This window comes from Paenibacillus sp. (genome assembly GCF_031177825.1).
Lineage (GTDB): Bacteria > Bacillota > Bacilli > Paenibacillales > YIM-B00363 > Paenibacillus_AE.
In genome coordinates this window covers 57672-115342 of sequence record NZ_JAPSKE010000006.1, presented here as the reverse complement: position 1 = coordinate 115342, position 57671 = coordinate 57672, and the positions used below count along the sequence as shown (strand labels likewise).

Genomic DNA, 57671 nt, shown 5'->3' with positions numbered 1-57671 from the left:
CCCCCTCTCCACCGCCGCCGTTCCCTCCGCCCATGCACCCGGCGATCAGCGACAGAACCATTGCCGCGCAAATCGTGACCGTCCATCTTCTTTTCATCGTCGCAACTCCCTTCGTCATCTGTACCGCCCTCTACCCTTTGATCGAGCCGATCATAATGCCTTGTACGAAATATTTCTGGACGAACGGATAGATCGCCAAGATCGGCGCGCTCGCCACCACGATCAAGGAAAACTTCAGCAGATCCTTCAGCCCTTGCCGGGCCAGCATCTCGGAGGCGTCCTTCATCGCCGTCGTATCCACGGAATTCAGAATCAAAATGTTCCGAAGCACGATCTGCAGCGGAAACAGGTCGGCCGTCTTGAGGAAAATCAAGGCGTCGAAATACGAATTCCAATGCATGACCGCATACATGAGCACCAACACGGCGATGATCGGCTTGGAGAGCGGAACGACGACCCTCCAGATGAAGCCGATATTGCTGCAGCCGTCGAGCTCCGCCGCTTCCGTAAGCTCTTCGGGAATGGTCGTGTGGAAGAACGTTCTCGCGATAATGACTTGCCATACCGCCAGCGCCTGCGGAAGGAGCATCGCCCAACGCGTGTCGAGAATGCCCAAGCTCTTGATCGTAAGGTAATACGGAATCAGCCCGCCTTCGAACAGCATCGTCGCCACGAGAATCATCATGATCGCCTGGCGTCCATAGAAGTTCCGCTTCGATAACGGATAGGCCAGCATAATCGTGAGCGCGACATTCATCATCGTTCCAAAAAAGGTGTAAAACGCCGAATTCATATACCCGACGATGACCTGATGATGCTCGAATACCGTCTTGTATCCGAGAAGCGTAGGTTCGACCGGCAGCAGCCACACCCTGCCCTCGATGACCGCCTGCGGCGCGCTGAACGAGGCGCTGACGATATAGAGCAGCGGGTAGAACACCGCTAGTCCGATCAAGGCGAGAAAGACGTATATGCCGTATAGAAATAAGCGATCTCCGAACGATTCTCTAATCGATCCGTGCAAGGGTCCCCCTCCTCTACCATAGACTGCTGTCGGACACCTTGCGCGCCAACGCGTTGACCAAGACGAGCAGCAGCAGATTGACCACGGAATTGAACAGCCCCACGGCGGACGAGAAGCTGAAATTCGCGCCGAGCAGCCCGATCTTGTAGACGAAGGTCGGAATGACCTCCGACGTGCTCAGGTTGAGCGGGTTTTGCATGAGGTAGATTTTCTCGAAGCCGACGCGCATGAGCTGACCGACATTCAGGATGAGCAGGATGACGGCGGCGGGCAGCAGCCCGGGAATGTCGATATGAATCATTTTCTGAAACCGCGACGCGCCGTCGACTCTGGCCGCTTCGTACAGCTGCGGATTGACGCCGGCCAACGCCGCCAAGTAGATGACCGCCCCGTATCCGGTCTGCTGCCATACCTCCGACCACACGTAGATCGACTTGAAGTACCCGGGCTCTCCCATGAAGTTGATCTCCGGGAAGCCGAACCACGTAATGATATGGTTGACGAAGCCGAGCTTCGGAGACAGAAACAAGATAATCATCGAAACCATGACGACCGTAGAGATGAAGTAGGGGGCGAACGTCACCATCTGCACGCTCTTCTTGAACGCGCCGACCCGCAGCTCGTTCAGCGCCAGCGCAAGCAGGATCGGCGCCGGAAAGCCGACGCATAGGGCGTACAAGCTGATCCCAAGCGTATTCCACATCAGCTTCGAGAAATTCGGAGACGTAAAGAAATCCTCGAAATGCTTGAAGCCCACCCAAGGACTGCCCAAGATGCCCTGCACGACGTTAAATTCTTTGAACGCGATCAGCGCGCCGTACATCGGTACGTATTTGAAAATCGCGATGTACAGCAGCGGGAGCACAATGACGAAATACAAGTCCCAGTTTCGTTTCATTTTCTTCGCGGGCAGCCATTCCCTCCGCACCGACGGCCGCGGCTTCGGCCGAGGTGTTACCGCTTTCAGATTCACGAATCCCGATCCCCCCATTCGGATGATTGTTCGACGGTCTTATCGTAAGCCGAGTCGGCGGGGAATCCAACTCTCACTATTCCGACACGGGGCGATTTTCCTTCCGTTCGAAGAAGCCTTGCGGGACGCGGAGTTCCGGGCGAGAGCGATCCATTTTCCAGTCAGCAATCAAAAATCCGGAGGTTTCCCTCCGGACGGTTACGCCCTAGCTCGGTTCGCCATGTCTTCGGAAATCCACGGGGGAGAAGCCGACGACCTTCTTGAACGCCCTTCGGAACGTCGTCGCATTCGGGTACCCGACCTTATCCCCGACCTCCTGGATCGAATGCGACGCCTCCAGCAGCATCCGCTTGGCCTCCTCCACTCGCTTGCGGGTCAAGAAGTCGATGAAATTTTCGCCGAATTGTTCCTTAAACAAGTGACTTAAATATTTGGAATTGATTTCGAATCGATCGCTTAAATAATCGAGGGATAAATCCGGATTGGCATAATGCTCCTCCACGTAGGTTCGAATTTCCTTCAGCAAGGCGCAATGGCTTTTCTCTTCCCTCAACCGGAGCGTGTGCGCCCGGAAATCGTGCAGGATGTCCGTCAGATCGGCCTCCATTCGAGCCCACGTGTCCAACCGCTTCGCGGCGTCCAACAAGCCGGGCAGCGCCTTGCCCTTCCACAGCTGGCCGTACTCCTTCGGCAGCTGCGTAATTTGCAAATCCAAATAGTAGATGAAGTAATGGACCAGGATCAGCAAGTCGTCCTTCGTCCGCAGACGGCTTCTGGCATCGGCGAAGAAGAGAGCTAGCTTGTTCTCCCACTCCGGGTCGTCCAAGCGATAGGACTCGGCGAAATCGTGAATGAGCGCGACGGCCTCCAAGGAATCCCCGCGATCCGTCGTTCGCCTCTCGAGGACGTCCGCATACGCAATCCACCGGTCGCTGCCTAACACCGCTTTATATTGAAGCGCTTGGACGGCTTCCTTGTACGAGTGCGCCACCTCCGCCCAACCCGCCTTTTCGAGTCCGAGCCCCGCCGTTACCGTAAACTTCAAATTGCCCTCCACCCAGCGACACAGCCGGTCGAAGGCTTCCTTGACGTCGGCATCCGGCCGGTCCGCGAATACGATGCCTGCGATTCGATCTTCCGCAATCCACTCTACCCACACGCGGAAAGGATCCGTCCCCATAATTTCCCTCGTCACGCTGTGGACAATAAACTTAAACAAATATCGATCGCGTTCCTTATACTTCTGAAACACCTCGTCGTAGCGGTCGATCTCCGCGACGAAGACGGAAAGCCGCTCGCCGCCGGGGTCCAGGCCGTGCTTCTCCAGCTCTTGGTGCAGCCGGTCCGGATCGATGTCCCGCCACCCGTTCAGGAGCTCGCCGAAGAAGCTCTTCTTCTTCAGCTCGGCCGTCTCCTCGATTTGTTTCTCGATATGCTCCGACTTCGCGATATAACGGTCGATCGTGCTCTGCAGCACGAAGAACTCGTCGCTCCGCATATCGCCCAACGATTCCGTCTCCTTATGCAAATACGTGTCGATCTTCGCGATTAACTCCTTCAGCGGTCGATAATTCCGCCGGGTCACGTACACGATCGACACAATCCCTAAGCCGAACACGAACAGCCCGACGACCATCCAGACATCGGACAACAAGGAAGTCGCCTGCAGGATCGTCCCGTCGACCAATCCGCTGTCGATCGTCCAGCCCGTATACCCGGAGGTCATCTTCGACATGACGGGGCCGCGCTGCCCGCCGTCGTCCGCGCTGCCGAACAGCCGATTCCCTTCCGCGTCGCGTACCGTCACGAAGACGTTCGTCGAACCGGTAATGTCCTCCAGCATGCGTTCGAGCGCCGAAGCGCGCACGTTCACGATGAAGCCCCCTTGGCCGCCGATGTTGAGCGGGTACGGGTAGACGAGACTGAGCACCTCTTTGTCGTCTTGGAACGGGTAGTGCTTGTATTTCCGCAGGCCCGTCCACTTCGTCAGCCGGACTCCCTCTTTCAACGCCCCGATAAACTCGCGGTCCTCCGACTTGCGAATCGGATGGATCAAATTTCCGTTAAAGATCAATTCGTCTTCGAATCGCACGAGATCGATGGACTCGACCATCGGCAGCTGCTGCGTTAACAGCTTCAATTGCTTCGAAACCCGGTAATGGAGCGCGACGTCGTGCAGACCGGTTTGGTAGAAAAACTCCTCGTAGATCGGTTCGTTCATCAGATCGTTCACGACCGTTGTGTCGATCGATTTCAACGATACGTCGACGGTCTGCAGAATTTGCGAGGTGGATACCCGGTTCGCCGAAATCGCGTTCTTGCGCTGTTGTTCCGACAGCATGTTGAAGAAGATGAAGAAAATAAAGGAGCATATGATGAGGAAGATGGGGATGTAAGACCAGATCATTCGGTGAAACCAAGAATTTTTCATTCCCTGCCCTCCCGAATCGAAATCTACATCGGAACCGACCCATTGAAATGATATATTCACTAGTTTCGTTATAGAACTGGATTTTCCTTCCTTGCATGTTCCGCTTCAGGGGTTGTTTTCTTGTGTTATACTAAAAACTGGTTTTTTTCTAATAGCATCATATACCATTCGACCCAAGACGAGGAGTTGCGTCTACATGAAGAAAGTGCTGATCGTATGTTTATGTATTTTCATGACGTTTGGCTACACTGCTATTTCGCAAGCGGAACAATATCCGACCTATGACATTGAACCTCAGTTTTCAGATGCGGGAAACTTTAATGAAGGCCTAGCGATGGTTGCGGTAGGAGGAGAATGGCGCCTAAAGCTTTGGTATGTTCTTGAAGGCGCAAAATTCGGCTTTATCGATCGATCGGGCAAATTCGTCGTCGAGCCGCAATACGATTGGGCGGTATCGTTTGTCGAGGGAATGGCGAAGGTAGAGAAAGACGAAAAAATGGGATTTATCGATCGAACGGGGAAAGAAATCGTAAAACCTGAATATGACGTAGTTCTTGATTTCAGCGAAGGGTTGGCCGGGGTTGAACAGGGTGGAAAATGGGGTTTTGTCGATAAGACCGGCAATGAAATCGTTGCCCCTAAGTATGAAGAAATCACTTCCGTCCAGAATGGGGTAGCGAAAGTGATGAGAAATGGGAAATGGGGGCTGATCGATAAAACCGGCAAAGAAATCGTCGCGCCTCAGTATGAAGGGATTTCCGATTTCAATGAAGGCATGGCCGCCGTGTACAAGGATGGGAAGTGGGGGTTTGTCGACAGCGCCGGGAAAGAAGTCGTAAAGCCGCAATATGCCGAAGTCGTCGGAGCCCAATTCACCGAGATGAACTATTTCGACGAAGGTTTGGCTGCCGTTAAAAACGGCGGGAGCACTTCCTTTATCGACAAAACGGGGAAAGTCGTTTTGAAGACTCGATATGAGTATGCGCGCGATTTTAGCGATGGATTGGCTTGGGTTTTCAAAGGCGGGAAGGTTGGTTTTATCGATCGAACCGGCAAAGAAGTCGTCAAGCCTCAATACAACAATGGGAACTCTTTCCGGGATGGCATGGCTGCAGTAAGTAAAAACGGGAAATGGGGATATATCGATCGAACCGGCAAAATCGTCGTCGACCTTCAATACGACCAAGCATTCGATTTTTATTATGGCGTGGCAAGGGTGACGAAAGACGAACAAGTCGGCCTCATCGGTAAAACGGGCAAAATCATCGTGAAACCCGAGTATAATGAAGTATGGCCTTCTTCGGAAGGGGTGGCCATGGTTCAACAAGGCACGAAGCGAGGATTTGTAGACATGAACGACGGAACCGTCATTGCAGCGCCTCGATACGATTTCGCGAATCAATTTGCAGAAGGGCTGGCTGCGGTAGAAAAAGACGAGAAATGGGGATTTATCGATAAGACCGGCAAAGAAATCGTTAGCCTGCAATATGATTATGTGCGTGATTTTAAAAATGGCGTGGCGGTTGTTGAAAAGGATGGGAAAAAGGGGTTAATCTCGAATCCGCTTGATCAACCGGCTGAATGGGCGAAGAGCGAAGTAAATCAGGCGATTGCTCTGAATCTTGTGCCAATGGATCTACGGCATCATTATACCAGCAACATGACGCGCGCCGATTTCAGCAAGCTGATCGTCCATATGATCGCCGTCAAGACGGGTGCATCCATTGAGGAACTATTAGACGAAAGAGGCAAGGCGATGGATGCTGATGCGTTTACGGATACGACAGACGAAACGATACTGGCGTCTTATGCGCTCGGATTGATCAGCGGCAAAGGGAACGGCATCTTTGATCCCGATGGCCTTATTACCCGTCAAGAGGCGGCGGTGTTACTGTCCCGAGCGGCTGACTTGCTCGGCATCCAACGGAATAACGGCACAGGGGCGAATTATGCCGACAAGGATGATATCGCGAACTGGGCTCAAGACGCCGTCGCATTCGTATCCTCCGTCGTGGATCGGACGAATGGCGCAACGATGATGGGCAGCACCGGCAACAACGAGTTCAGCCCGAACGGCGAATACACGAAGCAGCAGGCGTTTATCACCGTGAAGAGGCTTTTTCATTCAAACTAAATCTTTCATTCATTGAAACATTCCACCCAAAGCGAACGTCGAGAAATCGAGGTGAATGAAGTAATGAAGGTACTATTATTCATTTTGATTTCGTCCTTGCTTTCCGCTTGTGAAGCAGCGCATGGAGGGGGACAGCCGTCCGTTCGCGAACCGTTCGTTCAGGAAGTGGGAAGCGTCGCTGAACATATTCCGGAACCCAACGTCGAGATGAAAGAAAATACCGTTGCGCATGGTCTCGGTTTGGACAAGGAAACGGTTCAATTGCACTCGTTCGACAATATATCTAATCATTCTTTCCAGCTTTTGGTCCCTGGCCTGCTACCGGAGGGGTATGTAATCAAGGAGATTTTTGACAATCCCCATTCGGTGGAAATCATCCTAGATAAGGACGCCGGGGACCTAACGGTTGAATTGGGATCGATCTCTTTCCTTCAATCTTCGGTAGACGTTGTACGAACGACAACTGCGGAAACCACGGCTGAAGGACATGTTACGATGCATGATGTGGAAGTATATTGGGCCGAATTCCCTGGCGATCGACTAGTCATTAATTGGAGAAATGATGGTGTATTTTACCAAGTCGAGGGGGAGCAAGCAGAGTTGGAGGATTGTCTCTTTCTCGTCGAGCATTTGAAGCCATTGTAGAGCCTATTTGAGCATCCACCGATTCACTTCGCTCGACCCACGAGGGCAGACAGCGCTACCCGACAGAAAGAAGCCACAACCCGATGTTGCATCGCATTGTGGCTTTTTTACTTTCAATCCTTTTGACGTTGGTGTCGTACAGTTTAAATGAATAAGTCCGTCTGTCTTCCGAGCAAGCGACTAAGCTCATCGTGAGCATCATTATCACCGCCGCGAACAACCTCTGTCTTCTTCTCATCGTTCTTTCCTCCCCGCGATCGATTATCGACTTTCCACTTTCACTGTATCGCAACCGCCGGAGCGTCGAAATGAAGAGCGTTCAGGAACTTTAGGAGAATGTTACGATCCGATTGGAAAGAAAGAAGCGCGCCCCGGTCGGCGCGCTTCTTCAGCGGGTTACAAGAATGTATTCGTCAATTGGCCAAGCCCCTCGATTTCGACGGTGACGATATCGCCCGGCTTGAGGTACGTGCGGCGGTCGCTCGGCATACCGAGCGCGACCCCCTCCGGCGTCCCCGTTAATATCAAGTCGCCAGGCTCGAGGGTCATGTACTTGGAGATGTAACTAACGATTTCGCGGCACGTAAAGATCATATCCGATGTGGAAGAATGCTGACGTCGCTCCCCGTTGACGAACGTCTGCAGCGTCAAGCGCTGCGGATCGCGGACTTCGTCCGCCGTAACGAGATAGGGTCCTATCGGGCAAAATCGATCGCTCGTCTTGCCCAGCATCCATTGCGAGGTGCGCATCTGCAAATCGCGCGCCGACACATCGTTCGCCGGGCAGTATCCGAAGACGTAATCCAACGCATCCTCCTCGGATACGTCCGCAGCGCGGCGCCCGATCACGATGCCGAGCTCTACCTCGTAATCGAGCTGTTCCGTCGTCTTCGGAATCGGGATGCGCTGTCCGTGCGCCGTCAGGGCATTGCTGAATTTGTTAAACAAGAGCGGCGTCTCCGGGTAAGGCAGCCCAGACTCGTCCGCATGGCGGCGGTAATTCAGTCCGACGCATACGATCTTCGCGGGCTCGGGGACGCAAGGGCCCCATTCGACGGACGCCGGGTCTACTACGAAGCTGGTTTCGCCGTCCGGCAAACTCGATACATAAGCTTCCAATTCTCTCGCACCGGCAGCGCCGGCCCGAATGAGAGCCATCGGCTCCGCGCAAATCCCTTTGCGCGGAGCGACGCGCAGCGCTTCGGCGACGTCTACGAGGCTGTCCCCCCGTTTCACGCCGAGCCGGTACGTTCCGCCTTTTTGAAAAACACAGATCTTCATAAGTTCCATACCCCCGTATTCATCCTTACTCCATATAAAACACGGCGTCCCCATCCGCCCAAAGCACATCCGGCGAAGCTTGTCGCCAGGGCTCCTGGCACGCATCGGTCAGCCGCAGCCACTCCTGCATGAGAGGCTTCTGCATCAACGCCGCCATATCCCCTTCATAATCGCGACCGGTGTATTCCTTATAGCTAAAGAGGTAACCGTCCCGATGGAAAATCGTAAAATTGCGCACATGATGCCGCCTGAACAGCTCTAATAACTCCGGCCATACCTCGGCATGCAGCTGCACGTACCGGTCAAGGCAGCCGTCCCGCAATCGAACGATGCTGCCGATCCGCTTCCCCCGTCCGCTCATGGCTGGCCCTCCAACCGATAGACCGCGCGCGCCGTTCCGCCGAAGATCGCGAACTCCCCCTCGGCCGTGCATCCCGCCGCCGATGCCGCCCACCGGATCGCCTCCACAGTGCGCTCGTAGGACGAGTGAAGGGCGGACACCGGCCAATCGCTTCCGAACAGGAGCCGATCGGCGCCGAAGCACCGGAACGCCGCATTGACGGCGGCTTGCGTACGGCCGTCCGCCGGCAGTCCCGACAGCTTCGCATATACGTTCGGACACGCCGCCGCCCGTTCGAGCTCCGCCTCCCAGGCGACCATCCCGTCCGTTCCGATCGGCGGCTTCGCCAGGTGGTCGATTACGAAGCGCAGCTCGGGCGCCGCCTCGGCCGCCGCCGGAACGTGACGGAGGTGGCGCGGAAACTCCGCGCCGACGTCGAACGCTTTCCCGAAGGAGGATAGCACGCGGAGTCCTTCCAGAACCGCCGGCCTTATAAGCCAATCGGGATCCGGCTCGGTCATGATCAAGTGACGCACGCCTACGAATTTCGGATGCTTCGCGAACCGCTCCAGCTGCCTGCCCGCTTCCAGCGGACGCTCCAGATCGACCCAACCGACGACGCCCGCGATCCATGTCCATCGGTCAGCAAGCTCCAGCAAGTATTCCGTCTCTTCGCAGTCGTCCATCGCCTGAACCGCAATCGTGGCGTCCATGCCCGACGGGGCAAGCAGGGGCTCCAGCGCATCCGGCTCGACCGTGCGGTACAACGCGCTGCCGCGCAGGATCGGATAATCGAGCCGCTCAACGTTCCAGAAGTGTTGGTGCGCATCAATACGCATGGTCGCAAGTAAACTCCGCTTTTTGCAAAATTTCCCCGGGAATGAATTTGAATTTCTCGATAAGCTCATCCGTAAGCTGCACGCCGAGGCCCGGGATGCCCTTCGGGTAGGTGACGACTCCGTCTCGGTAGGCGAGCGGCTCTACCAAGAGTTCGTCGCGCAGCGGGTTGATCGTTCGGTCATATTCCATGATGATCGCGTTCGGCGACGAGACGATGACGTGCAGGTTCGCCATGAGCGACACGCCGGAGGTGAAAATATGGGGCGCCATTCGCATCTGGAACGCATCGGCGATCGCCGCGATCTTCTTCACTTCCATAATGCCGCCGCTTCGCGTCGCGTCCGGCTGCACGATGTCGACCGCCCGTCTGGAAATTAAATCCTTGAAGCCGTACTTCGTGTACTCGTTCTCCCCCGCCGCGATCGGAATGTCGGTCTCCGCGGCCAGGCGCGCGTAGCCGTCGATATCGTCGTTAATGAGCGGCTCCTCGAGCCAGAACAAGCCGGCGGGCTCTAAGCCTCGGGCCACGCGCAGCGCCGTGTTGAAATCCCAAGCCGCGTCGACGTAGCTCATGCCCGCGTCCGCCATCAGATCCATCTTCGCTCCAAGCGCGTCGCGAACGCGTCGCACCTTCTCCACGTCGCCTCGCGGATCCGACCCGATCCGCATCTTCAGCGCCGTATAGCCCTGCTCCTTATATCCCTGCATCTCTTCGATCAGCTCATTCTCCTCGTTGGACATGCCCGCGCTCGCGTAGACGCGGATCCGGTCGCGGACGACCCCGCCGAGCAGATCGTACACCGGGCGATTCAGCGTCTTGCCGATGATGTCCCACAGCGCGATCTCGAGACCGCTGATGATCTTGATCGCGCCGCCCTTGCGCCCCCAGTGCAAGGAGCGGACGAACATCTTGCGCCATAGCTTCTCGACCTGGAACGGGTCCTCCCCGATTAGCATCGACTTGAAGTGTTCGTCGATGATCGAACCGACCGATTGCGGGATGCAGGAATCCTCGCTGACCTCCCCGATACCGTATGTTCCTTGATTCGTCCAGACGCGGACCAACGTCGCGTTGCGCTGCAGCGTCGTCCACCCCGGGCACTGCCAACGCTCCTCCTCGCTGTATCGATACGACAGCCGGATCGTTTCCACATTCGTAATTTGCAAGCCGCCCATGTTCTCTACCCCTCCCGATGATTTAAAAATACAGTGTCTGCACCGTGCGCTCTTTCACCGACGTCTGCACCGCGTGCAGCATCGCCATCGCTTTCGCCGCGTCGTCCAAGGTCGACAACGGCGCCTCGCCGCCAAGAATGCAGCCATGAATGAAGTGCTCCGACTCCCGCTCGAACATTTCGTCATACAGGTGGTATTCGCGCTGCTCGTGCTCGTTACCGTACACCTGGTCCCGCCGGGAGAAATGCAATCCCCCTTGCGTGCCCAGCAGCTTGACCTTGAACGTCCACGGGTCGCTCGTCTCGTCGTGATTCGCCCAAGAGAGAAACAGATGCGCCAAGGCGCCGTTCTCGTATTCCGCGTTGACGACGACCTGCTCGTCGCCCGTCGGCACCGCGTCCGGACGGAAGCAGCCGGCGAACGCCTGGATATACTTCGGCGTCCCGAGCAACGCAAGCAAGAGATACAGATGATGACAGAGCACCTCGACGATCGGACCGTGGTACTTTGCGGCGAGCTCATCCGGCATCCGGTACACCTCGCTCATGAACATCGACGTCGTGCGCCCGATGCCGCCCTCCCGGGCCAAGCGCTGCATTCGGCTGAGCTCCGGCATGTACAGATAGCTGTGGCCCGGCATGCATACCCTGCCCTGGCGCTCGCTTAGCTCGATCAGCTCCCGAATGGCGGCGATGTCGTCGCTAACGGGCTTCTCGATCAACACATGCTTCCCGGCCTCTAGCGCCTTCCTCGCATAGTCGCAATGGCTTTCCATCGGCGTCAAGACATAGATCGCATCGATATCGGGCGAGGCGAGCATCTCTTCCAGCTCGAGGTACGAAGTCCCCCAGGCGGCCGCTCTCTCCCTGCCGAACGACTCGGCCCGGTCATAGACGCCTGCCAGCCGGGCGCCGCGCACCCGGCGAAGCGCTCGCACATGCGACTCGGCGACGCGGCCGCACCCGATCAGCCCGACGCTTACCTCGCCTTTCATACGGACGCGCCGCCTCTCGGGAAGATGTCGACTCCAAACTTGTCGGACAAGAGTCCGCCGTATTGCGCGAGCAGCCTGCGGTACCCTTCGTCCGGCGAAAAGTACGGCTTGCGGCAGGCGTCGCTCTTGATCGCTCCGCGCGCCTTCAGGATGATTTTCTCGAAACGGGTGAACATCTCCGCGCCTTGCGCCGTGAGGTTGAGCACGGGCAGGAACGCGTTGAACCGCTCGAAGGCGAGCTCTTTGTTCCCTTCGCGGTAGGCGGTATAGATGTCCATGTATGGCTTCAGCATCGCCGTGCCCGGCATCAGCCCCGCCGCGCCGCGCTCGAGCGCGTCGAACAGCTGCACGCCGCCGTTGCCGATGAACACGCCCATGGCTCCGCTCGTGCCTTCCGCGATCGAGGAGATGAGCGGACCCGGCGGCACCGACTCCGCCTTGATATACATGTCGTTCCGGCACGCGGCCTGAATTCGGAGGAACGTCTCCGCCGGAATGCCGACGCCCGTTACATTAGGAGCGTATTGGATCACGACCGGCAGGTCGACGCTCGCCGCCACCGCCTCGATATGCTCCATGATCGCCGCGGCGGACGGCGCGATGAACGACGGCGGCACGATCATGACCGCATCGGCGCCGACCGCCTGCGCGTCCCGCGCGTCGCGCACCGCCAGCTCCGTCGAATGACGCGTAATGTTGACGATGACGGGCACGCGCCCGGCGACGTGCTCCACGGTCGTCCGGATCATGGCGCTGCGCTCGTCGTCCGCCAACTTGTAGAATTCGCTGGCCACGCCGAGCAGCGCCACGCCGTGCGCGCCCTCGCTCACGGCGAGATCGATGACGGACCGCAGATCCTCATGGTCCACGGCCGTGCCGTCCTCCGTGAACGGCGCGGGCAAAATCGGAATAACCCCATGCAGCTTCATCTCTGTCCCCTCCTAGATCGATAGCATAATCTTCGCGACCGGCCCGGGATCGCCGAGCAGCCGCTCGAATCCGGCCTTGCCTTCCGAGAGCGGGATATGCTGCAGCCAAGGCGTCAGGTCCGCCTTGCCCTCCCCGAGCCAGCGCAGCGCCGTCTCGAAATCCCGATCGTCGTAGCAGAACGCTCCCTTCAGCGTCACCTCGTTGCGGATCGCGACGTTGATCGGCAGCGGGCTCTTCGCCTCGTGCAGGCCCGAGAAGACGACGGTGCCGCCGGGTCGCGCGTTCAACACGCTCTGCTGGCGCGTCGCGCACACGCCGACCGCGTCCACGACGGCGTCGTAGCCCCCTGCGGGAGCGGCGGCGCGCAGCGCTTCCTCGGACCCGACCGCGACGGCGCCGAGCGCGTCCGCGATGTCCAGTCGGTTCCGATTCAGCTCCATCACCGTAACCCGCTCAAGGCCGAACGCCCGCGCGGCGAGCAGGACGAGCAGGCCGATCGGACCGCCGCCGTACACGAGCAGGCGGTCCGCCGGATCGAGCCCCGCCTGCCGCACGGCATGGATCGCGCAGGCGAACGGCTCCGTCAGCGTCGCCGCGTCGACGGAAAGTTCCCCCGGCAGCGCGTAAGCGCTCGCGGCCGGGACGGCGACGTATTCGGCGAACGCGCCGGGGCGGTGCACGCCGACGATGGCGCGCCGCTCGCACAGCTGCGGCCGGCCCTCGACGCACGAGCGGCAGCGGCGGCAGCTGACGAGCGGATTGACCGTGACGCGGTCGCCGGGACGGAACGCCGACACATCGGCGCCGAGCGCGGCCACGGTGCCGGCAAACTCGTGGCCCATGACGAGCGGCGGCACCCGGAGCGAGTTGTGGCCTAAATACCCGCTGAGCTCGGAACCGCAGATTCCGGCCTTCTCCACCCGGATCAAGATTTCGTCCGGCTCCGGCTTCGGGATCTCCGCCCTTCGCATATTCATTTCCCTTGGTCCTTCATAGACAAGAACGTCCATCAATGCGGAATGCAACATCGTTCTTCCCCCTCCTACCCTTTCACGGCGCCGTCGGCGAGGCCCGATACGAAGTACCGCTGCATAAACAGGAACACGCACAGCACCGGAAGCGACGCCAGGATCACCAATGCGAAAATTTGATCCCAATTAACGCTGTATTGGCCTACGGCCAAGTAAATGCCCGTCGTTACCGTATAGCCCTTCGTGGAGCCTAGGATAATCAACGGATTCAGAAAATCGTTCCATACAAATAAAAACAAGAAGATCACGATCGAAGCGGACGGCGGTTTTAAGATCGGGAAGATGACGCGCCAGAAAATCGTAAAACTGTTCGCGCCTTCCATCATCGCCGATTCGTCGAGCTCCCGGGACAGCGTCCGTATAAAGCCCGTGAAGATAAACGCCGTGAACGGAATATACCAGCCCGTGTTATACAGAATGAGTCCCGTCTCGGTAAACATAAGCCCTAATGCGCGCAGCAGCTTCACGATCGGAATGAGGATGACCTGAGGCGGAATCATCATGCCCCCGAGCAGCAGCAAATACGCGAAGGCGAAAAACTTGTGTCGGCTCCTTGCAATGACATAGGACATCATCGATGCGAAGCCGATCAAACAAACGATGGATACGACGGTAATTAACGCCGTGCTGCCGTATGCTTTAAAAATATTAAAGGTCGGCGTTACGGCCACTTTCGCGAAATTCGCCAGCGTCAGCGAACCGAACGGCAGACCCATCGGGTCCGACAAAATCGCTTCGTTGGGCTTGAAGGCGTTCACCACGGCGATATAAAAAGGGATGAGCAGCAGCAAGCTTACGCCCATTAAGAACACATGCCGGATTCGATCCAGCCAGCCTCCGGTCATACGATCCGCTCCTCTCTCTTGCGAAGGTACAGCGTCATGGCTACGGAGATCGCCGCTACCGCAACCATCATAATGACGGCCAGCGCCGCCGCGTAGCTGAATCGGTTCGTGTTAATGCCCAGCCTCACGACAGTGAATGCCGCCGTCTCCGTGGCGCCTCCCGGGCCTCCGTTCGTCAGCACCGCGATGCGATCGTACTCACGGGCCAAGGTCGTAAACATGAAAATCATACACATCGTGACGCTTGGCGCAAGCATCGGGAACGTCACGCTGCGGAACGCCTGCACCGCGTTCGCTCCGTCGATCTTGGCGGCTTCGTATAAATCCTTCGGAATCCCTTGCAGTCCAGCCAAATACAGCACGATGACGCCGCCGACGCTCTGCCAGATGATTAGAAGCGTAATCGTCGTAATCGCCGTCTGCGGCGTGCCGAACGCCTCGATGGGCTCGATGCCCCACCGCCCAAGCACGGCGTTCAAGATCCCGTTGTAGTTCAAGATCGCCTTCCACAGGAATCCGACAACGACCGCGCTGAGAAGCAATGGAAAGAAAAACACCGAACGATAAAAGTTCGTTAGACGGCCGGGCTTGTTCAACAGTACCGCGATCAGCATCCCGACCGCGTTCACGGCGAGCGTACCCACCGCCGTGATGAAGAGCGTTACGCGCAAGGAGCGATGGTAATCGCGGTCCGTCAGCGCATCGATGTAATTGTCAAAGCCGATGAATGAAAACGCAGGGCTGAGGCCGTCCCAGTTATGGACGCTGTAGTAGACGCACATGCCGATGGGAATCATCATAAACACGAGATAAATCGTAAAGCCCGGAACGAACAACAGCCCTCTGGTCCAACTGTCGCTTCTCAAACTGCATCCTCCTTCCGTATGATCCTCAGGCAGAGCCTTAGACGAGCCGGGAGCCAAGCTGCCGATGCTTGGCTCCCGCGCCGTTCGCTGTATCCGTTTCTATTTGTTCTTATCCCAGTACTCGTCTAAGCTTGCCATCTCCGCCTTCAGGTCGGCTCCGTTGATCAGCAGGTTCTGCCCGACCTTCGTCAGCTGGTTCGGCAGGCCGTTCACCGGGAAGTCGCCGGCGCGCTGCGCCTCGTATCCGCTCATGGTGTCCGCCTCCTGGAGCAGCTCGAAGATGCCCTGCTGCAACGGCGTAAATTCGTAGTTGATAGGCTCGACGAGGCCGGAGAACATGCCGTCGCTCGCGCCGAACGCCTTGTGGAACTCCGGATCGATCGCCAAGAACTTCGCGAAGGTCAGTGCCGCTTCCGGATGCTTTGTGATCTTAGATATCGCAAAGCTCGTTCCGCGGGAGCCCGACATGTACGGTCCGGAGCCGTCAAGCGTCGGCGGCGCGAACACGCCGACCTCGAAATCCGGCTTCGCCGCCGCGTAAGCTGCCGTAAACCAGGAGCCCATCGGGTACATTGCTCCGTTCCCCTTCAGGAACTCTTGCTCCACCTGCGTGTAACCGATGCTGAGCGCTCCCTTGTTGAAATACCCCTTCTGCGCGAGGCTTTGATAACGCCCGGCGACGGCCATCCAATTGTCGTCGAGATAGCTGACCTTCCCAGCGTTCCGATCCGCGTACCAATTGGGATTTTTTCCGAAGATTTCCGGTCCCGTGAGGATCGAGAACGTAAGCGTCGTCATCCAGTCGCCGCCTGTCAGAATTGGCGTAATGCCTGCGGCATGCAGCTTCTCCGCGACCGCCTCGAATTCGTCCCAAGACTTCGGCAGCTGCTCGATGCCCGCCTTCGCGAACAAGTCTTTATTGTAGAAAATCTGCGTGTGAGGCTGCAGGTAAGCCTGCAACGTGTATAGCTTGCCGTCGATGGCGAGCGACTCGATATCCTTGATCTTCTTCACGTCGTCGTCGATCGGAATCTCCATCAACGCATCGGCGCGGGCGAAGTCCTGATACGAGATGTTGCTGAGTACGTCCGGGAAGTCTCCCGAGGCGAGCAGCGTCTTCGCGTAATTATCGTTGAGGCCTTCCAGAGAAGGCGCCTGAATCCGCTTCACCTTAATATCCGGATGCTGCTCCTCGAAGTACCCGATCCACTTATCCCAGAACTCCTCCGTCAAATTCGGCGTAATTAACGAGAGGAACGTAATTTCCACCGGCTCCTTCTTTCCCGCGTCGTCCGTCGCTGATTCGCTTCCTTGCGACGGCTGCTCTCCCCCGGATGTTGCGTCCGACGGCGCACCGTTCCCGCAAGCTGCCGCGAGCAACGCGAGCATGGCAATCGTCGAAGTCCATGCCATTCTTCTCGTTCCGTGTCCGCTCATTGCTGTCGTAAACCCCTTTCGCGTCTCTCATTTTCCCTTGCTGCTTCATTATAAAATCGTGCGGAAACACTCTCTACAGAAATAACTTGCGATTCACTGGACAAAATAAACCACTTTTTCCCGCGGCCCCTCGGCTTCTTCCGTTCATGCTTCCTTTTTGCTACAGTCTTATTATATGGAAATCCGCTAGGAGGACGGCGTATGGTTCTAGAATGGTATCGTCGATGGATTGGCCGTTACGTCTTCCGCAAGCTGAATACCGGCGTGGCGCTTTGCCTATTCATCGTCTTTATCGCGATCGGATATATCACTTATAGTAGATTCTACGATATGTTGGAGACGCGGGAGCGGGATTTGCTAGAGCTGCGAACGGACCATCTTAGCCGCCAGTTGGACGCTTTCATCACGCAGTTTAAACGCGAGAGCATCTCGTTTTACCCGATCGGCCGAGAGGCGTCTACATCCTATCAGTACTTCTTGCCGGATAGTGTCCCGCAGGACGAGAACGCTTCGATTACCGAGCGCAACGCTTTCTCCAATCTGCAATCCTATCTGTTGGAGCGGAACCCGCAGGCCATGACCGTTATCCTGTATCGCTCCGCCGACCGGCGGCTGTTCGAGAAAACGCGCTACCCCTCGGCCCAACGAAGCGCCGCTTTCGATTTCCCGGCATTCTTCGACGGCTTGCCCCGGGATTATTCCTTCCCTTACATCGGGGCGACGAATCGTTTTTTCCAAAATCTAGAGCGCCCTGTGCTGTATTTCGTAAACCCGATCTTCGACTTCCGAACGATTCATCCCTCCCGTCCCCAAGGCTACTTCGTCATGGGGATCGATTCCCGCTCCTTGTTCGAGCTGTTTCGAGGAGGAGATAAGCGGGGATTGGAGCTGGAAATTCTCAGAGACGGCGTTCCGCTCATGCAGAATCGGTCGAACGTAAGCGGCTCGGATGCCTCCTTCATTCGGTCGATCTCCGCGCTGCCGCAATACGGTCTCGAGGTCGTAGGCGGCTTCGATAAGAGGAGCATTCAGGCGGAGGTCCGCAAGCTCGCGTATGTTATCTTCGCGGGGATGCTCATCGCTTGGCTGGTCTGCGTCTTCCTTATTCATTATATATTGCGGTTCGTCATTCGACGGCTGAAGGACCTGGTTCAACACTTCAAGAAGGTGCAGACGAATCCGTTCGCGGAACCGATGGTTCGAGCAGGAGAGGATGAGATCGGGGATCTGATCGAGCGGTTTAACCGGATGACCGGGGAGCTGCAGCAATACATCAATCGCGTGTACGTGGCCGAGGTGCAGAAGAGCAATGCGGAATATTTCGCGTTGAAGATGCAAATCAATCCGCACTTCCTCTATAACACCTTAGAGTCGCTGCGCATGCAAGCGGTCGTTCGGAAGCAGCCCGATCTCGCGAATAAGCTGTTTTCCCTTGGCCGGTTGTACCGGTGGATCCTGAAGACCGATGCGGACGAAATTCCGGTGGAGGAAGAGCTGCAATACACGCGCTACTACCTGGAGCTGCTCATGATGGGCAAGTCCAAGCAAATCGAGCTGGAGGCGAATTCACCCTTCGATCTTCGCGACTGCTACATGCCGAAGTTCAGCCTGCAGCCGATCATCGAGAACGCGTTGCTGCATGGGGAGCTGGAGAAGTCGGAGCAGCCCCGGATCCGTCTAGCGATCCGCGACGAAGGCCCATACCGCTGCATCGAGATCAGCGACAACGGGAAGGGCGCGGCGCCGGAAGCGAAGGCCATGGTCAACGAGGGGCTGCAGGCTAAGACCGTCTTTCGCGACAATCATCTCGGTTTGAAAAACATTCACGAACGCATCCGGGCGTATTACGGGGAGCCTTACGGGCTCAGCGTGAATGTCTCGGGCGAAGGAGAAGGCTTCTCGCTGGTTATGCGGCTGCCAAGACCACAGGAGGAGAACGAGGATGCCCAAACTGCTCATCGTTGACGACGACGAATTCATTCGCGCCGGTCTCCGGCAAATTATAGATTGGGAAGAGCTCGGAATCGAAATCGCAGGGGAAGCGGAGGGCGGTCGCGAGGCGCTCCGGCTCTACGAGCAACTAAGCCCGCATATCGTGCTGACCGACATTCGCATGCCGGACGGCGACGGCTTATTTCTCATGGAGCGCATCCGTGAGTTCGGATGGTCCACCCATCTGATCGTGCTAAGCGGCTATGACGACTTTACGTATTTGCGTCAGGCCATGAAATTCCAAGTGGAGGATTATCTTCTGAAGCCGGTCGACGCGGGCGAGCTGGAGCAGATCGCGCGCAATTGCTGCAGCCAAATCGAGAACCGTTGGATGACCGAGCAAATTCGCAAGGAATCGTTCCATCTGCTGCGAAATAACGTCTTACAACGATGGGTCGAACACCGGATCGAGGATGAGCAGCTTCGGGAGAAGCTCGATTTCCTGCAGATTCCATACCATAAGAACATGCTGTGCGTTGTGGCCGTAATCTCCTGGAAGGACATCCGCGAGGCGGATTTGAGCGAGGCGGAAAGCAGCTTCCGCCCGTTCTCCATCCTGAACGTCCTTGAGGAGATGATGGCCACAGACAACCGGGGCATCGCCTTCCTCAACGACGAGAAGAAGGTCGTCTGCCTGTTCATCTCCACCGGCAAGGACGGCGAACGCCTCCTGCAGGACACGGCTGCCTGGCTTCGGGACGCCGGGCGAACGATTTCCTCCCTCTTAAAGACGCCCTGGTACGCGGCGTTAGGCGCATGGGCGGAAGGGGCATCCTCCGTCCACCACTCTTACCGGGATGCGCTTCGCACGCTCGACATGATCGAGCACACCGGAGCGCCTGTCTGCGTTACGCGAAGCGACTTGGCAGCGTTGCTGCCCGAGTCGACCGCCGCCCTATCCGACCACCGGGAGCTTCCGGGCGCCCTGCTCGCGGGGAGGCGCGACGTCTGGGAAGCCGCGTTCGCACAAGACTTCCTGTGGGCTTATCACCAAGCGCAGCCCTCCTCGGCAGTAAAATACGTAGCCGCCGAATGGATGGCAACCGCGAAGGAGACGCTCCGGCAGCTTCGGTGCGGTCAGGACATCGCTCCGCATACGGAGCGATGGTTCCCCCGGATCTTCGCCGAATCGGACGTCCCCGCCATTCGCCAATCCGTCTTCGACTTGCTCGAAGAGTTGGCGGGCTTCATCGAATCGCAGCGGGACCGGCCGCGCCATTCGCTTATCGATCAAGCGCAACAACATATCATAGAGCATTATCGATCGGAGCTGACGCTGCAGCTGCTCGCGGACCGGCTCCATGTGAGCAGCATCTACCTGGGCCGTCTATTCAAGGCCGAGACGGGCGAATACTTCAGCGACTTCTTGAACCGGCTTCGGCTGGAGGAGGCGAAGACGCTGTTGCGCGACACTCCGATGAAAGCGTCCGATATCGCCTTGAAGATCGGCTATTCGGATTCGAACTATTTCTTCCGCAAATTCAAGCAGTCCGTCGGCCTGTCGCCGACGGACTATCGGAACCTGCATGCACGGTGAACTCCCTGCCTAGAAAGAAGCCTCCCGCCCGGTCGTCCGGATGGGAGGCCCTGCAGCGCCCGGAAGCGTCCCCTGCCGCTACGTTACAATGAACCTAACCAAGGAAACATGACTTCTTGTCACCTTTGCGACTCCCATGTTAATTACACCTAGCATCGAGGAAATTTCGCGCCTGATTCATAGCTGTACGGTTCAAATACAGGATATCGTCACCGACTATAAGAAAGCTGACATACTGGAATCCGACCTCCCGGGGATCCGTATGCCGGTAGTCGAGCAGTCTCTCGACGATCTCGAATTTCTTATAGATCCCGAGTGAATCTAGCTTTTTAAACACGCGTTAGTTGCACCGCATCCTCCGGGCAGCCGTGATTGCGGACGTTCGCCTTCACGGACGCCTGGATTCCGGAGTGATTGTCCCCCTTAGATCGATCACACACTAATGTACGATTTTCTCTAGCTCCTCCCGCATCGCAGGTCTCCTGGGGAACTTCGCCAACAGCTGCTTCGAGATCGAGTATGCTTCCTCTTTTCCGCCGACCTTCTGCAACAACCGAATGATTCGGCACACATCGACATAATCCTTGCGATCGTTGGAACGATCTGCGCGAAATTCAATATAAGCCAAGAAGAGCTCCTTGACCTCACCCGGAAAATGCGGCAGCAATGCTCCGTAGTACGTCTCAATCCGAGTCGGCGCTGTTCGGACATAGATCAGGAATCTTTCAAACATTCGTTCCTCGTCCATCCCGTATACCCGGAGGTCATGCTCGATAGGATGGGGCCGCGCTGCCCGCCGTCGTCGCGCTGCCGAACAGCCGATGCCCTTCCGCGTCGCGTACGGTCACGAACACGTTCGTCGAACCGGTAATGTCCTCCAGCATGCGTTCGAGCGCCGACGCGCGCACGTTCACGATGAAGCCCCCTTGGCCGCCGATATTGAGCGGGTACGGGTATACGAGACTGAGCACCTCTTTGTCGTCTTGGAACGGGTAATGCTTGTATTTCCGCAGGCCCGTCCATTTCGTAAGCCGGACTCCCTCTTTCAGGGCTCAGATAAACTCGCGGTCCTCCGACTTGCGGATCGGATGGATCAAATTTCCGTTAAAGATCAATTCGTCCTCGAATCGCACGAGATCGATGGATTCGACCATCGGCAGCTGCTGCGTTAACAGCTTCAATTGCTTCGATACCCGGTAATGGAGCGCGACGTCGTGCAGACCGGTTTGATAGAAAAACTCCTCGTAGATCGGTTCGTTCATCAGATCGTTCACAATCGTCGTGTCGATCGATTTCAACGAGACGTCAACGGTCTGCAAAATTTGCGAGGTGGATACCCGGTTCGCCGAAATCGCGTTCTTGCGCTGTTGTTCCGACAGCATGTTGAAGAAGATGAAGGAAATAAAGGAGCATAAGATGAGGAAGATGGGGATGTAAGACCAGATCATTCGGTGAAACCAAGAATTTTTCATTCCCTGCCCTCCCGAATCGGTATCTATTTCGGAATTGCCCCATTGAAATGATATATTCACTAGTTTCGTTATAGAACTGGTTTTTCCTTCCTGACTAAAGACATAGTAAAAGCGATTTCATCAGTCCGCGCGGCTTGAGGGCGGTTTTTGAAGGTTTGAATCAGAATGACGTCTTGCTTCAAGATTTATATACATGAGTTCGAGTCAATGATTATACATTATGTTCAATCAGAAAGAGGCCGCCGCACGGACAGCCTCACAGTTTTGTTCAATAGACTCCTTCGCTATCCTAAATCTTCCGCACTGATTATCACGATTCGGTTTTAAGCCTTTACTTTAATATCTCGAATCGAATGAATCAATAGGTCTGCTTCAGGAGCTAGTACTTCGGCTGAGCCCTCATAGGTTATGATGCCTACCGCCAGGCATCCTGCGGCCTTGGCCATTCTCATGTCCACAATGGAGTCGCCGATTACAGCGATTTCCGACGGTTGAATCCCAAGCGATTCGCAAGCAATATGGACCATGTCGGGCGCCGGCTTCCCGTTCTTCACCTTCTCGGGTGTAATGATAAAATCGAGGAAATCCAAAATGTCCAACAAACGCATGCAATCTTCAGTACGCGCCAATGCGTCCGAGGTCATTATGCCGGTATGTATACCGGCTTCCATGAGCTGATGGAAAATATCCGGTACACCTTCCACTTTGTTGAAGGCTCTGTCAATCTTTAGCCGCGAATCCGCCGTTTTGAATATTTCTGCAGCGACCTCTTTGCACCTTACCCAGGGCCATCCCTTAAGTTGATAAATGAGACCGGCCACCAAAACAATTTCTTCCTGCAATGAAGCAACCGCCAGCACACCGTGATGGTCGACGGCCGCATCCGTTATCCCCATCAGTTTGCTCCAGGCTGACTTGTGCTCGGAACCCACCAATGAAGAAAAGGTCTCTTCCCTGAGATTATCGATGTATGTCCAGAACCCCATTGCATCGAACAGCGTGCCGTCTTTATCGAATGCCACACATTTAACAAAGGTCTCATGTTCGCCAAAGAAAACATTGTTCTTCTTCATTTGACAATCTCCCTAATTAAATTTAACTACGAATCCGAAGGCATCCTCCGAGGGACTTATGCAGCAAGCATATATTCTCTCCAATCGATTAATGTTACTTCAGATTGTTTACGATGTTATCGATAAATGATTCATTTACATTAATTGCAAGGTATGGGAAAGGCCTAAAGTATTAAGCAGGTCGCCTGTTTCTTTCGCCTTGCCATAATAGAAGGAACCGATTGCCCAGATGCCAATGGACAGCATAGCTCCGTGAATATAGGTTCTTCCGGTAATATATTCGGCATTGTAAAAAAGAAGTGCTCCGATCCTTCCTGCGCTCTGTCCGTTCCTGCTATGTTGGCTAATTTCGCATACTCCATGAAGAGTTCAATAATGGTTTTGATTCCGTCATCAGTAATATTTCTAATTTCTTCAGACTTTTCACTTAATCTTCCGAGAAGAACATGCTCAATTATTCGGTGTTTCTCCGGCTAACGAAATCCAACTAATCAGAAATAGAAGCGCTTTATTGGAAACGGTATCATTTTCGAATAGGGAAAGGTACAATATGATTGCTCTTGACCTTTTTTGAATGAGGTAAGACTGTGCCGGACCCGGGTTTATCGAGTCCGGCCTGTCCAATTTCAATTGATCGCTACCCAAGTCTTTCGATTATGGCTTTCAAGAACCGCATCAATCAGTCGCATCATTGCATGCCCGTCTTCAAAGGTGGCAAAATCGCAAGGGTCGACACCAATCCTTTTACCTTCGGCAATAAACTTGTAGAAGCTGTAAACATTATTTTTCATGGCATCGTTCCAACCTTCCGGATGTCCGGCCGGCAAGGAGGTATAAGGTTGCGCTTGATCAACAATGAGTTTCGGATCACGCATCACCAGTCGATTCGCTTCATCCCGAAAACCCATCCACATGTGATCCGCCGTCTCTTGATTCCAATATAGGGAAGCCTCACTTCCATTAATTTCATAATTAAAATGACACTTTCTCCCTGCACTGACTTGCGATACATGGAAGACGCCGCTCACGCCATTATCCATCCGGAACATAACTGCGCCATAATCCTCAGTATCGATCGCTTTGTCCGTATATTCCGCGTTAGTGTTCACGGCAAACGTTTCTATTTGTCCATTGGGCTTCTTCCTTGTAGGGATGACAGTGACCAGATCAGCGCACACCTCAACAATTCTGCCTCCAGCGATGACCTGGGCGCCATCCATCCAATGTGAGCCGATATCCGCTATCGCTCTGGAAGGCCCGCTCAGTCTCGATTCGAGTCTCCAGTTATAATCGGTATCATAGAGCAGCCAGTCCTGCAGATAAGATCCGTGAATTAATCGCGGCCTTCCGATCTCCCCTCTTCTGACTTTATGCTTTATCTCCTGAACCAGGGGATTCATCCGGTAATTGAAATTCACACCATGCGTAATCCCCGGATGTTCTTTGAGCAGCTCAAGCTGCCGGGCCGATTCGGCGGAGGTTACAGCCAGCGGTTTTTCGGAGAATACGTGTTTGCCCGACCGAATAATTTTTTCGTTCACTTCAAGGTGTAAATGATTTGGCGTACAATTATGAATCACATCGATGTCCTTATCTAACAGCAATTCATCCAAGGTGTCATAATATTTGGGGATATAAAAGTCCTCTGCTTTCTTTCTCGACTGCGCTGGATTAGGACCCGTACCGGCAGCGGCGACAACCTCAGCAAATCCAAGACGCCTAACCGCATCGATATGGCTTCCTGCGATGAACCCCATACCAATAATGGCAGCTTTAAGTTTTCTCATAATGAATTCTCCTTCATGATCTCCTTGATTTGGTCGTCGATGTACGCGAACAGTATTGTCATACCGGGACTTATTTTTCAGCACCATCCTCTTTCTTTCATGGCGACCGTTATTGCTTCCGTAGCTTTCATATATGCAGCCGTTCTCATATCCACACCCCATTTTTCCATTATCTCCAGCAAATCTTTGAACGCCATATCCATAATCTTAGTCTGCTTTTCTTGTATCTCCTCGATATCCCAATAAAATTTCATGTTGTTCTGAACAAGCTCAAAGTAAGAGACGATGACTCCTCCAGCGTTCGCCAGTATATCCGGTACGACTAGAACTTTCCGCCCCTGCAGAATCCGGTCGGCTTCAGCCGTTATCGGCCCGTTTGCACCCTCACACACAATCTTCGCCTGGATAAGGTGTGCATTTTGATCATCGATTTGATTTTCGAGCGCAGCCGGTATCAGGAGATCGACGGGAATTTCAAAGATGCGGCTCCGCTCAACGAATTCTGTGCCTTCATAACCTTCTAGCGTTTTATGTTGCTGGAAGTATGCTTTAAGCGCAGCCATGTCGCGGATTCCGTCAGGATTGTAGATACAGGAATTTCGTTCTTGCACTGAAACAATCCTAGCTCCCATGCTCTCCAAATATTTAGCCGCGTGAAAACCTACATTTCCAAAGCCTTGAACGGAGACCTTTGCCCCCTTGACTGGAATGTTCTTCAACCTTAATGCCATGCTGCTTATGAGTGCGACACCGAATCCGGTTGCTTCCGTCCTTCCTTGCGAGCCACCAAGGTTGAGCGGTTTTCCGGTAATCACTTCATAGGTGACTTTCCCATTAAGCCTGCTATACTCATCCAGCATCCACCCCATAATCTTGCTGTTCGTGTTTACATCCGGTGCCGGGATATCTTTGGCAGGCCCGATCACGGAAGCGATGTTCTCTATGTATGCCCGGCTAAGCCTCTCCAATTCAAATTCCGACAGAACGGATGGATCTACTCCAACCCCCCCTTTGGCTCCACCGAATGGAATGCCGACAACCGCACATTTAAAGGTCATCCACATGGACAAAGCTTTAATTTCATCCAGGTCCACAAGTTGATGAAAACGAATGCCGCCTTTATAAGGCCCCATTGCATCATTATGTTGGCAGCGATACCCGGTAAATGTTTTTACTTTGCCATCGTCCATCCGGACACGGAAGCTTGTCGTCAGGATCTTTTCCGGCTCCTTCAGAATCTCAAATACATCCTCAGGGAAACCCAAGAGGCCGCAAACTTCCTGTATTTTTCTTTGAACAGCCAAAAAGGGGGTATGATCCGCTTTACTATTCATGTCTTTCACTCCTTTATCATTCTTGCCCACTATAAATTAAAGCATTTATTAGACAATAACTTCTTTGATTTAAGGAAAATGTTAAATTTAATAAAAGCTTTTAGTTAGATAATAAAATCTCTGTATCGAATTGTCAACTCTTACCGACAATACTAATGAATATTGAATCTTCACATCAAATTGTTTATAATCCAAAGTAGCTAAAAGGGTTTACTTCGAATGAGAAAGGATAAAAGAATGCCGAAGCTAACGATCAAGGAAATAGCGAAAATTGCCGGAGTATCCCCAGCCGCCGTGTCGATTGTTTTAAATAATAAGAAGGGCGTAAGCGACGAGACCAGAAGTAAAATTTCCGATCTTGTTGCAAAACTTCAATACGCCCCAAATCCAAACTCTAGGAGATTGCTTTTTAATAAAACAAATAACATCACTGTACTGATAAAGAGGGACACTTCTCCGCTTGAAAACATTTTTTATTCCGAACTAAATCGTGTAGTCGTCGACGAATGCAGCCGTTATAACTACAATCTAATTTTTACGTCTGTATACTATGAGAACGGTGAGGTTGTCTTCCCTCAGGTCATTAAATCGTACGACGTAGACGGAGTAATCTTTTATGGGGACACGGATTCTGAAATCATCTCTGGTTTAAAGAATTTTGAACTACCTTATATTGTGATCGATACCCATTTATCCGTGTCGAGTTCTCTTTGTGTTTACGCGGATTATATGGAGGCTGCTTACACAGCTGCATCCTATTTAATTGAACTTGGCCATCGCCGAATCGCGCACATTGGAAATCAGCTGCTGACCAATTACAGCGTTCAGACATTTAACGGTTTTAAAAAAGCAATGGAAGAAAATAGGTTCGAGCTTCCCATACACTGGATACAGCTTGACGCGGCGGATGAGCATACCGCTTCGGATAGCATGAGAAGAATACTATCTCACAATGAGCTTCCGACCGCTATTTTCTGTGCCAGCGATATATTGGCGATCGGTGCAATTAGGTGCATAAAGGATCATGGACTAAGGGTTCCGGAAGATATATCGGTTATTGGTATCGACGACATCATTCTGTCCAGATATATTGAACCGCCTTTGACAACTGTTAAAATCGATCGTGAAGAAATGGCCAAATATGCGGTGCAATTGTTGATTGAAAAAATTAACGATAAGGAAAGTTCACCCGAAAGTTATATGTCTACATCCAATCAAATCATTGTGAGATCGAGTACCAGAGCGTATTCCGAATCAAGCTAACTCGCTCTGGCTGGGCAGCAAGAACGGCCTTGGATATCATCTCAAGGACCGTTCCACGATGCCGCTGCTACCCCGCCTAACAATAGTTCAGCTGCCATGGCGACGGAGGCTGATAGGCCGGTATAATGAAAGACTTGCGTGCGTTCCGTCGTCGTGCCCGGAGCATCGATTCGGAGCGCCGGCGATTGATATTCGAGCTCTGCATAGCCGCCCAGCTTGCCGCCGTCATAATAAACTTGGGTGCAGGACCCGAGGCAACCGGGCTTATCGGGAGGATAATCCGGATATACCCCTGCAGGATTCACGGTGAACTGGCGAACGACAAGGCTGTGCTCCTTCTCATTCAACCTCCGGGTATAACCAATTCGCCCAGTAGAGGCGAGAGCATCGAACGAGAGCTTGAAGCCGTGGCTCCCTATACAGTGGATACTTACTCCGCCTTCAGAAAGGCGAACATAATCAGGCTCCCGGTCTGCGAACATCGTCATCGGACGGACAGTGCCGATCGTAGGGACCAGCACGCTGCCGCCCGCCGGCACTTGTAAGATGGTCCACTGTCCGCAATAACCTGATGCAGGTTGCGGGAAGCTCGGGACCGCAGAGATAGACAGGCTGGTAGAGACCTCATAGCCGATATAATGCAGAGCGGACAAACCTCGCTCGAGGGCTGAGACATTCATGGTCAGAGGATTCGCGGCGAGCGAGATTTGTTTCTCCATCTTAAGCGCGGTCATTGCCGAAGTGGAGCGGTGACGAAGATGGCACTCATTGCGAAGAGACAACCCGTCCTGCGAACGGTCTATGACCTCCCAATTCCCGGGATCGAGCTGAGAGGGAACCTTGTAGATTCCGTATTCATCCATGAAGTAGTCCATTTCGGGACTGATCCACGTACGATCGCCGCCGGTGTTCCATTCGCCGCTTTCGACAGCGGAAAGATCATTCCATAGCGCCGAGTCATAACCATCCGAAGCACGCAGATCGAGAATTCGTCCGCCTTTCACAAGTACAAGGAGCCGGCCTCCATCCGCCCCCCTCAGCACTTCATAGGGTTGCCCTGCCAGTTTAAGCAGCGCTTCTATGCATACTACTCCATCCGTCATTGTTGATACCCTTTCTACGCAGGAATCGCATCGCCGCTTTATGCATCATGGAAGCAAAGAAGGACCGCCGACCACCGGATACATTGGCAAGCTTCGGAACGCCTCGGCATGCTGGACTCCAATCGCCATTCCGCGCACAGCGCTGGACTTCGAGACAAATGAAACGTAGTCCATGCCGTATTGGTACTGCAACCATTCATCCTGGCTCTCGTGGGAGCGTATCATTCGGCATTTTATATCATATACGTCCGTTATATCTACATAATGTTCCGGCTCAAACCCAATTCCGCCCAGGTTATCCATGATGAAAACATGCGGAATACGGGGCAAAGCCGGATATTCCGTGACGATAAGCGGTACGGTCACCGGAATACGGCAATCAACAGCTATCTCGCCGCAGATCCGGTGATCCGGGTGATAGTCGTTCACTCCGTGCACGAACATGACATCCGGGGCCGCCCGACGTATCGCGTTAATAAAAGCCGTTCTAGTCGCCCGGTCATGAAAAAGAAACTCGTCATCATATCCCATCCAGATCAGCTCCGCGCCGATGATCGCAGCCGATGCCTCGGCTTCCTTGCGTCTCACTTCAGCAATTTCATCCTTGGTCAAGCTAGCCGAACCTACGTTGCCGTTCGTCGCAATCATAATGGAGACATCGTCGCCCCGGAGCGCATATTTGGCCATCGTTCCCCCGCATAATATTTCCACATCATCGGGATGGGCGCCTATAGCGAGCACTCGCATAACTGTTCCCTCTTTTCCGTAATGTTTAGCCTTTCACCGCACCGCTTGTCATTCCCTCGATCATAAATCGCTGGCCTGCCAAATAAAGGATTAGTACAGGTAGAGTGGTGAGTAAAATATTGCCGAAAATGTAGTTCCAATCCGTGCGAAAATAGCCGTAAAACCGATAGATGTTCAGCGGCATCGTCCAATACTGGTTGTCGTTCAGGAAAAACAACGGAATCTGTGAATCGTTCCAAACATTCATAAAAACCAGGATTGAGGCCGTAAAAGTGATCGGCTTCATCAGCGGAAACATAATTACGGCGAACATGCGATATGGACCGCATCCGTCAATCGTGGCGGCTTCGTCCATTTCACGAGGAATCGTCCGGATAAATCCGACATAAATAAACATTGCGAAAGGAATCAGGATGCCGGCAAACACCAGGATAATCCCAAGATGCGTGTTCAAAATATGCAAGGACTTCAGCAGATTAAAAGTAGTAACCAGACTGATCGGCGCAACCATGCCCACCATGAACAGGTGGTACAACAATTGGGCTCCCCATGTTTTCACCCTTGCAATATAGAAACTAAGAAGCGCGGAGCAGAACAAGATGATGGCCGCAGCTCCGAATGTAACGATCACGCTGTTCGCGAATCCTTGGATGAAATATCCTCTCTCAAATAACACCCGGTAGTTTTCAATTACGAGAACTTCGGACGGCAGCGAGAGCCGGAACAATCCCGCCTCCTCGCTGCTTTTAATAGACGTTAACACGACGAGCATGTAAGGTAAAAATATGACTGCACTCAAGCCCCATAATCCGATCTCACCAGCGGCCAACTTCCATCTTTTCCTTTTTGCTGTCATCCTTCTATCTCCTTCTTCTTCAAATAAGATAGAAGCGGCATTGCGACGACCAGAATCAGTACTACCAAAATCAAGTTAAGTGCCGTGCTATATGCGTATAGACCTTGTCCCATATATTTGTAGACCATCGTCATCATGACTTCAGAAGAGTTGCCCGGGCCTCCCTGGGTCAAGAAATAAACACCCTCGAACATCCGCGCCCCATAGATAACGGACAGCAATACATTAATTGTGATCGCGGGCATAAGCAGCGGCAGTGTCACACGTGTGAATTTTTCCCAAAAGGATGCACCATCGATATCCGCTGCTTCATAGTACTCGGAGGAGATATTCTGGATACCCGCGATAAAAATAGCCATCGTGATGCCGGACGCTCTCCAGATTTCCATCAGGCAGGCAGCAAAAATGGAAAGTGTGGGATCACCGATCCATCCGAACGCCAAGAAATCAAGATTGAGGGATCGAAGCGTTTGATTCACGAATCCGGTGTGCGGATTCAGCAACCCTTGAAATATAAGACCTACCGCAACGATGTTAAGGATAGCAGGCGAGAAATAAACGGCACGAAGCGCATTACGAGAACGAATCCCTTTCGTTAACAATACGGCAATAGCAAGCGGAAACACAATTTTGCCGGTTGTCGTGACGATTGCGTAAATGAATGTGTTTTTCATGGCCAAAGGAAAATCCGGATTTTTGATCACTTCGATAAATTGTGCAATCCCGACGAAGTTAATGGTCGAGCTAACCGCACTCCAATCCGTAAATGAATAGTAGAATCCGGAAATGGTTGGAAAAATGAAAAAAACGGCATAAATGACGATGGCAGGTACCACAAATAGAACCGGATAATGGATAGGCGGCTTCCGCTTCCGACGGATGTTTTTTCCAGGAAAGTCCGTCTGTGACGGACTTTCCTGCAAGCTGCGAGCTTCCATGGTTACCATCCTTGAAGCTTCTTGCCTTTGGCTATGATCTCAGCCTTTGCATTCAGCTCCTCAAGCACTTGTTTGGGCGATTTGTTTCCTATCATCATCTCCTGCATAATTTTACGAGCATCCATATCGTTCCATGCTTCGTATCTGCCGAACATGCCCATAAAAGCCTTCCCGCTATCCATGTATTTCTGCAACTCCGCGCTGATGATGTTGGCTTCGGCGTTCACGTCGGCAAATACGGATGTCCCCGGAGCCTTACCCATAAAAGCTTCTTGCTGCTCCTTGGATGCGAAGAAATCGATCATCTGGAGCGCTGCTTCTTTGTGTTTCGCTTTCGCGTTCACTGACATGCCGACACCGGCATAAAGCGAGATTGCGCCTGGCGTGTCTCCGAAAGGCATCGAGAAAAAGCCGAGATCCAATTCAGGATATTTCGCGAGCAAAGGCTCCAGAATAAAATCCCCTGCAGGATGCATGGCGACTTTGCCAGTGCCGATCTTTTCTTGCGTCAACTCGAACGTATTGGAGATGAAATCCTCGTTGATATAGCCCTTTTCCTTAAGCTCGATCATTTGGGACAACGCTTGTTCGTATTCCGGTATATCAGTCAACTTGATTTTGTGAGTGTTCATGTCTTCCCAGAATTGATCGCCTTGTTCCATTCTGTTTAACTCGGCGTTCACGAACAGTTGGTGCATCATGTGGGTCGTACCAAACTCGCTTCCATTCGCCAGTTGGATGTTGACCGGCGTAATGCCTGCCAGTTTCACCTTTTCGCATGCAGCTAGGAATTCATTCCATGTTGTCGGTACTTCCAAGCCGAGCTCCGAGAATATCGACTTGTTGTACAGAATCCCGAAACCGCCAGGGTTCGTGATCGGCAAGCCGGTGATCCTGCTGTCATTCCACTCGATCATCTTCCTGCCTCCGTCCGAAAGGCGCTGAACCCATGGCCTCTCGGACAAGTCTTCAAACCATTCCTTAGGTACGTTGAATTGGGACATAGCAATATCGTCCGTCACGAACAAATCCGGGCCCTCGTCAGACATCATCTTGACCTTCAACATACTGTCGAACTCCGCCGCAGGAAGCAACTGTACGTCTACTTTGTTTCCACTGGAGGTTTCGTAATTTGCAATGAAATCCTTAAGTCGGTCACTGTAATTTTCGTTGGTAACCATAAACTTAAGTACAACTTTCCCAGACTTGACCGGAGTTGATTCTGTACTATTGCTTGAACATGCAGCCAGAAGTGCGACTAGTATGAGTCCTGCAATTGCTTTCACTCTTTTTTTCATAGAATGGCCTCCTATAATCTCATAAAAGCGCTTTCGACAGTCGCCTCAATTTATCGGTGGACTCAGCTATTCACTAATACTTTAGGCGAGAATCTCGTTTATGGTCTTTTTGATATTATCGGCAACCGCCTGAATATCTTGATCCGAAGAATGGATATTAATGCCGTAGCCTGCTCCAAGGCCGCTATCTACGACACCAATGCTAATGTTAATCGCCCTTTCTAATATGCCATCTGTTTTTGGAAGCATGTGTTTGCGATACTCCATGACCTCGCCATTATTGAATTCATATTTCTTCGCTAAGAGCTGCTCCATATTGTTGTATACATGCCATCCGGAATGCGCCAAAGTCTTAGTGCCGATTCTTTCAGCAAAACGATCCGCAATCTCCTTGCTGTCGAACAAGAGTGTCAATAGTGTCGCACATTCCATCGGATCGTTAATTTTCCTGAATTGAAAACCTGGCGTGTTCTGGAGCTCAAGTTTCATTTTCGCCTTCTTTTCCCGCAATGCCGCCAAAATCATGTCCAACTTTCGCGTCTGTGCAAGCGCTACTGCGCCAGTCAACTCGTTCATTCTCATATTCATGCCGATAATACTTCGATTCCCAACCTCGACACCGGTTCGGTTCGGCTTATGGCCTTGATCGTGAAATCCGAATGCCCTCTCGTAATAAAATTCATCATTGGTAATAACCATACCGCCATCACCACTGGTAATCGTCTTAAAATTGTTAAGGGAAAAGGCCCCCATATGGCCAATAGAGCCCACTTTCCTCCATTTGTAAGCTGCTCCCGCAGCTTGACAACAATCTTCGATGACGAACAGCCTAAATTCTCTTGCAATTTCCATAATCCTGTCCATGTCACACGGGTTACCGAGCATATGAACGGGCATAATCGCCTTGGTTCTCTTCGTAATTTTTCTTCGGATATCGTCCGGATCGATTGTTAATGACTCATCAATCTCGGCCAATACCGGGATTGCTCCGGACAAAATAATGGAAGAAATGGATGCGATGAACGTATATCCGGGAACGATGACCTCATCATCTGGCCCGATATTTAATGCCGCAAGGCAACTCATTAACGCACCAGTGCCGCTGGAGACAGCCAAAGCGTATTTTGTTTCTGTATAGTTTGCAAATTCCTTTTCGAACTGCACTACTTTTTTTTGAAACTTAGGATCGTTTTCCGCACCATAGCGAAAAAAATGGCCACTTTCTATTACATCCATTAATTCTTTCTTTTCTTCTTCTCCAATCAGGTATGCTCCCGGTCCTGGCATAGTCGCTTGCCTCCGTAAATGAATTTATTGTACTTCAGGTCGATCGTCAATTGGCCGAAGTCGGTTTCCGATTATGGTATCGAACTCTCCGCGCTGCATGTCCACGTATCACGACTCTTACCCAGTTCTCTAAATGCTTTTACTTTAAAAATTATTTATTCTGTCATTACCACCTTTCGCATAACTAAACGCTTTTATTAACGAGATTATATGGCCTAATTTATTTATTGTCAATACAAACCAAATTATTTGTCGTTGTGTTGTTATGTTGCTGAGGAAGCTGACCCTCTGCCGAGACCGGCGAATAAAAAAAGCCACAGTGCGAGGACTCGCCGCATTGTGGCTTCATTTTCAATCATTTTGTCGCTGATGTCAGAGTGCTTCAATAAAACAAGTCTGACCATCTTCGAAAAATGATATACTTTTATATCTAACTACTAAGATCCTATATGTCCCCTGCCGAGAGGGTTCTATAAAATGACTCTTTGAATATCCCTTAGGCTTTTCCTTGTTAAAGTTGTCAATAACCTCAATGAGTTCGTCGGTAGAATAAAGCGTCCCGTCGCCAATGTCACGCTTTGCTAGGATAATCAAATGCCTTGAGCTCGCTGAACTCGGAAAAAGCATTTATTGAACTACCGCCCCTCCCGCCGTTCGAAATGCACATGCAACCGATACTCGCACACTTCCCGCGTCCACCGGTGCACAATCGCCAGATACTCCGCCGCAGGCCGCCAACGAAAACACCCCATCCTCGAACCGCGTCATACTGCCCCGAGCACCGGCCCACTTTGTCATCGGCATCCGCGCGATCAAGCTACTAACCGCCGCCTCGTCATACGCCCACAGTCGCCGCGACTCCGTATCCGAGAAGTCGACCCGCTTCCGAAATTCCTTCTCCACCAAGTACCGATGGAAGAACGGCGCCACCTCTTGCGGCGTCACCGGTTCCGTCCACCGTTCCGCGCCCCGCTCCAGCATGTACAGCAGCACGATCATCTTATAGCTCTTCGCCATCGCCGTCTTCTCGACGTCCCGCAACCGGTCCGCCGGCCTGATGCCATAATATGCGCGGCTTCCACCGCCACCAGATGGTTGCCCAATCGAACATTGAACCCGCATACCGCGCAGCAATACTCGTACGCCCGCAAGATACGCTCCCGGAACTGCGGATCGCGCGGCTTCTTCTTAAACACGAGCTGGTTGAGGCCCACCCGCTCCAGAATGTCTTCATGCATCGTATCCGGAAAATGCTCCTCCAGAACGCCATGCGCCAGTTCATAAATCAACGCCCGATCTCCCTGTAATAAGTTCGGCGCTTCGTCGGAAAATCCCCCGGCCGCGTGGGTCAGCACCAGTTTCTTGTCTTTGGGGGCGGACATGCCCGAAACCGCATCCACCTCCCAAAAGCCGTCCCTCGCTAATCGAACGAACGGCTGCTCGGGATGGTACGATTTGCGAACCGGACCGAACTCGATCAGCAGCGCCTTCAGCTCCTCCCGCACCTCCTCGTATGGCAGCCGCAGCTTTCCTTAATTGACCAACTTGCCGAGCGCATACAAAATTAGCAGCGGCTTGTGAGGAGCCCGCTGCCCGTTCTTCTTCCAGATCGATAGATTCGAGAGTTTGGCCTTCAGTTCCTCAGGTTGCATTGGTTTTCCCCTTCGCGCTGTTTCTTTCGTCGGAAATTAGTAGGTATGAATCTTTGTTGAGTCCTTATATTTCCTCTTGGAAATCACAGTTTTGACGAAGGCGATATTCGCGCCCTTGGTAGTAAGCAACACAACTGCGTCTGACGTAACCTACCGGATCTCGCCATGGAAGGTAGGAACATTGCTTAGTTCCTTCTTCAATACCTCAGGAATGATACCCTGTCGCCTGCATCTCAACCTGGCATGTTTGGAGAAAATGATTTGCATTGGTTTCACTCCCGCCATTTGATCTCGAAGGGCAGCTATTTTCACAAAACATAAATCTGCCTTCATATTTCCCGAGCATGCGCGATCAGTGCATAAATGTAAACGATATTCACCAACTTACCCAACACTTCCCGACTAATGGAAGCCCCACGTAATCGAAGATCGTAGTATTCATTTTCTCATCAATATGGAAAGTAAAACAAATAAACCTGACGGACAGCCGTCAGGGAATATGAAAACTACTTATATAACAATAAACACCGACAGATCACTTTTGAGATCGGTCGGTGTTTTGCAATGAATCACTCCTACGAGAGAAATTCTCGCGCTGGAATGAACGCCCGTTTGGCAGGATGTGTCGGTCGATTATAGCTTCTGAATTTTGGACGGGTTGTTAATTTTGTACGGCACCGGGTGACGCGTCAGTTTTTTGGCGGCGACTTTCGCTTCGAATGTCAACGCATCGCCGACTTGCAATTCCATTTTTTTCAGCGTGGCGCTGTGACTGGACCAGGCGGAGCCGAGTTCCACGCCCAGCTCTTCGATGACGACATTCCCGTACACGATCACTTCGTCATCCTCATCGGCGAAATGGTTCGGCACGGTCGTAAATTGCTCGACGACCGCTCGCATGCGCACCTTGTCCTCCGGCAGCTTGATTTTGCCGGACCCGCTTTTCGACGACTTCGGGGCAGTCCGCTTCACCGCAGCTTCGTCATCCGTCTGATCCGCTGCCGCTTCGCCATCCTTCCGGTTCGATGACGCATTCGCCGCAGCGTCCCCGTCCGGCCCGCCCGCTATCTCAGTCGGCTCGACCGCCGCCTCTGCAGGCTCGTCCGACGGAGCGGCAGGCTTCGCGCCGAACTGGGACGCTTGCATCTCCTTCAGATAGGACGGGTGGATGCAATGCAACGTCCCATCGCCGAAACCGATGACAGCTGTCACATCGTCGACGTAGCCGACAATGGTGCACGACTCGTTCAGCCCGTTTCCTTTATAATAAAACGTCTTCATCCTAGATGACTTGTCGGTCAGCAGCCCCCATTCCTTGCATTTTCGGATTTGTTCGTCCTCGTCCGCAAACGTCTGGTGGCCAACCGGCCGGATGGCAAACGAATAAGCCATACGCTGCACCGCCCTTTTCGCATATGCGCCCGAATTGGCGCTTTCGTCCATTGTACCACAACTAAAATACAAGCTTCTCCAATTCCTCCCGCATCGCGGGCCTCCTCGGATATTTGGCTAGTAATTCCCCCGTAATCCGATATGCCTCTTCCCTACCGCCGACCTGCTGCAACAATCGAATGATCCGGCTCACGTCGGCGTAATCCCTCCGATCCTTCGACCGGTCCGCCCGTAACTCGATGTATGTCAAGAAAAGCGACTTCACCTCGTCCGGAAAGTGCGGCTGCAACGAACCGTAGAACGATTCGATCCGATAAGGCGCTTCGCGGACATACGCTAACAGCCTTGCGAACATGCGCTCCTCCACGAGGATGCGAGTGTACAATTCCTGCGCCCTCGGGTCTTGCGCCATTCGGTCTAACATCTCCTGCAGGTAGAAGGACCAGGCCGATTCATTTTCCGGAAATGTCCCCTTCACCGTCCGATAAACCTCATACTCCCCGCTACCAACCAGCTCCAGTCCGAGCGCCCGCAATGGTTCCAATCGACCCGAACTCCTGTACGCCTCGAAACGATGCTTCTTCCATCGATGGACGAGTCCCGGCAACCCTCGCGCCTGATCCGCCGCCTCCCCTGCTTCCGCGAGCCGAATCGCTTCCTCCGCATCTCCACGGCCAAGAGCCGCCCGGATCGCAATGTCCCGCAACGCCGGGAAATGCAGCTGTTCATCCAAATATAAGCTTGCCTGCGACTCGCCCGACTGCTCCAGGAGCCGCTCATATCGAAGCACGGCCACCCTCTCGTCAACATAGCCTCGAGACCATTCGCTTCCTGTCGAGTCGTCCGAGATCGCTCCGGCCGCTTCGTCCCATGCTTGCTGCATCTCCTCCGACGCAATGAGCTCGTCGGCCGATTCGAGCAGCGCGAGCTGCCAATCCGACCACCCGTCGTAACAGGAACGCTGCAGATCCGAGAGAAGACGCCGGAAGACTGCTACCCGCTCCGCGTCCGACGCACTTTGGAGCTCCTGTACCATTCGCCCGATCGCTTCCAAGCTGCTCTCGATGATCATGCCGACCCCGCCGCCCGAATCGTCGGCCGATTGCAGCAATTCGATCATCTCTTCGATCACGCAGAGGTGCATGTCCAACCCGCGCAACCATTCCTGACCGTCGAACGCGGCAGCCGCCTTATCGGCAACGATCACGGCCCCTTCCACCGCATCGCGAACACTGCGCCAATTCACGAACCCATGTTGATCCGAATTTCGATAGATATAGGATTGTATTAACGCACGGCACTCGGCGACTTCCTCTTCTCCGCCAACCTTCGACAGGTGCAGCCGGATACGCTCTTCTGCCGGGCCGGCATCCGACGCGATGGAAAGTAAAATCGAGACGAGCGTCTCCTTGCTCTCCGCCTCCAGCAGCTCACGGAGCGACGGCTCCGGCCCCGCCTCCCCCTCTGCGATCCGGTCCCGCAGCACGAGGAACACCGCCGCCTGATGCTTGCAGATCGGTCCGAAATCATAGGGGCAATTACAATCCGATTCCAGCACATTGTCTTCCTCGTCCAACTCTACGTATACTTGATAATCCTCATACCCTCGTACCTCGGCGGTGTACTTTCTGCCGGCGAGCCGCTTCAAGGATTTCACGCGACCCTCGGATACATATTCTTTAGCTCTATATATGACTGCCGAGTCTATGCTGCTAGGAAAATGATACAAGTTCATAGGCGACTCCTTCTTCGATGGCGGTTTGAAAGCTTGGTGTTCCAGTATTCCACGAACGTAAGGTAAGATCGAATGGAAGTCATGTACGGTATATGTTGCTCCACTCGCAATCGGTAAGCGTCTAAATAATGGTGCCCCTGCCTTCTAGCCTTTTCCACCCGGTGATTACCGTCAATGGTAAGGTACACCCCCGGCGTTACCTCGGCTTGAAGAATCGGCTTGGATACGTCTACCGCTTCAACATGTTCATCATTTAGAACATAGGAAGGATGTCGACTGGCGTTACGGAGAACTCGCTCCCCTCTCCGTCGATCGCTTCGATCAAGCGAGTCACATTCCACTCGAACGCTCCATTTCGGAACAGTTCGTCCATGTCGCGCACAACAATAGAGGTAAAACAAGGATCCACCTTCACTCTTTCCGTCACAATCTTTCTTCTTCCTTTCGACAAGACCTTCGCTATATTCATCCACAGGCTCCAATATGCCTCTGACGAAAAAAACACAATACGGGAACTTACCGCATTGTGGTCTCAATTAGTTTGACGCTGATGTCGGAGTCCTTCGATGAAACAAGTCTGTCTATCTTCGGAAAACGAATAATATACCTTATAACTGTCGACTATGATCCTAAATGTCCCCTGCCAAGAAGGTTCTTTTGCAGGAATGGATTCCATTGTAAGAATCTTGTCCTGGATGTTACGTACCAAACGAATCCGGTACTCTTTCGTTTCGTCATCCGTAAAATGAATACTTTGAATATCCCTCAAGCTTTTCCTCGCCGAAGGGGTCCACTTCACATTCATTACAGCTTTCCTTTTTCAATCGCCTCAATAAGATTGTCGGTGGAATAGAGCGTCCCTTCGGCAATGTCTCGTTTGGCTTGCATGATCAATTCCTTAAGCTCACTGTCGCTCTCGATCTCTTCCTGGACAATGTTGCTTAATGGCTTCACAAGATAGTGCTTTCCCTCGACATCGACGATGGTATCTTTGTGCTCGTATATCCATTCCTTGAAGAGCTCCGCATCATTGCCTTCGAGTTTTTTAAGCAACTTGGCGTCCCTCCTTAGATCGATCTTGTAAGGTTTATTATAACATGGTTGGCTGTAAGAAATAGCCTGCCAGAAATTACGTTTGATAAGAGCGTTACAATTCTACCGCCCCCACTTGACGAAATACATAACTGCATTCGTTCGAAATAACCCAATCAATCTAGGTTAGAAGTTTCGCAGTCGACTGTGAAGGCATTTACGGATGATTAACTCAACTTCATCGGTGGCTGAATGTAGTATAAATACTTATAATGAAACTAAAGTAAGTCATAAGAAACAGGAGATTCCTATGGACGATATTATCCGAAACATCATTGCGTTCCGCGACGAACGAGATTGGAAACAATTTCACAACTCTAAAGACTTGGCCATCTCCTTATCGCTTGAAGCAAGCGAACTGTTGGAGTTATTCCAATGGAGCACCGCCGATGCCGTGCGGGACGCGAAGCGTGAAGAACTGCAGGACGAACTCGCGGACGTGCTGATTTACGCCCTGACGCTTGCGCACGATCTCGACATCAATGTAGAGACGGCCATCAGAAACAAAATGAAAAAGAACGCAGCAAAGTACCCTGTCGACAAATCTCTAGGCACCTCCAAGAAATATACCGATTTAGAAAAGTAAGGTGGGCTGCTGTCATGATCATATATGAAGCTACGAAAAAGCAATTCATGGAGCACGTCACCGAGGACAGCATCGCCGTTAAGATATATGAAGCTTATGTACAGAAAATCGGCCGTACCTCGAAGAACGAGATCAATGCTTGGAACAACTCGATGAACTATATTTACAAGGTGTTGAACACTCCGGACATTCCGGACGACATTCCCGTTGCGATCGAGTATAAGATCCCGACGACTTCGAGACGAATCGACTTTATCTTATCGGGCTTCAACGAGCGCGGTGAATCGAACGTCATCATTATCGAGCTCAAGCAATGGTCAGAGATGAACCTTGTCGAGGAAGAGGATGGCATTGTACAGACGGTATTTAACCGGAGCCTTGCAAAGACGACCCATCCTTCATATCAGGCTTGGTCGTACGCAAGAATCATTTCGGATTATAATGAGTCCGTCCAAGAGGGCTCCGTCTCTCTTTTTCCATGCGCCTACTTACATAATTACATCCGAACGCCTGACGACCCGCTAACGAACGATGTATACAAGCCTTACCTCGAGCAAGCTCCTGTTTTCACGAAGGGTGATGCGCTCCGCTTACGAGGCTTTATCTCGACGTACATCAAACGGTCGGACCAACGGAAAGCGCTGTATTTGATCGAAAACGGGAAAATCAAACCTTCGAAATCACTGCAAGAATCACTAAATCTTATGCTAGAAGGCAACGAAGAGTTTGTCATGATCGAGGAGCAGAAAGTTGCTTATGAAGCCGCGATCCGTATGGCGAAGAAGGCGCAAGAAACGGGCAAAAAACAGGTCCTGATCATCGAAGGCGGACCGGGAACCGGGAAGTCTGTATTAGCCGTTAATTTGTTAGTTCGATTCACGTCGATGGAGCTCGTCAGCCAGTACGTTACGAAAAACAGCGCCCCTAGGGAAGTGTACACGAAAAAGCTCCAGAAGAATTTCAAGAAATCTTTCATTAGTAACATGTTTAAAGGTTCGGGCGTGTACTACGAGGCGCTGCCGAATGAATTCGACACCTTGCTCGTAGACGAAGCACATCGGCTCAACGAGAAATCGGGCATGTTCAAGAACAAAGGCGAAAATCAAATCATGGAGATTATCCGGGCGGCAAAGCTTTCGGTTTTCTTCATCGATGAGCATCAACGCGTGTCTCTATCAGATATCGGCAGCAAGGAAGAGATTCGCCGTTTCGCCGGCATGTACGATGCGGAAGTTGAGGAGATCCCGCTGGCATCTCAGTTCCGTTGTAACGGTTCTGACGGCTTTTTAGCGTGGGTGGACGATGTGTTGGACATCCGGGAGACGGCCAACGCTGACGGTATCGACTTCGAATACGATCTGCAGCTGATCGACGACCCGAACGAGCTGCGGCGGATCATTTTCGAGAAGAATATGGTTAACAACAAAGCGCGCATCGTCGCAGGTTACTGTTGGGATTGGGTTACCGAGAGTAAAAATAACAGTAATTCCTACGATATCGTGATCGACGATTTCCAAATGAGCTGGAACCTCGGCAACACGACGACGTGGGCGATCGATCCCGATTCCGTCGACCAAGTAGGCTGCATTCATACTTCGCAGGGTTTGGAATTTGACTATGTTGGCGTCATCATCGGGGCCGATCTTCGTTACGAGCACGACCGGCTCGTGACCGATCCATTCCGGCGGGCAAGAACCGACAAGTCGCTTTCAGGTTTCAAGGCATTGTATAAGAAAGACCCCGAAGAAGCGCTGAAACAAGCCGATCAAATCATTAAAAACACATACCGCACGCTCCTCACCCGCGGGTTGAAGGGCTGTTATATTTATTGCGTCGATGCCGGGCTACAAGCGTACTTGCACAAGAGAATGGGAAAAATGCCCGAGATGGTTTACGAGAGTACCGTCGATTTACAACTGCCGATCGCCGCGGAAGCTAAGAGTGTTTACGAAGTGGATAGGAAGGAGCATTAGAAATAGTAGATACTACTTAATGGGACTAGACCGCGATATGCATTTAGTATGCATCGCGGGCTAGTCCAATGTGTTCCCTTCGAAACTTTATTGAACAGAGTAACACTATGGTACAAATCTATCTCTTAGGCTAAAGTAGTTAATCACCGGCCGATACGAAGCCGCCGCCGCATGTTGGAACTCTTCGACTACAATTAAGTCGAACTGACCCGGTGCGAAAGACTCGTCATGACTTTTTAAAGTTCGACAGCGTCGATTCGACTTATTTCCCGGGAATTTATTTAAAGCGACATTACTCCACCCATTCTCCTCGCGGAGCCTTGTTGTACATCTCGGATAATATCTGTCCGAAATACTTAGCATTCATGCTAACCCTCCCTACGAATCACTTGTTAACGAGTGCGAAATATCAATCCCCAACACCTGCTTCGCAAGATCCGCGTAGTCGTTGTCCAACATGACCTTAACCTTGCCCAGTCGGCGCTTCTCTCTCCATTCTTTCAGTTGCTCCTCCGACTCTAGCCTCAACTCGGCTACATCTTCCGCACGATCAAACATATACTTGCTTGTCAGCAAACATCTGTAGATACTCTGCCCACCTAGTGCAATTGCGGTACTGCGCCTCTCCCAGTGTTCAACCTTGAAATACACATAAAGCTCCTCTGCACGAGCCGGATCCGCAGGCCGCTCCAAAATCTCTTTTCTCTTCACAATCTTCCAATCGGTAATCTTCCCAAACCAACGGATACCGGCATCCTCGTCGAACTGCTTCCGTGACTGGCTCAAAGCCACATATTCCAATTGCGTCAGAATCTTATGATCCTTCAAGTTAGAAAGCGGAATATGATAGAAGCGCTCACTTAATGCGACTTCCAACTGTCCAGTCTTCATCGACCCAACGAGCACATTCTTACCGGCATATTTGTTCTCATAATAGGTCGCCGTCCCCCGGGGTCGGGTGGAGCGTTCGTACGCCTTCTCCGGACTATCCAGGATTAGCTCGTCCAAGAACGCCTCGACCAGCCCAGTCGAATTCGGGAGGAAAGGAAGCCCACCCACATTCACTAGTTTTATACTCTTATAAAAACGATGCTCCTTATACTCCTCTTCATTCCCGTATGGAAAAAGGACATAAGCTCCGAACATGGTTCGCTCGAACTCCGCCGATCCCTTCGACTGTTGAACAATAGCATCCCGGTACCGGTGCATCGTATTAATATCATCCTCTACCGGACCTGCACGACCATATTTTTTCTGATATGGAGACGACTCATAGGCTGGATCAATCCGGTACTTCGCATCGAACACGTATTTATAGATTTGCGGCTCATGATCCGTGTCCTTCTTCCACAAGGTCAGGACGTTATCCGGCACCTGTGCCAGCGTGGGAAACTGTTGATCCTCCGGCATACGGTTGTAAAACAAAGTAAACCTCTCCCCGTTGGCCGGGTTCACATACTGCATCGTAGCCTTCCGGGTCTTATCCAGCGTGACGAACAACCCACCGCGGTTCACCCGAACGACATCTTGGCTCACCAACCGATACTTTTTCCCCAGCAAATCGTTAAGCTTCAAGAAACACCAATACTCATACAGCTGGGCAAGATCCTTCATCGAAATCTGATAGAGCTCCCCTTGAATCGACAGCCCCTTCATCAGAATGAGGTAGAGCCGATAAACATCCTTATACCCAGGGGCCATCTGCAGCACTAAGGAAATCGTAACATTACGAATCGAACCGACATCCCTAAGGTAATCCGCCTGCAACAGCTGCCGAATCTGCGATCGCATGGAAGACAGGGGCTTCAGCGCCGTAAGATCCTTGTTCTTTTCCCTCCGCTTGATCTCCGATTCAATACTTTGCAACTTCCCCTGGATCCGCTCCAGCACCCACTTCAAGAAACGATTCTCGTTCGTATCGTAATTGACGACCCGTTTCGTCTCCAACAGCTTCGTTGGGAGATACATTTTCCCGCCACTATGAATGAACCCATTCGCTGGCGACTCCGCCAAGAGATGCGTATTTCGTTGCAAGAATGTGATGTTATTACGCCCGGGACGCTTAGCCTGAGCGCTATTCTTCACATGGACATCCTTCGTTAAGTTATGGTAAGGAGCGGTCTGGATGAGATCATACGCCTTCACCAACTGCCCGAACACATGCGAAATCAGCGTGAAGAATTCCGTTAAGCTTTGCGAGGCGGTCTCTTTCAACGCCGTGAGATGGTACGTCTTCCGCAAGAAGTCGAAGGTTAAGTTATAGATCTGCCGGTTCACATCCTCCAACAGCAGTTGGTAATCCTTCCGATAATCCAGCTTCGTCGGGAACACTTCGATTTCCACAGTTAATGCGGGGCTCCCATCCACCCGGATTTGAAAATCCGTGAAGCCCACCTCATTCTGGAAGCTGATCATCCCCGCGGCGACGTTCTTCCCATGCTTCTTGACGGCTTGTCGAATATAACTATTTTCATGATGGAAAATGATCTCCCGATCACACTTGCTCTCGATGATGATTTGATAATGTTGCGTCTCATAGAACAGCGGAGGCACCTTCTCGAGAAACCCATCGACCATCCCACCGGTTTCGACGGAATACACCTCAAGCTGTTCAATGTCGAGATCCGGGAGACCCTTTTTCACCTGAAAATGACACGGCTCCCACACGCCAGACACCGTCCGGTGTAGCTGGAACGCCTCCACAGTTGGATGCACGGGTTTGCCGGTAATATAGAAATCGAATAGATTCGTCTCGATCTTCACAAGATGCTTCGGTTGATCACGAGACCCAGAAGGAAGTGAATCCATGCTCTTCAAGCCTCCGAATCATGTAGGCGATTTTCCTAGCACTCTGAGGGTAGATAGCCTTCGTAGTCGAAGAGCCCTTAAGCCATTGCTGATAGTACTGCTCGGGTTCCATCAGCATGTCTTCGAGTGACTTCTTCTGATCCGTGCAGATCCGCAGCAGCCCCAACAACACCCTCAACACGGATTGACCTGTCCCCTGAATACGTGGAAGGATCTTCTGCAGGATTTGGAAGTCAAGCGCATCGTTTTCCGGCATCAGCTGGAACTTATCGTTGTAGATGAGATAGTAACATATCGCATCCCTCACCCGAAAACCGACATGCGCATTAATCTCCTCTAAGATCTCATTGATTCCGACTAAAGTTTCCGTTGTATTCTGAATCAGCGCTTTGTGCTCCGCGTATGCATCGATGAGCTGTAGAAAGTCGCTTCTAAGGAATGCTGACGGCTGCGGGACAGGGCTAGAGCTCGTTGTAAGCTCGAAGTCCGGGAAAGAAGCAAGCTGAATGAAGTTGAACTCGATTGTATTCGCCCGGTCCAATACCTTCTTGCTGAACGGATGCGTCGTCTCGTCCATATTGACGGTGCCTACGATAAAGAGATTTTCAGGAATCATTAGGTCCGAAAATGTTTCGCCAGCGCCATTCAGAGAGCTTGCCAGAAGATCCTTCGAAACGACGGTGTCGGTTACAATACGACCGTCCTTCCAACGTTGCGTTTCGAGAATGGATAGGATGTCGCTGAAATAATGCTCAACACGCGCTAAGTTCATCTCATCCAAACAGAGAAAATACGGCTTTTCCTTGTTCTCAGGTTCACTTGCACGGAGAATTAATTCAGTCAGTTTCCCCGGTCGGAAAGTCATGCTCAAGTCTGTATAGCCAATCAGATCGGCGGGGTCGCTCCAGTCCGGTCGGACTGGGATCAGTACGAATTGTCCATTTTCCTCCGTAGCTCCAACAGCCTCAGCGAACAGCTTGATCAGCTTCGTCTTGCCCGTACCCGATATGCCTGCAAGAATGGTAAACGGTTTCGTCTTCAGGGAGAGGTAGAAGTTCTCGATCATATTCGTTGGGTAATTGAAACCCTTACTTTTGATAAAGGCGTTGATTCGTTGCAGTCTCTCACCTACCGTTAACTCCAACACAACCCCCTCCTCTTGATCGTTTAGCCAATAGTAATTTCGACCTTCTTTCTTAATAAAATGAAGGTCCTCCAACCAGTTCAACATAAAGATGGAACGATTCCGCTGGGTCACTTCATTCCATTGACCGGCCATACCAAGTGCAGTAATAAAAGGGAACGTAAACTCCTCTAAGGTAAATTCACTCAGTTCTTTTACAATCTCTATCGCACGTTTTACACTTTCCGTTAATCGACTTTGATAAGCTTTGATCTGATTCCGAAAAAGCTCTATTTGATTTCCACTTAATTTCCACGGATCCGCCAAAAATACTGATGTATATATATTTCCGACATCAGTTAATTGGAACGATATTTCCGATATGGTGATAAACCCAAATTCTTGAAGTGCACGTCCTAAGTGAGTGACTCGTTCCTTCGGGTGCTTTGCTTCATCTCCCGACTTAAGTACAGTATCTTGGTTTTTAACTAGTTCCTCGATGAGTACTTCTGAGCGATCGGACAAATATTTTAAAATCCCTTGGAACATATGTAACCTGGCTATCGTGTATGGAAACGCAGGTTTAACGAAATCATTGCCAGATTTGCTGTTCAGTACGTGGTCCACATACAGACTGTAATTATCGACAAGATTTTTCAGGTCATTTTCCAGTTGGACGTCATCCGGGATATGGTCACGTTCATATTTATAATAAGCCACCGTTGATACCTGATAATCTCTTCCTAACCCGCCCGAAGCCAGGTGGATTTGGTCATCCTTGTGTAAACCCTCAAGGGGAAGCAGCTCTCGCAACTCTCTGGCCTTATCTCTCAAATACCGGTAGGCTTCTGTTTTGCTTTTACTTTTCTGCGGCTCTGTAACCCCTTGTGCCAATGTCAAATAAACCGAACTCATATCCTCGACAAAGAGGTAAACAATATACTCTCCTCGTTGAGTAGAAGTCGTAATTCTACGGTCCATGATAGCAATCCAAGGAACCGTTACCCAATTTCCTTGTCCAACCGAGGCCTGTACTTGAAGATTATCATGAATAAACGGTAGCGACCTCAGACCATTTGGTACTTCCCTCCGGACAAACGCCCCAAACTCGTTGTTTTTAAATGGTTCTCTCTTCTCTTTCTCGTAACTTGTTAATATTCTTGTTAAGGCATCCCTAATTGAATAAGTTCCTTCACCTGGGTCATGACTTTGATAGTAACGTTCAAGTTCGTGATTGGCATAATCACTTAATTCAATGATCACATCGTTATCCCAGCTTTCGTAAAGTTCACGATTAAATCCAATCGTCTGGGTTCCGGGAATATACTCAATTATCTCAGATAGTGCATTTATTGGTGTAATAATGATATGTTGTACCTGGGAAGGCGACATACTTACCCATTGTTGAAAACCATTCGGAGGCTGATCAACTGGTCTTCCTGATTCTTCTCGCTCCTTGAAATGAGAAAGAAACCTTTCTCTGACGTTCACAAAGGAAACTTCTCTTTTACCGGAAATGTTCATTTCAATGAGAAGTGAAAGGACAAGGACCATCTTGTAGGATTTTTGTCTTGATGTAAATATGTTGGAAAGCTCTTTCGGCAAGGACATAAGAAAACCACCTTGTAGCCATAGTTGTTAGGAATAGTTAATCACCTAACACAATTCGACAAAGTGGTTTCGGTTCCTCTATAATTTAAGGTATATATGAGATTAATTAATTTTTCGCATTGTCACTAGCCAAGTTGTCAATTTCTCAGCGAACTCTAGCATACCTTTGTTCAACACAACTGCTTGTTAGCCCTTTCAGTCGATTCATACATCACCAACTATTCCGCGTTAGATTGCCCGCCTACTATAAAAAGCACGTGTAAGACCCGAACGTTTGCATCTCCCTCGATGGTTTCCCAGACCGTACAGAATAAGCTCCAGTTGGAATCCGCTGCAATTCATTGCGAAGATCGAGGAACGCCCGTTGCAGCCGAACTTACAGCGGCATCCGTTTCCGGCTCCCCACTGCGGTCTCCAACCCCAGAACACATCCGGACAGCGTGGACGGAAACACTGTAAAATTCCTCTCGTCACCCTCAGCTCTGCGAGCAGCTATAACTTCACATACACGTTGTGATAGTTCCCGATCATGTCAATTACCGCGCAGAACGACTTTTGCTCCGACAGCCGGATCCACCACCCGATCTACTGCGTGAACAACATAACCGGCTGCCGCAAGCAATTAATATAACCTTTGGTCTGTCAACATTGCTTCCTGCTCCAGTTTAATACGTTTTTCAATCATGTAACTAATGCAGTCTTGACAATCCTCAAGTTCTTTTCGTAACTTCAAGCTGTCAAGTTTCTCAAGATACTTTGGCATTACTGATGCTGTCAAAGAAGAATATTTTATCAATTCCGACTTATTCATTCGGTAAGGAATGACATTTTCCTTAACTTCCCTCCTCAATCTTGCTAAAATGGAAAATCCTCCGTAATCGATGTCGCTCCAATGATACCAGTTGCACGTGTCTGGTATGGTATTCGCAATGCGTTGTAAAAATTTCCTCTTTGCCGGACTGAATTGCCCTCCGTGGAATACAACCAGTTCATGTTCACTTTTTTGCTTATAGATGTACTCAATGTAGTTGGCACGATTTTCGATAGTGATCACACTTTTTATTTCAGGAGAAACTTTTAGGTGTCCTCTTTCGAAATCTGTTGTACTCACAGTAATACCAAAAGTTAACGGTGAAAAATCTACGGCTTCATTACCAAAAATGATGATGACATGTCCACAAAACTCCATTTGCTCGGGATACTTAGAAATTCCTATTTGTCTAAGAAGTCCATCTTCAGATTCATCTACGGAATCCAAGTATTTTGACAATATGCCAAGCAGCCGAGTTTTAACCGTTTTCTCAAATCTTTTCGAATCACCGAAACATTGTATCGAAAAAACGCGTTCCAGTATTTCTACCTCGCCCAATTGTTCAATAAAACATATTGCACGAATGAGATCTGTGCGCTCTTTTTTGTCCGCGGGCAGCCTGATTCCAATTGAGCGTCTGATAGAAATAGTTTCATAAGCATCGGCTAGGAACTGCTTGGCCCAGTCATTTTGGACAATTTCCATGGCATCCAATAGTTCAAGGCACACATCGTCTATTTCATCACCCTTTGGCTTTCTTTCGATCAGGGCATATGCTGCGGATAAATTTTCAATATTCAGCCAAACTTTTGCAATGATGTGGTTTTCTTCTCCCAGCATCCACTGATAGGAAACGAGCTGCTCCTCATTCAATGACAGTACCGCATTATTAATCCTCGTACGTTTTTCAAACTGTTCAATATCATATTGGGGGAAATCCGTCTGCCCACCATCGTATAATTTCAACATGATTCGGCGGGAAGGCCGTTTCCTCTCAGAAAAATAACTACTGCGTTCGTATTTGTCTAGTAATGCTGCTATTAGCTGGTGCCTATACCGTTCATTCATACTCTAGGTCCTCTAGCTTCCTAGGATCAAAGCTGCGAACACATGCCAGCTTGCCTTCACGTAACACAAGTAGGTTCCTGTCAACGAGAGTGGCTATATCTCCTATTTTATCGGGTGGCGCAGAAAGCACCACTTGAAAATTGAATTGTCGCAATAGTTCAACGCTACGCACGATGCGCTCGCCGTCCATTTTAGAAAAAGCTTCATCAAACAAGATTATGCGAGATGTGTTCGCAATCTTATCCCTACCAACCCGATATAATTGAGCAAATGATGCCAATACAGCTATATAAAATGGCGTCTGTGTTTCGCCGCCCGACTTTTTACCTAGCGTTTTCGAAAGACGCTGCGATTCGCCCTCACTATTCATAACCTCCAAATCGAATGACAGGTATGTGCGATAATCTGTAAAGGCTTGAACACGTTTTTCATAATCTTCGCGTTCCTGTGATTTGGATCCAGTTCCTTCATTCGTTATGATGGCGAATAGTTCTGCTATCTCGTCCTTATATTTTGTATTAAACTGATCGGACAATAGATTGTATCCACCCTCTAGCAGCATTGGATCAACGATCATATCATAATACCGCTTATATTCAGGCTTGGGAATAATCCGAAATCGATAAGTATCCTCACCAAAGGAACTTCCACCTAAAGCATTATTGAGTCCGTCGATTTGTCTTTTGGCGTCATTAATGTTGTTTTGCAAGCGGCTTAAAAAATCCTCCTGAAACTGCTCAAAGGCTTTGTTTCGTGTGTCCTCGATACTTGACAGATACTCCGGGAGCTTATTATCGCTAAGCTCGAGCCACGCGTTGTCGTAAGTTTCATTATGCATGGCATTAATATCGTAACCCATAAGATATTTTTCGTTGTATTGTCGACGCAAGTTTCGCAACTCGTCCCACATCGCAGTTCTGGCGTTTGTTGAGCGGCTGAGCTCTCGCGGAAAAGCCCTTTCAATATCGACAGCGCTGCCTCTACTAAGTAACTCACGTTCATATCTCTGTTTCCCGGTATTTCCCAGCCATTCCGTATCGAAATGTTCGAATAACTGCTTCTCCATGGCATAGAGTTCTTCGGACAATTTCGGTATCATCTCGTCCTGACATACTCGCAAGCGTTCTTTGATGGTGCTGCACTGGTCTTTATATCGGTCAATTTGTTCACGCAACGTATTCAACATTTGATCTAAGCTCCGAATACGCTCCTGTAGGGCTTCAATAACGCTCTTATCAACGGACTTCAAATCGTGCTTCAACTGAGTAATATCCCGCTCAATCTCCGGAATCATCCCGACGTTTTTCGCGGCTGATACTATTTGTCCGACTTCTGATATACTCATGGAAATTAGGCTGCTCCCCAGTTGGAAGGCAGTCTTGATGGAAGAGCAGACGCCTATTTTATCGGTTAGTCTTGCAATCTCTCTTCTCACATCTTCCAAACGCTGCCGAATCGCGCCTTGACCTATGGCTGGTTTCGCCCATCTTTCCGGATTCATAGCTCTTACAACGAAATTCTGATATATCATCCCTTCGTCAGTAATTGATGTTCGATGCCGACGCAAGTCACCGACACGGTCACACTTTTTCACGCGGCCGAGAGTATAATCCAAAAATAGTCGTACATTTGCATCATTGGTGTCTAGTTCTTCTGCTAAACTACCGGGGTCCGCAGTAGGTTTTAATTTCTTAATACTTTCAATATCTACAATACCGGTTCCATAAATACTACGCTTTCGTTTGATTTCGTCATACACATGCAGCGCAGTGTCGAAATGTTCAGGAGGGATAATGAGATAAAATTTTTGCGTATGTAGGTACCCTTCGATGACATTACGCCAGCGATTATTCCTTATTTCCGCCGCTTCCGCCACGATGACGACTTTGACAGTTGTCCCCGTTTTAGCACGTAATCGCCCTGATACCGCTTCCTTGAGATCCAAAACATCCTGCGGGAAGCGATACACGCCGCTCTCAAGGGATTGCAGCTCTGTCTGTAACATTTTTCGTTCATCAGCAATCTTCTGCTGTTCTTCGGAAAAACGGGAAACGAGTCCACCGGACTCTATTCGCATTGCATCCGCAGCTTCTGCGATATGGATAAGCCCTTCCTCACCAACTGACAAAATAGCTTCAGCATCACTATTGCCGATTGTTTCAAAATTGACAAAGAATTCTTGTACTTCAGCAACCAAATCATGAATACGAGTAGTCAATAAAGGGTTCAGAGAAGAAATATCGATTTCATCTATCTTCCGAATCATTCCACTCAAATTTATACGCCACGACGCCACGCATTTTGCAAGCATTGCCGAGGTCCTGTCATATTCATTCTGTAGTTCGTCTTTTCGTAGTTCTTTTTCTTCAATCTGCGCCTGAAGATGTTTCAAGGTTTGAGTCTGCTCATTATTTAGATATTGTGCTTGTAAAATATCACGTTTTTCCTGCATTAATATTTGCCGTTCATTTTCCGCTTCCAATGTACCGTTCAGAGCGAAAACCTGCGCTGTATATTCTGCTGCTTTATTCTTTTCAACTTCAAGGGCCATCATTTTGATATCAGCCCGAGCACGGTCAACTAAATAAGAATAGAGCATTTCATTTTGTTGGTGAGTTACAAAACTTTGATGAGCAGTAACAATTTGATCAAGCAAGGCAATACGATCTTTAAGTACATCGGCTTCTTGTTCCAATCTTTTATAACTTCTAATATTCTCTTGCATACGGCTGACATCGACGGTTTGCTGCGTATCGCATACGAATTCGGAAATAAACTGCTGGATGTCCACATCCGGATTAAACGAAACAGCTTTTTTCAACAGTTGCCCGAAGCGATCACGCAATCCACCTAGTTTTCCATACAGATCATTCCTGAAGTCCCGGTTTACATCAGTGGTATAGCTATGTCCTGTATATTTTTCCTTGATATAAGTCCTAAGAGCTGTAATATCCATCGGTTTTCGGTTAACGACGAGTGCATTGGACGGTATGGATCCATCAAATCGGAAGAACAGTTTTTGCATGTCATTTTCCGAGTAGGTATCAAAGCAACACCCAGCAGTAAAATATTTCTTCTTTTCCTCATCATAAAACTCTATTGCAATATAACTTGTAAAACGACCGTCTCGTAGGTATTTGAAACCAGAGTTCTCATCATCCCCCAATTCGCCACGTAAATACCCGCTCAAAGTTCGATTCCCGCGTCCGCTAGCAGCTTTGTTAAAGAAACTGCCACTCGTATCGGCCAATAGCAATAACTGAAGCGCATCCATGATTGTCGATTTTCCAGAGGCATTTTTGCCGGTCAGAAAATTCACTTTTTCGAACTCGATCAGTTCATGTACGAAATAGTGCCAATGAATCAGCAGTAGTTTAGTCATCCTTTTCATTCCGCATCCTCCTGTCCCGTCTCCGTCTTGTCGACATCATCTTTGCGAAGTTCCTCTAATTCTGCCATCATATCATTGACTCCCTGATTAGAGACAATAGACAAAATGGATGGAAGAATGAGAATTTGGTTGCCTTCGCTGTTCCATGCAGAAGTATCCATCTTTTGTATTATGTTATAATGAGCAAGTGTCCTCTGAGCATCAATACGTTCTTTTTGAGTCGTTTTCCCTTTTTCCAGAAGCCCCAGCATCTGCATTTTCTCTACGACCGCCTGAGTTTCCGTTTTCACAGTGTGGAAACTGCTCGCTTGTTCTCGTTCTTCCTCATATATGAGACGACATGTATATAGAAAAAGTGTAGTGAATCGATCGATTCTTAAGCGATTGTGGTCGTAAATGTTGATTAAGGACATAATGCCGTAATGGTCGTCTTTCTCAAGCCGCCAACCCGTAACTGCAAAATAATCCCGTAAGACTCCGAACAAACGTGACGCATTCTGGTAATCATAGCTAGGCAGTGTCATTTGCTGCGATGGCTGATATTCATATCGCACCATATAGGTGTGGGATAGCAGATAATTCGCAAGACGTCTAAACTCGCCCTTCTCGTAACTGGTAAGTGCTTCATATTTCTCGCTCCACATGATGCTTTGCCTCCTTTCTGCTTATTATCAGATTCGGAATGCTGTATCCATTTCTCTCATGGCGTCCTTCCTTCATATGAACCTTATAAGCCATACCACGTTCATTAGCGCGGACAATAGCTAAAATCAGTAAAATAAAATCTGTATCGTTGTCAACTGGGATCGTTTCACTACTGACTTCATTGTTTCCCGAAGCAAATAGGCTGTCTACATAGGCTCGTATTCTCGCCACAGGATAACCCTTTTTAATATGTTGCAACATGCCGTCCATTGCCGAATCGGAAAACGTTTGATTATCTGATATTTCTAGAGGGTTTGCATTGACTCTTCGACTGCGAACATTTTTATGATAAAGAGATTTTCCATCTAAAAATTCTTGACGATTGACTCGAACATTTCTTTCAAGCATCTCGCCAATTTCACTTCGTACTGTGTCCGTGGATTGTGCATACGCCTTCAACAATTCAACTAGTTTCCCCTTGATACTTTGGTCGGCAGTCATCAAGTACTGGATTTTGTCTATGGAGCTTTTGGTATAGGTACTGTGCTTTCTATCGATTTCGTTTACGATACCGCCTACAGACTGATATACATCCAATACATAATCAATCAAAGATATAATCTCCTTATTAGCTTCTTCGTGACTTTCATACCTTCGTATAGTCATTGCTCTTGAACGCATGCTATCCATAATGTCCTCATCCGCAAGAACATCTGACAAAATTTCTTGAATAGGCGTCATATATCGATGAATGGAATCCATCGTTTTAATAGGATGATAGATGCGGTCCGACATTCGTTTATATTCTTCGAAATGATTTTTCAGGAGTAAATTCACGTCGCTCTGCTCTTGGATCCGTCGCAAATAACTTCGAATACCATGATAGAGACCTTTTAACTCGTATGTAAGACGTTCTGTGTTTGCCTTCGCCGATAAAACCGCCTCGTACATTTGTCCTCGGTGTTCATTTTTTGCTTGTTTGAGACTGGAATACGTGGCAAAAACGAGAGAGTTATACTCGTGCAACGTGTGATCGTTCAGTTCACTTAAGAGCTTCATTACTTGAATGGCGTAATCCCGCGGTGTAATTATTTCAATGAACGAACCGTCCAGAAACTCTTTATCAACCCAGCCCGTTTTTACCAGTCGAGACAAGATCAAACGCGCCTTAACATTTGGTGTTAAACTGCCCTCCGTGGCATCGTCATCTACTTCGGGTGTAAAGGCCTTGCCTTCAATCTGTGCAATTAAAGAAGTAATATAGTCATCCACGCGTATATTGAGTTCGTATTTAAACATCTGATGTAAGAGTATAATCGCATCAAGGTATATTTCTTTGTTTCCAGATGCAAGTACGGAAAAAAAGCTTCCGGGAATGGTGTCAAATAGGCTCATTTTTTATACCTGCTTTCTAATACTTGGTATAGATACAGTATGGTTCAACTTGTTTTATGTCATAAATTTTTTTATGAAAATTTGAAAATTCCTTCTCACGGTAATGACGAGTACGTGATCTTTTGACATAAATTGATGAAACTCCTTTCTAATGATAAGCAGCTCTATATGTTGCAACCGATGAAGATGGAATTTTAAAAGCCAGGGTCGTGAGGATCATAGCTTATTGAGGAGCGGCAATAGTTATGATACGTTAGGCGTCTATGATTAAATAGGCAACGGAATGAGGGCGAGCCCAAAAACAAAAGATATTTGCCCAAAAATATGCACTCAATACCACTTGATATTCTATAAAGTGACCACGATGGGATTCTTGGAGGATAACATTATCAAATAAAATCCAATAGAATTATCAAATCCATATCTACAAGGTTTTGTGGTGGAGTGTAGGGCGTAGTCGTAGTATATCGTCGTCGGGGAGTAGTCCATCTCGGGAGACGTCCAAATTCCGTTCCTTCATATAATGTACGCCCTCTTGGAAGTCGCCACGCCTTGTGTTTGCCTAATGCCGCCAGCACCTGACAAATCGTGTAGTTACAGTGCAGACCAAGCGGAACGTCGTCGCCAAGCTCCGTGATCGGACGACCGACGAGGTCAATTTGCTCGTATCGGTAGTTCAACATGTCTCGAAGCTCTCTGCAAACGAGCGGGTGTTGGACGAGCCACCATAACGCAGCCTCCACGCTATCGAACGACGCAGCCTTCTCCTCGGTGAAGTCTACGTCCCAAAACGTGTATCACAGCATGACGAGTAGCGTCTGTTCTTCAATGAACAAGCCAGCTAGCCGTTTACCGTGCCCCTCACGGACCGCTTCAACAAAATGCATCGCCGCAACCCAAGAACCGCGTGGAGTTGCTAAACGACAGCCGCTCCAGACCTCTCGACAGCAGCGTTCCCTCTCCGCGTCGAGAGCACCCTCGTAGGATACTACGGATTCTGCAACACCTATCCCGAGTACGGTCACCTTCGGCGTCCGTCCACACAATTCCACCGGCTCGACGTGCTGGTCCTCGAAGAATCGCCCGATTGGCGCGTCCGGCTGCGAGGTGAAGAAGTCCCGCACCTTGCGCCGCAGATTACGAATGTTGTTAATCGAACTCTTGATATGGTTCAGCACAATCTCCTGCGCCTGGCGCTCGAGCACGATGGAGCAACCCCGGGGCACATTCGAGAAATGATGCTCCATCTCCTTCACCACCGACCGCCGGTTCCGCGGCAGCAGCGCCTTGAAGCGGTCCTCGAAGTTGTACTCGCGCCGCGCATGGCCGACGAAGTCGAGCGCGCGTCTTTGCCTTCGCACAGCCTGAGGCCCCGCCCGAGCTGCTGCAGGTAGACGGTCAAGCTCTCTGCCGGCCGCAGGAACAGCACGGTGTTGACCTCCGGAATGTCGACGCCTTCATTGTAGATGTCGACGACGAAGATGAAGTTGATCTCCTTCGTGACGAGGCGTCGCATCACGGTGTCGCGCACGTCGTCGCCCGACTCGGCCACGAGGAAGTCCGACGGCACGCCCATCGCGTTGAACTGCTCCGCCATGAACGCCGCGTGCGCCTTCGACACGCAGAAGCCAATGCCGACGACGTCCCGCACGTCGGTGCAGTACCGCTCCACGGCCTCGAGGATGTACCGCGCGCGATCGCGGGCGCGTTTGTGGTCGAGGACGTAGACATTTTCGAGATCGGCTTGGACGTACTTCCCGTTCTCCCACCGTACCTCGCGCAGATCGACGCTGTCGGTCACCCCGAAGTAATGGAACGGCGTCAGCAGCTTCCGCTCGATCGCCTCGTACAGCCGAATCTCCGCCGCGATGCGCCCGCCAAAGTATTCGGTATGCACGCTCTTCCAGTCCGCCCGCTCCGGCGTCGCCGTTAGCCCGAGCAGCACCGTCGGCTGGTAATAGCCGAGTAGCTCTTGATACGTCGGAGCCGCCGCGTGATGGAACTCGTCGACGACGATGTAGTCGTAGAAGTCGGGCGAAGTGCGCGCCATCAGCTCCTGCGAGTGGAACGACTGGATCGACACGAACAGATGGTCAAGGCTCGCGGGCGTGACGCCGCCGACGAGCAGGTCGCCGAAGTTCAGGTCGCGCAGAATCGTGCGGAAGGTGTCCAAGCTCTGGCTCAGAATCTCCTTGCGATGCGCCACGAACAGCAGCCGGCTCGGACGTCCGGGCCGCGATTGCCGGAACCGGCGGTAGTCGAACGCGGAGACGACCGTCTTTCCCGTGCCCGTCGCCGCGACGACGAGGTTGCGCATGTGACCGTGGATGTCCCGCTCCGCCTGCAGCTTATCTAGTATTCTTGTTGGTAGTAGTAGGGCTCTATCTCGAAAATGACCCGCCGCCGCTCCCCCTCGCCCCCTCGCGTCCGCTCGGCGAGCAGCGCGCGTCGGAGCGTCGAGGCGTGCAGCTGCGGCACGTAGGTGACGAATTCCGCATGGTTCCAATAATGCTCGAACGTCACCTCGACCTTGCGCACGATGTCCGGCGCGTCCTGCTGCGACAGCTTCACGTTCCACTCGAGGCCGTGCGTCATCGCCGACTCGGACAGATTCGACGAGCCGATGTACAGCGTATGGAAGCCGGTGTTGCGCCAGAAGACGTACGATTTGGCATGGTGGCGGGTCGACTTCGTATCGTACGAAATCTTGATCTCTGCGCCCGGCAGCTTCGCCAGCTCTTCGACCGCCTTCGGG

General features: G+C 51.1%; 48 protein-coding genes and 1 pseudogene (2 of these 49 cut by a window edge). 7 read left to right on the top strand and 42 right to left on the bottom strand.

Annotated features, from left to right (window positions below):
- The 4 genes from RIN49_RS09355 to RIN49_RS09340 all read right to left on the bottom strand — a co-directional run.
- On the bottom strand, positions 1–97 hold the beginning of the coding sequence (locus RIN49_RS09355) for an ABC transporter substrate-binding protein (RefSeq protein WP_309119907.1). Its footprint begins 1538 nt before the window's first position; only the first 97 of its 1635 coding nucleotides appear in the window; the start codon lies at positions 95–97; its stop codon lies off the left edge, out of view.
- Positions 98–130: 33 nt separating this feature from the next.
- Positions 131–1024 carry a carbohydrate ABC transporter permease gene (locus RIN49_RS09350; protein ID WP_309119906.1) on the bottom strand — a complete coding sequence of 298 codons (894 nt, stop codon included), beginning with the start codon at positions 1022–1024 and terminating at the stop codon, positions 131–133.
- 13 nt (positions 1025–1037) lie between these two features.
- Positions 1038–1922 (bottom strand): ABC transporter permease, encoded by an 885-nt coding sequence (locus RIN49_RS09345; RefSeq protein ID WP_238392320.1) that lies wholly within the window; start codon positions 1920–1922, stop codon positions 1038–1040.
- 280 nt (positions 1923–2202) lie between these two features.
- A complete protein-coding gene (locus RIN49_RS09340) occupies positions 2203–4428 on the bottom strand; it encodes a helix-turn-helix domain-containing protein (protein ID WP_309119905.1) in 2226 nt (741 codons plus the stop codon).
- Positions 4429–4624: 196 nt separating this feature from the next.
- Here RIN49_RS09340 and RIN49_RS09335 point away from each other — a divergent pair, with 196 nt between their 5' ends.
- Together RIN49_RS09335 and RIN49_RS09330 are read left to right on the top strand one after the other, a co-directional pair.
- Entirely contained in the window at positions 4625–6562 is a 1938-nt protein-coding gene (locus RIN49_RS09335; RefSeq protein ID WP_309119904.1) for a WG repeat-containing protein, read from the top strand.
- A gap of 63 nt (positions 6563–6625) precedes the next feature.
- Positions 6626–7207, top strand: coding sequence for a DUF4367 domain-containing protein (locus RIN49_RS09330; RefSeq protein ID WP_309119903.1), 582 nt, complete (start codon positions 6626–6628; stop codon positions 7205–7207).
- Positions 7208–7603: 396 nt separating this feature from the next.
- Here RIN49_RS09330 and RIN49_RS09325 read toward each other — a convergent pair whose 3' ends face one another.
- From RIN49_RS09325 to RIN49_RS09280, 10 genes are all read right to left on the bottom strand, one after another.
- Positions 7604–8488 carry a fumarylacetoacetate hydrolase family protein gene (locus RIN49_RS09325; RefSeq protein ID WP_309119902.1) on the bottom strand — a complete coding sequence of 295 codons (885 nt, stop codon included), beginning with the start codon at positions 8486–8488 and terminating at the stop codon, positions 7604–7606.
- A gap of 25 nt (positions 8489–8513) precedes the next feature.
- Positions 8514–8849 carry an L-rhamnose mutarotase gene (locus tag RIN49_RS09320; RefSeq protein WP_309119901.1) on the bottom strand — a complete coding sequence of 112 codons (336 nt, stop codon included), beginning with the start codon at positions 8847–8849 and terminating at the stop codon, positions 8514–8516.
- Positions 8846–9667, bottom strand: a complete 822-nt coding sequence (locus tag RIN49_RS09315; RefSeq protein WP_309119900.1) for an amidohydrolase family protein — start codon at positions 9665–9667, stop codon at positions 8846–8848. The genes RIN49_RS09320 and RIN49_RS09315 overlap by 4 nt, the downstream gene beginning before the upstream one ends.
- Entirely contained in the window at positions 9657–10844 is a 1188-nt protein-coding gene (locus tag RIN49_RS09310; protein ID WP_309119899.1) for a mandelate racemase/muconate lactonizing enzyme family protein, read from the bottom strand. Before RIN49_RS09310 ends, RIN49_RS09315 begins: the two co-directional genes overlap by 11 nt.
- 22 nt (positions 10845–10866) lie before the next feature.
- On the bottom strand, positions 10867–11838 hold the full coding sequence (locus RIN49_RS09305; protein ID WP_309119898.1) for a Gfo/Idh/MocA family protein: 972 nt from the start codon (positions 11836–11838) through the stop codon (positions 10867–10869).
- Positions 11835–12767 carry a dihydrodipicolinate synthase family protein gene (locus RIN49_RS09300; RefSeq protein ID WP_309119897.1) on the bottom strand — a complete coding sequence of 311 codons (933 nt, stop codon included), beginning with the start codon at positions 12765–12767 and terminating at the stop codon, positions 11835–11837. Before RIN49_RS09300 ends, RIN49_RS09305 begins: the two co-directional genes overlap by 4 nt.
- Positions 12768–12779: 12 nt before the next feature.
- The gene (locus RIN49_RS09295) at positions 12780–13796 is read right to left on the bottom strand and encodes a zinc-dependent alcohol dehydrogenase (protein ID WP_309119896.1); all 1017 of its coding nucleotides are present in this window, start codon (positions 13794–13796) and stop codon (positions 12780–12782) included.
- 14 nt (positions 13797–13810) lie between these two features.
- Positions 13811–14644 (bottom strand): carbohydrate ABC transporter permease, encoded by an 834-nt coding sequence (locus tag RIN49_RS09290; RefSeq protein WP_309119895.1) that lies wholly within the window; start codon positions 14642–14644, stop codon positions 13811–13813.
- Positions 14641–15510 carry a carbohydrate ABC transporter permease gene (locus RIN49_RS09285; protein WP_309119894.1) on the bottom strand — a complete coding sequence of 290 codons (870 nt, stop codon included), beginning with the start codon at positions 15508–15510 and terminating at the stop codon, positions 14641–14643. Before RIN49_RS09285 ends, RIN49_RS09290 begins: the two co-directional genes overlap by 4 nt.
- A gap of 99 nt (positions 15511–15609) precedes the next feature.
- On the bottom strand, positions 15610–16923 hold the full coding sequence (locus RIN49_RS09280; protein ID WP_309119893.1) for an ABC transporter substrate-binding protein: 1314 nt from the start codon (positions 16921–16923) through the stop codon (positions 15610–15612).
- Between the two features lie 225 nt (positions 16924–17148).
- Here RIN49_RS09280 and RIN49_RS09275 point away from each other — a divergent pair, with 225 nt between their 5' ends.
- Together RIN49_RS09275 and RIN49_RS09270 are read left to right on the top strand one after the other, a co-directional pair.
- Entirely contained in the window at positions 17149–18912 is a 1764-nt protein-coding gene (locus RIN49_RS09275; protein ID WP_309119892.1) for a sensor histidine kinase, read from the top strand.
- Positions 18890–20476 carry a response regulator gene (locus tag RIN49_RS09270; protein WP_309119891.1) on the top strand — a complete coding sequence of 529 codons (1587 nt, stop codon included), beginning with the start codon at positions 18890–18892 and terminating at the stop codon, positions 20474–20476. Before RIN49_RS09275 ends, RIN49_RS09270 begins: the two co-directional genes overlap by 23 nt.
- A 439-nt stretch (positions 20477–20915) precedes the next feature.
- Here the strand turns inward: RIN49_RS09270 and RIN49_RS09265 are convergent, their stop codons facing one another.
- The 6 genes from RIN49_RS09265 to RIN49_RS09240 all read right to left on the bottom strand — a co-directional run bounded on the left by RIN49_RS09265 (position 20916) and on the right by RIN49_RS09240 (position 26142).
- Positions 20916–21209, bottom strand: a complete 294-nt coding sequence (locus RIN49_RS09265) for a hypothetical protein (RefSeq protein WP_309119890.1) — start codon at positions 21207–21209, stop codon at positions 20916–20918.
- 31 nt (positions 21210–21240) lie between these two features.
- Positions 21241–21447 carry a hypothetical protein gene (locus tag RIN49_RS09260; RefSeq protein WP_309119889.1) on the bottom strand — a complete coding sequence of 69 codons (207 nt, stop codon included), beginning with the start codon at positions 21445–21447 and terminating at the stop codon, positions 21241–21243.
- A gap of 81 nt (positions 21448–21528) precedes the next feature.
- Positions 21529–21948: a hypothetical protein gene (locus RIN49_RS09255; protein WP_309119888.1), complete on the bottom strand. Its 420-nt coding sequence runs from the start codon at positions 21946–21948 to the stop codon at positions 21529–21531.
- 323 nt (positions 21949–22271) lie between these two features.
- The gene (locus tag RIN49_RS09250) at positions 22272–23021 is read right to left on the bottom strand and encodes an HAD family hydrolase (protein ID WP_309119887.1); all 750 of its coding nucleotides are present in this window, start codon (positions 23019–23021) and stop codon (positions 22272–22274) included.
- 626 nt (positions 23022–23647) lie between these two features.
- Entirely contained in the window at positions 23648–24808 is a 1161-nt protein-coding gene (locus RIN49_RS09245; protein WP_309119886.1) for a Gfo/Idh/MocA family protein, read from the bottom strand.
- Positions 24809–24885: 77 nt separating this feature from the next.
- Entirely contained in the window at positions 24886–26142 is a 1257-nt protein-coding gene (locus tag RIN49_RS09240; RefSeq protein WP_309119885.1) for a Glu/Leu/Phe/Val family dehydrogenase, read from the bottom strand.
- A gap of 219 nt (positions 26143–26361) precedes the next feature.
- Here RIN49_RS09240 and RIN49_RS09235 point away from each other — a divergent pair, with 219 nt between their 5' ends.
- Entirely contained in the window at positions 26362–27405 is a 1044-nt protein-coding gene (locus RIN49_RS09235) for a LacI family DNA-binding transcriptional regulator (RefSeq protein WP_309119884.1), read from the top strand.
- Between the two features lie 41 nt (positions 27406–27446).
- Here the strand turns inward: RIN49_RS09235 and RIN49_RS09230 are convergent, their stop codons facing one another.
- From RIN49_RS09230 to RIN49_RS09175, 13 genes and pseudogenes are all read right to left on the bottom strand, one after another.
- Positions 27447–28508 (bottom strand): DUF6786 family protein, encoded by a 1062-nt coding sequence (locus tag RIN49_RS09230; protein ID WP_309119883.1) that lies wholly within the window; start codon positions 28506–28508, stop codon positions 27447–27449.
- Between the two features lie 45 nt (positions 28509–28553).
- A complete protein-coding gene (locus RIN49_RS09225) occupies positions 28554–29255 on the bottom strand; it encodes a PIG-L deacetylase family protein (RefSeq protein WP_309119882.1) in 702 nt (233 codons plus the stop codon).
- A gap of 25 nt (positions 29256–29280) precedes the next feature.
- On the bottom strand, positions 29281–30111 hold the full coding sequence (locus RIN49_RS09220; RefSeq protein WP_309119881.1) for a carbohydrate ABC transporter permease: 831 nt from the start codon (positions 30109–30111) through the stop codon (positions 29281–29283).
- Positions 30108–31049 (bottom strand): carbohydrate ABC transporter permease, encoded by a 942-nt coding sequence (locus tag RIN49_RS09215; protein WP_309119880.1) that lies wholly within the window; start codon positions 31047–31049, stop codon positions 30108–30110. Before RIN49_RS09215 ends, RIN49_RS09220 begins: the two co-directional genes overlap by 4 nt.
- 2 nt (positions 31050–31051) lie before the next feature.
- Positions 31052–32347, bottom strand: a complete 1296-nt coding sequence (locus RIN49_RS09210; RefSeq protein WP_309119879.1) for an ABC transporter substrate-binding protein — start codon at positions 32345–32347, stop codon at positions 31052–31054.
- 81 nt (positions 32348–32428) lie between these two features.
- A complete protein-coding gene (locus tag RIN49_RS09205; RefSeq protein WP_309119878.1) occupies positions 32429–33634 on the bottom strand; it encodes a DegT/DnrJ/EryC1/StrS family aminotransferase in 1206 nt (401 codons plus the stop codon).
- A gap of 627 nt (positions 33635–34261) precedes the next feature.
- Positions 34262–34651: a hypothetical protein gene (locus tag RIN49_RS09200; RefSeq protein WP_309119877.1), complete on the bottom strand. Its 390-nt coding sequence runs from the start codon at positions 34649–34651 to the stop codon at positions 34262–34264.
- Between the two features lie 25 nt (positions 34652–34676).
- Positions 34677–35286: pseudogene (locus RIN49_RS09195) on the bottom strand (phosphorothioated DNA-binding restriction endonuclease); the annotation flags it as partial.
- A gap of 633 nt (positions 35287–35919) precedes the next feature.
- Positions 35920–36678 (bottom strand): hypothetical protein, encoded by a 759-nt coding sequence (locus RIN49_RS09190; RefSeq protein WP_309119875.1) that lies wholly within the window; start codon positions 36676–36678, stop codon positions 35920–35922.
- Positions 36679–36739: 61 nt separating this feature from the next.
- Positions 36740–38335 (bottom strand): SWIM zinc finger family protein, encoded by a 1596-nt coding sequence (locus tag RIN49_RS09185; RefSeq protein WP_309119874.1) that lies wholly within the window; start codon positions 38333–38335, stop codon positions 36740–36742.
- A 331-nt stretch (positions 38336–38666) separates the two neighbouring features.
- Positions 38667–38840, bottom strand: coding sequence for a hypothetical protein (locus tag RIN49_RS09180; protein WP_309119873.1), 174 nt, complete (start codon positions 38838–38840; stop codon positions 38667–38669).
- Positions 38841–38945: 105 nt separating this feature from the next.
- Positions 38946–39218, bottom strand: a complete 273-nt coding sequence (locus RIN49_RS28785; protein ID WP_375295227.1) for a type II toxin-antitoxin system RelE/ParE family toxin — start codon at positions 39216–39218, stop codon at positions 38946–38948.
- Positions 39218–39466, bottom strand: coding sequence for a hypothetical protein (locus RIN49_RS09175; protein WP_309119872.1), 249 nt, complete (start codon positions 39464–39466; stop codon positions 39218–39220). The genes RIN49_RS28785 and RIN49_RS09175 overlap by 1 nt, the downstream gene beginning before the upstream one ends.
- Positions 39467–39755: 289 nt before the next feature.
- On the opposite strand from RIN49_RS09175, the gene RIN49_RS09170 reads away from it, so the two are divergent.
- Entirely contained in the window at positions 39756–40091 is a 336-nt protein-coding gene (locus RIN49_RS09170; RefSeq protein ID WP_309119871.1) for a nucleotide pyrophosphohydrolase, read from the top strand.
- A gap of 14 nt (positions 40092–40105) precedes the next feature.
- A complete protein-coding gene (locus tag RIN49_RS09165; protein ID WP_309119870.1) occupies positions 40106–42064 on the top strand; it encodes a DNA/RNA helicase domain-containing protein in 1959 nt (652 codons plus the stop codon).
- 378 nt (positions 42065–42442) lie between these two features.
- Here RIN49_RS09165 and RIN49_RS09160 read toward each other — a convergent pair whose 3' ends face one another.
- The 9 genes from RIN49_RS09160 to RIN49_RS09120 form a co-directional block, all read right to left on the bottom strand.
- The gene (locus RIN49_RS09160) at positions 42443–44872 is read right to left on the bottom strand and encodes a DUF2357 domain-containing protein (protein WP_309119869.1); all 2430 of its coding nucleotides are present in this window, start codon (positions 44870–44872) and stop codon (positions 42443–42445) included.
- Complete coding sequence (locus tag RIN49_RS09155) at positions 44844–47606, bottom strand: MrcB family domain-containing protein (RefSeq protein WP_309119868.1); 2763 nt, start codon at positions 47604–47606, stop codon at positions 44844–44846. Before RIN49_RS09155 ends, RIN49_RS09160 begins: the two co-directional genes overlap by 29 nt.
- 622 nt (positions 47607–48228) lie before the next feature.
- Entirely contained in the window at positions 48229–49485 is a 1257-nt protein-coding gene (locus RIN49_RS09150; protein WP_309119867.1) for a Wadjet anti-phage system protein JetD domain-containing protein, read from the bottom strand.
- Positions 49478–52876, bottom strand: a complete 3399-nt coding sequence (locus RIN49_RS09145) for an ATP-binding protein (RefSeq protein ID WP_309119866.1) — start codon at positions 52874–52876, stop codon at positions 49478–49480. The genes RIN49_RS09150 and RIN49_RS09145 overlap by 8 nt, the downstream gene beginning before the upstream one ends.
- Positions 52873–53520 (bottom strand): DUF4194 domain-containing protein, encoded by a 648-nt coding sequence (locus tag RIN49_RS09140; RefSeq protein ID WP_309119865.1) that lies wholly within the window; start codon positions 53518–53520, stop codon positions 52873–52875. The genes RIN49_RS09145 and RIN49_RS09140 overlap by 4 nt, the downstream gene beginning before the upstream one ends.
- Complete coding sequence (locus RIN49_RS09135) at positions 53501–54916, bottom strand: Wadjet anti-phage system protein JetA family protein (protein WP_309119864.1); 1416 nt, start codon at positions 54914–54916, stop codon at positions 53501–53503. The genes RIN49_RS09140 and RIN49_RS09135 overlap by 20 nt, the downstream gene beginning before the upstream one ends.
- Positions 54917–55713: 797 nt before the next feature.
- Positions 55714–56163 (bottom strand): hypothetical protein, encoded by a 450-nt coding sequence (locus RIN49_RS09130; protein WP_309119863.1) that lies wholly within the window; start codon positions 56161–56163, stop codon positions 55714–55716.
- Positions 56164–56168: 5 nt separating this feature from the next.
- Positions 56169–57233, bottom strand: a complete 1065-nt coding sequence (locus tag RIN49_RS09125) for a DEAD/DEAH box helicase (protein ID WP_309119862.1) — start codon at positions 57231–57233, stop codon at positions 56169–56171.
- 35 nt (positions 57234–57268) lie between these two features.
- A protein-coding gene (locus RIN49_RS09120) for a phospholipase D-like domain-containing protein (RefSeq protein ID WP_309119861.1) crosses the window boundary here: on the bottom strand, positions 57269–57671 show its 3' end. 608 nt of this gene lie beyond the right edge of the window; only the last 403 of its 1011 coding nucleotides appear in the window; its start codon lies off the right edge, out of view — the gene reads right to left on this strand; its stop codon occupies positions 57269–57271.

Excerpts from the sequence above, each read along its gene's own strand:
- RIN49_RS09345 (WP_238392320.1), bottom strand. The coding sequence starts at position 1,922 with ATGAAACGAAACTGGGACTTGTATTTCGTCATTGTGCTCCCGCTGCTG.
- RIN49_RS09340 (WP_309119905.1), bottom strand. The coding sequence starts at position 4,428 with ATGAAAAATTCTTGGTTTCACCGAATGATCTGGTCTTACATCCCCATC.
- RIN49_RS09335 (WP_309119904.1), top strand. The coding sequence starts at position 4,625 with ATGAAGAAAGTGCTGATCGTATGTTTATGTATTTTCATGACGTTTGGC.
- RIN49_RS09330 (WP_309119903.1), top strand. The coding sequence starts at position 6,626 with ATGAAGGTACTATTATTCATTTTGATTTCGTCCTTGCTTTCCGCTTGT.
- RIN49_RS09325 (WP_309119902.1), bottom strand. The coding sequence starts at position 8,488 with ATGAAGATCTGTGTTTTTCAAAAAGGCGGAACGTACCGGCTCGGCGTG.
- RIN49_RS09320 (WP_309119901.1), bottom strand. The coding sequence starts at position 8,849 with ATGAGCGGACGGGGGAAGCGGATCGGCAGCATCGTTCGATTGCGGGAC.
- RIN49_RS09315 (WP_309119900.1), bottom strand. The coding sequence starts at position 9,667 with ATGCGTATTGATGCGCACCAACACTTCTGGAACGTTGAGCGGCTCGAT.
- RIN49_RS09310 (WP_309119899.1), bottom strand. The coding sequence starts at position 10,844 with ATGGGCGGCTTGCAAATTACGAATGTGGAAACGATCCGGCTGTCGTAT.
- RIN49_RS09305 (WP_309119898.1), bottom strand. The coding sequence starts at position 11,838 with ATGAAAGGCGAGGTAAGCGTCGGGCTGATCGGGTGCGGCCGCGTCGCC.
- RIN49_RS09300 (WP_309119897.1), bottom strand. The coding sequence starts at position 12,767 with ATGAAGCTGCATGGGGTTATTCCGATTTTGCCCGCGCCGTTCACGGAG.
- RIN49_RS09295 (WP_309119896.1), bottom strand. The coding sequence starts at position 13,796 with ATGTTGCATTCCGCATTGATGGACGTTCTTGTCTATGAAGGACCAAGG.
- RIN49_RS09290 (WP_309119895.1), bottom strand. The coding sequence starts at position 14,644 with ATGACCGGAGGCTGGCTGGATCGAATCCGGCATGTGTTCTTAATGGGC.
- RIN49_RS09280 (WP_309119893.1), bottom strand. The coding sequence starts at position 16,923 with ATGGCATGGACTTCGACGATTGCCATGCTCGCGTTGCTCGCGGCAGCT.
- RIN49_RS09275 (WP_309119892.1), top strand. The coding sequence starts at position 17,149 with ATGGTTCTAGAATGGTATCGTCGATGGATTGGCCGTTACGTCTTCCGC.
- RIN49_RS09270 (WP_309119891.1), top strand. The coding sequence starts at position 18,890 with ATGCCCAAACTGCTCATCGTTGACGACGACGAATTCATTCGCGCCGGT.
- RIN49_RS09265 (WP_309119890.1), bottom strand. The coding sequence starts at position 21,209 with ATGTTTGAAAGATTCCTGATCTATGTCCGAACAGCGCCGACTCGGATT.
- RIN49_RS09255 (WP_309119888.1), bottom strand. The coding sequence starts at position 21,948 with ATGAAAAATTCTTGGTTTCACCGAATGATCTGGTCTTACATCCCCATC.
- RIN49_RS09250 (WP_309119887.1), bottom strand. The coding sequence starts at position 23,021 with ATGAAGAAGAACAATGTTTTCTTTGGCGAACATGAGACCTTTGTTAAA.
- RIN49_RS09245 (WP_309119886.1), bottom strand. The coding sequence starts at position 24,808 with ATGAGAAAACTTAAAGCTGCCATTATTGGTATGGGGTTCATCGCAGGA.
- RIN49_RS09240 (WP_309119885.1), bottom strand. The coding sequence starts at position 26,142 with ATGAATAGTAAAGCGGATCATACCCCCTTTTTGGCTGTTCAAAGAAAA.
- RIN49_RS09235 (WP_309119884.1), top strand. The coding sequence starts at position 26,362 with ATGAGAAAGGATAAAAGAATGCCGAAGCTAACGATCAAGGAAATAGCG.
- RIN49_RS09230 (WP_309119883.1), bottom strand. The coding sequence starts at position 28,508 with ATGACGGATGGAGTAGTATGCATAGAAGCGCTGCTTAAACTGGCAGGG.
- RIN49_RS09225 (WP_309119882.1), bottom strand. The coding sequence starts at position 29,255 with ATGCGAGTGCTCGCTATAGGCGCCCATCCCGATGATGTGGAAATATTA.
- RIN49_RS09220 (WP_309119881.1), bottom strand. The coding sequence starts at position 30,111 with ATGACAGCAAAAAGGAAAAGATGGAAGTTGGCCGCTGGTGAGATCGGA.
- RIN49_RS09215 (WP_309119880.1), bottom strand. The coding sequence starts at position 31,049 with ATGGAAGCTCGCAGCTTGCAGGAAAGTCCGTCACAGACGGACTTTCCT.
- RIN49_RS09210 (WP_309119879.1), bottom strand. The coding sequence starts at position 32,347 with ATGAAAAAAAGAGTGAAAGCAATTGCAGGACTCATACTAGTCGCACTT.
- RIN49_RS09205 (WP_309119878.1), bottom strand. The coding sequence starts at position 33,634 with ATGCCAGGACCGGGAGCATACCTGATTGGAGAAGAAGAAAAGAAAGAA.
- RIN49_RS09200 (WP_309119877.1), bottom strand. The coding sequence starts at position 34,651 with ATGGCGAAGAGCTATAAGATGATCGTGCTGCTGTACATGCTGGAGCGG.
- RIN49_RS09190 (WP_309119875.1), bottom strand. The coding sequence starts at position 36,678 with ATGGCTTATTCGTTTGCCATCCGGCCGGTTGGCCACCAGACGTTTGCG.
- RIN49_RS28785 (WP_375295227.1), bottom strand. The coding sequence starts at position 39,218 with ATGAATGTGAAGTGGACCCCTTCGGCGAGGAAAAGCTTGAGGGATATT.
- RIN49_RS09170 (WP_309119871.1), top strand. The coding sequence starts at position 39,756 with ATGGACGATATTATCCGAAACATCATTGCGTTCCGCGACGAACGAGAT.
- RIN49_RS09165 (WP_309119870.1), top strand. The coding sequence starts at position 40,106 with ATGATCATATATGAAGCTACGAAAAAGCAATTCATGGAGCACGTCACC.
- RIN49_RS09160 (WP_309119869.1), bottom strand. The coding sequence starts at position 44,872 with ATGGATTCACTTCCTTCTGGGTCTCGTGATCAACCGAAGCATCTTGTG.
- RIN49_RS09155 (WP_309119868.1), bottom strand. The coding sequence starts at position 47,606 with ATGTCCTTGCCGAAAGAGCTTTCCAACATATTTACATCAAGACAAAAA.
- RIN49_RS09150 (WP_309119867.1), bottom strand. The coding sequence starts at position 49,485 with ATGAATGAACGGTATAGGCACCAGCTAATAGCAGCATTACTAGACAAA.
- RIN49_RS09145 (WP_309119866.1), bottom strand. The coding sequence starts at position 52,876 with ATGAAAAGGATGACTAAACTACTGCTGATTCATTGGCACTATTTCGTA.
- RIN49_RS09140 (WP_309119865.1), bottom strand. The coding sequence starts at position 53,520 with ATGTGGAGCGAGAAATATGAAGCACTTACCAGTTACGAGAAGGGCGAG.
- RIN49_RS09135 (WP_309119864.1), bottom strand. The coding sequence starts at position 54,916 with ATGAGCCTATTTGACACCATTCCCGGAAGCTTTTTTTCCGTACTTGCA.
- RIN49_RS09130 (WP_309119863.1), bottom strand. The coding sequence starts at position 56,163 with ATGGAGCATCATTTCTCGAATGTGCCCCGGGGTTGCTCCATCGTGCTC.
- RIN49_RS09125 (WP_309119862.1), bottom strand. The coding sequence starts at position 57,233 with ATGCGCAACCTCGTCGTCGCGGCGACGGGCACGGGAAAGACGGTCGTC.